This window comes from Domibacillus sp. F004, assembly GCF_057814295.1.
Window position 1 is genome coordinate 1 of record NZ_JBVATB010000008.1, and the last position, 57,671, is coordinate 57,671.

Here is a 57,671-nt window from a genome sequence, read left to right on the forward strand (position 1 = left end):
TCAAGATGAGATTTCCCATTACGCAAGTAAGTAAGATCCCTTGAAGAAGACGAGGTAGATAGGTTCGGGGTGGAAGTGTGGCGACACATGGAGCTGACGAATACTAATCGATCGAGGACTTAACCAATAATGAAAAGCGGAGGGCGCTGCGTTCATCAGCGACACGCACTGGAAGGATGACTGTATGAGGCTGCTCTTTAGCCTCATCAGACAGCCTGAAGTGACGCGAGCTGATAGCGCCCGAAGCTGGACAACACAAAAACAACACTTGGTGTAACACGGATCATACGACATGCTTCTATCCAGTTTTGAAAGAACAAAAAAGTTCTTGTCAAACTTCATTGTTATGTTATAATAGTGAATGTCTTAAATAGTCAGGTGGCATTAGCGAAGAGGTCACACCCGTTCCCATCCCGAACACGGCAGTTAAGCTCTTCAGCGCCGATGGTAGTTGGGGGTTTCCCCCTGTGAGAGCAGGACGCCGCCTGGCAATTGAAAGGCAAAGTGATCGTTTTATCAAATTGGCAAACATAAGAAATATAGTGCTTAGAGGGGCTTTTTAGCCACATAGGCCTTACTACTTATGTATCAATCATTTGATCACTGTAGCTGGACAAATTATTCCGCAGTAGCTCAGTGGTAGAGCAATCGGCTGTTAACCGATCGGTCGCAAGTTCGAGTCTTGCCTGCGGAGCCATTTTGGAGAGCTGTCCGAGAGGTCGAAGGAGCACGATTGGAAATCGTGTAGGCGGTTAACACTGTCTCAAGGGTTCGAATCCCTTGCTCTCCGCCAGAATACTCTCGTATATATAGATAAAAGACTGGCCCCTTGGTCAAGCGGTTAAGACACCGCCCTTTCACGGCGGTAACACGGGTTCGAATCCCGTAGGGGTCACCATTTGGAGGATTAGCTCAGCTGGGAGAGCATCTGCCTTACAAGCAGAGGGTCGGCGGTTCGATCCCGTCATCCTCCACCATATAAAATAATAGAATCTTTTAATCGTCGCGGGGTGGAGCAGCCCGGTAGCTCGTCGGGCTCATAACCCGAAGGTCGCAGGTTCAAATCCTGCCCCCGCAATTATTGGTCCGGTAGTTCAGTTGGTTAGAATGCCTGCCTGTCACGCAGGAGGTCGCGGGTTCGAGTCCCGTCCGGACCGCCATTTTATAATAAATACATATGTATGGCTCAGTAGCTCAGTTGGTAGAGCAAAGGACTGAAAATCCTTGTGTCGGCGGTTCGATTCCGTCCTGAGCCATTTATTTAGCCGGTGTAGCTCAACTGGTAGAGCAACTGACTTGTAATCAGTAGGTTGGGGGTTCAAGTCCTCTTGCCGGCATTACTGTTTTAGACAGTGTATATATGGAGGGGTAGCGAAGTGGCTAAACGCGGCGGACTGTAAATCCGCTCCTTCGGGTTCGGCAGTTCGAATCTGCCCCCCTCCACCATATCATTCCTTGTAGGGGCATAGTTTAACGGTAGAACAGAGGTCTCCAAAACCTCCAGTGTGGGTTCGATTCCTACTGCCCCTGCCAAATTAACTAATGAATAAAATAATGGCGGTCGTGGCGAAGTGGTTAACGCATCGGATTGTGGCTCCGACACTCGGGGGTTCGATTCCCCTCGATCGCCCCATATTTTCATTTTTCATTGGGCTATAGCCAAGCGGTAAGGCAACGGACTTTGACTCCGTCACGCGCTGGTTCGAATCCAGCTAGCCCAGCCATTTAATTATGCGGAAGTAGTTCAGTGGTAGAACATCACCTTGCCAAGGTGGGGGTCGCGAGTTCGAACCTCGTCTTCCGCTCCATATATTTATTATTTTAAGGCGGCATAGCCAAGCGGTAAGGCCAAGGTCTGCAAAACCTTTATCACCGGTTCGATTCCGGTTGCCGCCTCCATAAAGTATTGCCGGTGTGGCGGAATTGGCAGACGCGCTGGACTCAAAATCCTGTGATCGCAAGATCGTGCCGGTTCGACCCCGGCCACCGGTATAAAAGGACGTTTTAAAACGTCAAAAAAAGAGTTTCTACTATACGTAGAAACTCTTTTTTTTCAAGGGTTCAAATTCTGATAAAAAACATGTTAACATGAAAGAATTACATAGCATGAAAGGATGTTTTATAAATGAAGATTGCCTTTATTTCTGATATTCATGGCAATGCTGTTGCACTGGAGGCTGTTTTAAAAGATATTGAAAAAAAACAGGTAGATACGATTTATGTCCTTGGGGATATTTGTTATCGTGGTCCGGAACCGAAACGATCTTTGCAACTGGTGCAGTCACTGAATGTTAGTGTGATTAAAGGAAATGCAGACGAGTGGATTGTGCGGGGAGTAAAGAAAGGTGAAGTGCCGGATAAGGTGCTAGATATGATGAATGCAGAGCGTGAATGGGTCGTTTCACAATTAGATCAAAGGGATATTGCCTATCTCGCTGAATTGCCGACAGCGTTGCATTTTGAAGCAGCAGGATTAACCATTAATGCTTTTCATGCGACACCGGATAGTTTGTTTGACATTGTGCTTCCCGATGAATCAGATGACGCGATTAAAACAAAGTTAATGACATTAACAGACTCAGATATTTATGTGTACGCCCATATACACAAGCCATATATACGATATATTAATGGAAAAGTGATCATTAATATTGGAAGTGTGGGGCTGCCATTTGATGGTGTGAAAAAATCTTCTTATGCAATTGTTGATATTGATAATAAGCGTGTTAGTACTTCCATTGAAAGGGTGGAATTTGATTTAGAAAAAGTAATAAAGCAATATGAAGAGTTAGACTATCCTAATCAAAATATGGTAAATATTATTCATAATGCTTCTATATAATATGAGTACATTATATTAATCATGTTTTCTTTTTTTGATGATTATTAATAAAAGAAAATTATAACTTTACAGACTATTTTGTCTATGGTAAAGTTATAAATAGTTTCATATTGATATCTGCTGGGGGTGTCCGTTAGCCGGACTGAGAGAAGAGCGCGAATAAGGCTCTTTGACCCTTCGAACCTGATCTGGTTGATACCAGCGTAGGGAAGTAGGAAGAGACGGCTTATGCGTCGTTTACCACACTATTTCACGGGTTCTTTTATCTATTAAAAGAACCCGTTTTTATTTTGTTTGCAAAGTGTATCTTCCAGATCCGGTTCAGCAATAATGAGGGGGAAATAGAAATGAATCGACTGGAAAGTGAAAAAATTGAGCTTCAATCGCAGTTCCCGGCAAGTGAAAAAGTATATGTGGAAGGTACGCGTTCAGATGTGCGTGTGCCGTTTCGGAAAATTGAGTTAAGTGATACTGCGACAGATGCAGGTACATTTAAAAATGAACCGATTACTGTATATGATACAAGCGGGCCGTATACAGAAAAGGGATTTGTTGTGGATGTGCACAAAGGTCTGCCACGTAAGAGAGAGCGTTGGGTGGAAGAACGGAATGATACAGAAACGTATATAGGCCGCACGGTAAAACCGGAAGATAACGGAGCGAAAGAGGCAGCGTCGATGTTTCAACCGGACTTTGACCACATTCCGCGACGTGCATTGCCCGGTAAAAATGTAACACAAATGCATTATGCAAAAAACGGTGTGATCACACCGGAAATGGAATACATTGCGATTCGTGAAAATATGGATCCGGAAGTCGTTCGAGAAGAAGTGGCATCAGGACGGGCCATTATTCCAGCGAATATAAATCATCCAGAAAATGAGCCGATGATTATCGGCAGCCATTTTCATGTAAAAGTAAATGCGAATATTGGCAACTCGGCTGTTAGCTCTTCGATTGAAGAAGAGGTGGAAAAAATGACGTGGGCAACGCATTGGGGAGCAGACACGATTATGGATTTATCGACTGGGAAAAATATTCATGCGACCCGCGAGTTTATTATTCGTAATTCGCCAGTACCGGTTGGAACAGTACCGATTTATCAAGCGCTTGAAAAAGTAAACGGGGTAGCTGAAAATTTAACATGGGACGTGTATCGAGATACATTAATCGAGCAGGCCGAACAAGGTGTTGACTACTTTACTATTCATGCAGGCGTACTACTGCGATATATACCATTGACAATTAAACGGACAACAGGGATTGTTTCGCGTGGAGGGTCCATTTTAGCCCAGTGGTGTCTTGCCAATCATAAAGAAAATTTCCTTTACACACACTTTGAAGAGATTTGTGAAATTTTAAAAGCGTATGATATTTCAGTTTCGCTTGGTGATGGTCTTCGTCCCGGATCGATCGCTGATGCGAACGATGAAGCCCAATTTGCGGAGCTTGAAACGCTTGGCGAGTTAACGAAAATTGCTTGGAAGCATGATGTCCAGGTGATGATTGAAGGACCCGGTCATGTGCCGCTGCACAAAATTAAAGAAAATATTGATAAAGAAATTGAAATTTGTCAGGGCGCACCGTTTTATACTCTAGGGCCATTAACAACTGACATAGCACCAGGTTATGATCATATTACATCGGCGATTGGTGCCGCAATGATTGCTATGCATGGAACAGCGATGCTTTGTTACGTCACACCTAAAGAACATCTGGGATTACCAGATAAAAATGACGTGCGCGAAGGGGTCATAGCCTATAAGATTGCAGCTCATGCCGCCGATCTTGCGAAAGGTCATCCCGGTGCGCAAAAAAGGGATGATGCCTTATCTAAAGCGCGCTTTGAATTTAGATGGCATGACCAGTTTAATTTATCGCTTGATCCAGACAGAGCACGTGAATACCATGACGAGACACTGCCGGCAGAAGGCGCAAAAACAGCTCATTTTTGTTCGATGTGCGGACCCAAATTTTGCTCAATGCGTATTTCACATGATCTGCGCAAAAAGGCAGCAGAAGACGAGGAATTTATGGAGATGGGAATGAAACAAAAATCAGAAGAATTTATGGAGAAAGGAAGTAAAATTTACAGTTGATGCACAATAGTCGACTTTTCTTCTGGAGTGTGAAATAATTTACTAATGGTTGATCGGTTTAGTTTATATGATTCATGTGATTAAGCCGTTGCAATTCCATGATTAAACAGAAGACGAAACGTTACGAAATAAAGGATCATCGCATCCGTCATTTAGACTGAAGAACTTCAATCAGTGGGTACTGTTTATCGTTCTACATGAAAAGCAATACTTGTAGATAATTGAGAAAATAAAAGAAAAATTGAGCAAGTAAGCGGATTGAATTCCGTTTGCTTGTTTTTTCTGTGAAGAGGTGAAAAAATGTATCGGCAATTAAAGCAGGAACTGATCAATTACAGCAAAGAAATTGGTATTGATAAAATTGGCTTTGCTGCAGCCGACCCATTTCTGGAATTGAAGCAAAAATTGATTAATCAGCAGGAACTTGGCTACGCTTCTGGCTTTGAAGAAAAAGATATTGAAAAGCGTGTGAATCCAAGCCTTTTGATGGATCAGCCACGATCCATTATCGCTATTGCGCTTGCATATCCATCAAAGCTTAGAGATGCGCCAAAAGGAAAAAAAGGCGAACGGCGGGGCTTATTTTGCCGGGCATCTTGGGGCGAAGACTATCATTCGATACTTCGACGAAAGCTTGTGATGCTTGAATCTTTCTTATTGGAACGTTTGCCAAATGTTCAATTTCGTTCAATGGTCGATACAGGAGAATTGTCTGATCGGGCAGTAGCAGAGCGTGCTGGTATTGGCTGGAGTGCAAAAAATTGTGCAATTATTACGCCAGAGTTTGGTTCATATGTATATCTCGGTGAAATGTTAACGAATGTGCCGTTTGAACCGGATACACCGATGGAGAGTCAGTGCGGGACCTGTACGAAATGCATTGATGCATGTCCAACAAATGCACTTGTACAGGGCGGCCAATTGAATTCACAACGATGTATTGCCTATTTGACGCAGACCAAAGATTTCCTGCCAGAGCAGTTTCGTAAACAGTTGGGCAACCGCTTATATGGCTGTGATACATGTCAGACAGTTTGTCCGGAAAATAAAGGAAAGCATGTACTGATTCATGAGGAAATGACCCCTGAGGCGGAACAGGTAAAACCGCTTCTAGAGCCGATTTTGTCAATTAGCAATAAAGAGTTTAAAGAGCAATTCGGACAGATGTCTGGTTCGTGGCGCGGGAAAAAGCCGATTCAACGCAATGCGATAATTGCACTTGCCCATTTTAAAGAAGAATCATCACTTGGAGCACTTATTCATGTGCTTAAAGAAGATCCGCGTCCTGTTTTACGAGGAACAGCAGCCTATGCAATCGGGGAAATTGGCGGTATTAAAGCAGAACAGGCTTTGGAGCAGGCGCTTAGTCAGGAAAAGGAAGAAGCAGTCTTTTTAGAAATAGAAAAAGCGCTTCAAGTGCTGCGTTCCGTGTTATAATAAATGTTTGAAAAGAGGTGATGATTAATGACTGTTCATGTTGTGTTGTATCAGCCAGAAATTCCGGCAAACACAGGAAATATTGCCAGAACATGTGCGGCGACTGGTACGCCGCTTCATTTAATTCGACCGCTTGGCTTTTCAACAGATGATAAAATGTTAAAACGGGCTGGTCTTGATTACTGGGAGTATGTTCATATTACTTATTATGATTCGCTCGATAACTTTTTTGAAAAAAATAAGAGCGGCAATATGTTTTATTTATCGAAGTTCGGTACGCACGATCATGCAAGTTTTGATTACAGTGATCCAAAGCAGGACTATTATTTTATGTTCGGGAAAGAGACGACGGGGCTGCCAAAAGATCTAATCCAAGCTAACATTGATCATTGCTTGCGTATTCCGATGAACGATCACGTGCGTTCGCTGAATTTATCGAATACGGCGGCCATTCTCGTGTACGAAGCACTCCGTCAGCAAAAGTTCCCTGGCTTACATTAAAAAGGCTGCACCGATTCATTCGGTACAGCTTTTTTATTATTTAGTCCCTGGTTTGTCATCATAACCTGCTGTAAAAATGGCCGTTAAAAATGCCACACAAACAACAAGAACGCCTAATAGTCTCATGGATTCATACTCCTTCCTTGAACGTGAAAGTACAGATCTGTCTTCATTATAGCGGATATGGAGGACGTTGTGAACGTTTCTTTTTTTCAAAATCGTGACGGTTGTTTTTTCATAAATGAGGATACGATTGCATAAAATCCGTTAAATACGCCCATTATGAGCGGAGCGGAGGGAACTATTAATGTCAATACTAGGAAAAATTCAATTATGTCGTGCTAAAGAAGAAAAGCTACGCTGGGAAGGGACGTTTCGTGAATATTTGGAGTTAATTAAAAAGCACCCGCATATTGCTATGCCGGCCCATGCACGTATATATGAGATGATTCGATCTGCCGGCGTTGAAGGTGGTCAATATTCCTTTTTTAGCGATGAATTGTTTGGAATGGATGAAGCAATTAAGCGGCTTGTGGAAGAGTATTTTCATCCAGCAGCGAAGAAGCTTGATGTACGGAAAAGAATTTTATTGTTAATGGGACCGGTTGGAGGCGGAAAGTCAACGATTGTGTCGAAGATGAAAAGAGGAATGGAACAATTTACAAGAACGGATGCCGGCGCTGTATATGCGATTAAACAGTGTCAAATGGCAGAAGACCCGCTGCATTTAATTCCAAGAGAGCTGCGTGATGACTTTTATGAAGAGTACGGAATACGTATTGAAGGATCACTGTCACCGCTGAATGCTTACCGGCTAGAGCATGAATTTGGCGGACGCATTGAAGATGTGCCTGTAGAGCGTATTTTCTTCTCAGAAGACAAACGCAGAGGAATCGGAACATTTAGTCCATCTGATCCAAAGTCCCAGGATATTGCTGATTTAACGGGAAGCATTGATTTTTCAACAATCGCTGAATTTGGATCCGAGTCAGATCCGCGAGCTTACCGGTTTGATGGAGAACTAAATATTGCGAATAGAGGAATAATGGAGTTTCAGGAAATGCTGAAGTGCGATGAAAAGTTTTTGTGGCATTTGCTTTCACTTACTCAGGAAGGAAATTTTAAAGCAGGCCGATTTGCACTTATATCAGCTGATGAAATGATTATTGCACATACGAATGAAACGGAGTACCGGTCGTTTATTGCCGATAGGAAGAATGAGGCACTTCATTCACGGATGATTGTGATGCCTGTTCCGTACAATTTAAAGGTGACGGAAGAGGAAAAAATTTATGAGAAAATGGTGCATGAAAGCGAAGCAGCAAACATTCATTTTGCTCCGCATACATTTAGAACTGCGGCAATGTTTACTATATTAACGCGCTTGAAGGAATCAAGCCGTTCCAATATTGATTTAGTGATGAAAATGAAGCTATATGATGGAGCTGCAGTAGAAGGATTGACTAGTTTAGATGTGGCAGAGCTGAAAAAAGAGCATCCTGATGAAGGAATGGATGGCATTGATCCGCGCTACGTTATGAATCGGATTTCTGCTGCAATTATAAAAAAAGAATCAAATTCGATCAATGCTCTTGATGTCCTGCGCTCACTGAAAGATGGACTGGATAGCCACCCGTCTATATCAAAAGATGTAAGGGATAAATATTTGCAGTTTATCTCGGAAGCACGTAAACAGTATGACGAAATAGCCAAAAAAGAAGTGCAAAAAGCATTTGTATACTCGTATGAAGAATCTGCACGGTCTATGATGGACAATTACCTTGATAACGTGGAAGCATATTGCAATAAAACAAAGTTAAATGATCCATTGACAGGAGAAGAAATGAATCCAGATGAACGGTTAATGCGCTCGATTGAAGAGCAAATTGGCATTTCGGAAAATGCCAAAAAATCATTTCGAGAAGAAATGCTTATTCGGATATCGGCTTACGCTCGAAAAGGGAAAAAATTTGATTACCGTGAACATGACAGGCTTCGGGAAGCGATCCAAAAAAAGCTATTTTCTGATTTGAAGGATGTTGTAAAAATTACGACATCATCAGTTGCACCAGATGAACAACATATGAAAAAGATGAATGATGTAACCGCGAGGCTTATTGATGAATGTGGCTATAATTCGGTTTCAGCAAATGAACTGCTTCGCTACGTGGGCGGTTTATTGAACCGATAATAAAAAACCCCGGTTAATTGCTAACCGGGTTATTGTTTTCCATCTGTTTGCTTATCGTACTGAACAGGATCATGCTGTTTTAGTTCGTCATTTGTGCGTTGGCGTTCCATTTGGCGTCCAAGTTGTTCCATATCTTCAAAATTTGTGACCATAGAATTGACAGGTTCGACTTCACGATCTTTAAAATTCATGATAAGTCACCTCATATTTCATTTACAGTCAGTTTACCCGTCGTTTGAAAAATTAAACCGGGAGGCTAAGGAATTGGATAAATTTTATCATCTAACTGAAGAAGATTGGTCACTTCACCGCAAAGGATTTGACGATCAAGAACGACATCGTCAAAAAGTGAAAGAAGCTATTCAAAAAAATATGGCTGATATGGTAACTGAAGAGCAAATTATTATGTCGGATGGCAAGAGGGTTGTGAAACTGCCAATCCGTTCACTTCAAGAATATAGAATTCGTTATACAGAAGAAAAAAGCAGTCATGCCGGGCAGGGAAAAGGAGAGGTTGGGGATCAGATTGCGCGAGCTGGCGGGGGAGAGCCGGCAGCCGGACAAGGAAAAAAAGCAGGAAATATGCGTGGTGAAGATTATTATGAAGCGGATGTCAGCCTTGCAGAAATTGAAGATGCATTGTTTTCAGAAATGGAACTGCCACATTTAATTGAAAAAGAAAAATCGACGTCATTTATTACGGAATGGAAAATAAATGATATTCGCAAGACAGGTGTGACCGCACGTATTGATAAGAAAAAAACACTGATGGCCTCATTTAAGCGCAATTCATTATCAGGTACGCCATCTTTTTTTCCTGTACTGCCGGAAGACAGACGATTTCGTTCGTTTATAGAAGAAAAAACACCGCAGTCAAAAGCGGTCATTTTTGCAATGATGGATACGAGCGGCAGTATGGGGCCATTTGAAAAATATATTGCCCGCAGTTTTTTCTTTTGGATGACACGATTTTTAAGAAAAAAATATATGGCCGTTGATATTGTATTTATTGCGCATCATACAGAAGCAAAGATTGTAGAAGAGGATGATTTTTTTTCAAAAGGAGAAAGCGGAGGTACAATTTGTTCATCTGCCTATTCACTTGTGCTTGATCTAATAGAAAAAAAGTATTCACCGGATCGCTACAATATTTATCCCTTTCATTTTTCTGATGGAGATAACTTGGCATCGGATAATCAACAGTGCGTGAAGCTTCTGGAGAAATTATTGCCGCACTGCCGGCTATTTGGTTACGGAGAAGTAAATCAATATAATCGGACGACACCGCTTATGTCCGCTTTTCGAAAAGTACAAGATCCGCTGTTTCGTTCATATGTGATTAAAAAGCGCGAAGAAGTATATCCGGCATTGACGTATTTTTTCACAGCTCAAAAATAAATTCGTTTTATTTCATGTCAGAACCTATAAAAAGACCTCTTCAAAACCAGAAATATTGGTTTTGAAGAGGTCTTTTAATGAGGTAAAAAGGCAAGCTGATAAAAGAATAACACAGCAAAAAGGTAAAGGAGCGGATGAACATCTTTATATCGCCCGCAAGCTATTTTCATAAGTGGATATGAAACGAATCCGAGTGCAATACCGGTTGCAATACTTGATGTGAGCGGCATACTTAAGATGATGAGAAAGGCCGGGAATGCTTCATCGAGTTCATTCCAGTTAATTTTCGCGACATTGCTCATCATAAGGCAGCCAACAATAATAAGCGACGGTGCGGTAATGGCTGCGATACCGGACACGGAAGCGACGAGTGGCCCGAAAAAAGCCGCCAGAATAAATAAAACTGCAACAGTAACAGATGTTAAACCAGTTCGTCCACCGGCTGCGACCCCGGTTGTTGATTCAATATACGCGCTTGTCGGACTTGTACCGACCATTGCACCTACAGATGTCGCAACTGAATCGGCTAAGAGCGCTTGGCGTGCACGCGGCATTGTGTTGCCTTTCATTAATCCAGCTTGCTGGGCAACACCAATCATCGTACCGGTTGTGTCAAAAATAGTCACCATTAAAAAGGAAAAGACTACAGCATATAAACTATGCTGAATAACGTCACCCAATGCTGCAATAGGATTCGCAGTGAGAAACCCTTCCGGTAAAGACGGTGCCTCAATAATGCCGTTTTCAAACGAAAGCTGTCCGGTAAAAAATGCGACAAGGCCGGTTATGATCATGCCGATAAATAAAGCTCCGTTGACACGGCGTGCGAGTAGGATAAGCGTTACAGCTAACCCAAACAGGGCAAGAAGCACAGATGGACTGTGCAGATCACCAAGCTTGACGAGGTTATTCGCATCAGCAGTAATAATGCCAGTTAACCGCAATCCGATAAAGGCAATAAAAAGACCAATTCCGGCTGAAATACCGTGCTTTAAATTTTCAGGAATCGCTTCAATTAGTTTTTGCCGAAGTGGTGTTAGAGACAAAATGACAAACAGTAAACCGGAAATAAAGACGGCTGAAAAAGCCGTTTCATATGTAATTCCGCCATGAGAACCGACAACCGAATAGGCGAAATACGCATTCATCCCCATCCCGGGGGCAATGGCAATTGGGTAATTGGCAAATAGCCCCATCCAAAGCGTTCCGATAACAGTAGCGATAATGGTTGCCGTAAACACTTGTTCAAATGGAACACCGGCATCTTGCAAAATGAGCGGATTGACAACTACAATGTATACCATCGTTAAAAACGTTGTCACCCCAGCTAAAAATTCTGTTTTTACTGTTGTTTCATGGTCAGTTAATTTAAACAGGATCAAACACCTCCAAAGTAGGAACTTTAAAAATTTATGTTAATAGTATTCTTTTTAAGTAGTCGATGCAAATAATCAAACGGAAAAGAACGAGCGAATTCTATCGAAATGACAGAAATAAATTTATGAAAACGAGAATTTTTTAAGTATTACACTTATTTTAATTGAAGTAGTTCTGATTAAAAAGTTTTTTTAATATAATAGGTACAGGTGCTTCCATGGTAATACAATCATTCGTAAAGGGGTTAGGCACTGTCAATTTTACAGCGTGCAGCAACGGATAATTAAATGAGTCGGAACCACCGTAAAGAGTGTCACCTGCAATAGGGTGACCAATGAATGCAAGGTGAGCCCGTATTTGATGGGTTCGACCTGTTTCAAGACGGCATTCAAGTAGTGAACGCCCATCTTGTACAGCGATTCGTTTGTAATGTGTCACAGCATTTTGTCCGGTCGGTGAAACACGCCGTCGTGTCGAGTGGTGGCGATCTTTGCCGATGGGCTGATTGATAATTCCAGCCTTTTTTTTAATAGCTCCATCGACAACGGCAAAATACGTTCGATAAATTGTTTTTTCTTCAAGAAGACGTGAAAAAACGGCATAGGCCGCTTCATGCTTCGCAAATAATACAGCTCCACTTGTTCCTTCGTCAAGACGATGAACGTGACGAACAGGCAATGTATCACCTGAGAGTAAAACATGATAGCACACCCCATTTAGCAGTGTATTTGTTTCATTAGCCGAATTTGGGTGTGTTTTCATACCAGCTGGCTTATTGGCGATGATCATATGATCATCTTCGTATAATATAGAAGGAGCCGGGGAAACGGGATCAGCTCCGAATGGGCCGGGCTGAAAGAAAGGGACGCAAAGACAGGAACCGGGCGAAAGTGGAGCATGCCAATCAACTAGCTTTCCATCCAGTTTGATAAGCCGATCCATTCGCCAGCGATGCAGCAATTTTTTGGGCAGCTTCCAAATAGTTAACAATAGTTCTTCAACGGTTATATTGGCCCATTCGTTTGGAACACTAACAATTAATAACGAATCTTGTCGAATTGTGTTCATTATCATCATCCTTTTCTGAAAAATAACAATACATTGTAATAAGATTGTATGGTATCTTTATAAGAGACTGCAAGTAAAGGTGGCTGTCCTCATGACGATGATCATGTCTTCTACAATTGAACAGGAAGAAAAAATTAAAAGTTTAAGTACTTATTTGTCGCATCATGTCTTTCCGCGTTATATAGATTCGACAATAACTGATGTGATAAAAGCCGAAAAGTTTTTTCATATTGAAGACGAAACGTTGGCTTATGTGGAGTCATTAAAAGATGCTTCCCGTGTGATTACAGCATTGAATACAATTATTTCTATTCTGGAAACAACGCACATTTCTTCTTCTTATGAGGAACTTTTCATTGAAAGTGTGAATACGCTGCGGAGTTATCGAATCGATTTCCCATTTCCATTTTCGTTTTTTTATGAACGAAAACATGTTGTATTTCTTTAAATAAAGGCTATGTTGTTTAACCTAGCCTAATAAAAAAGCTGTCTTCTGCTTTTAACCGCAGAAGACAGCTTTTTTATTGTTGTTCCTTCGTTTGCCCGAGGAATGACTGCCATTCGCTATCCGGCTGACTGCCGACAAGACGGTCTTTTTCGGATCCTCCTTCGAAGTAAACAAGTGTTGGCGTGTACTCAATCTCATAATCTTCCCACCCTTGTTCAAATTCAAGCAAGTTGTACTGAAGAATATCTACATTTTCATCAGCGGCAATAGGCATTAACACTGGTGTGGTTTCTTGACAATGCGGACAAGTAGGGCTGAAGAAATACACGACGGCATCCTCGCCGTTTTCAAGTTTTTGTTCCAAGTCGTCAGGCTGTATGATATTTTGATAGTTTGGATCATCCAGTTGCTTCACTGTTTCAGCATGCAGATCTTCTTTGCCATACGGGTTTCCTTCTGAAGCTTTTTCTTTCTGGTACTGCGTAATAAAGGCAATCGCACCGAAAATGAGTACGAGCACCACCGCGAAAATCATTATTTTTTTCAACGTTTATTCTCCTTTTTTTCTTAAAATCAATAAACTGGCAATAAAAATAATTGTAAATGCCATAAGGGCTAAAAATGGAATCGTAATGAATCCGAGCCAGTTAATATACATACCAGTACATGGAACACGTCCACAAGCCGGGGCAGCATCGGTTAAAAAGGTCACTTTTTGAATGCCATAATGATAAAGTGAGATGAGTCCGCCAATTCCAGACATCAATACTGAATACATCGCTGCTTTCATATCTTTTTTTACGACAGCAAGTCCCAGTAAGAGAACGAGCGGATACATTAAAATACGCTGATACCAGCAAAGTTCGCACGGCTCATATCCGACAATTTCCGAGAAATAAAGACTGCCGAGCGTCGCTGTAAAAGATGTAGCCCATGCAATGAAAAGTAAAGTTTCTTTTTTTAGCATCATTATCCCTGCCTGTTATGAATTTAATTTGTGAACAATAGCATTATAGTCTCAATGACAATAAAAAGTAAAACAAAGTGTGCCAAATTCATACTGTAAAATTCCGTAAACTGGTGGTATGATAGTGGAAATATGAGTTTGGAGGGATTGCCTGTGGCCTGGAAAGAAGAGTATAGCCGGTGGAAAAATCATCCGGCACTTGATCAAGAAATAAATGGATTGCTTGTAAAGATTGAGACGGACGAAAAAAGTTTAGAAGACGCTTTTTACAAAAATCTTGAATTTGGTACAGGTGGAATGCGCGGTGAGATTGGTGCCGGTATAAATCGTATGAATGTCTACACGATCCGGAAAGCATCGGCAGGACTGGCTGAATACATAGTAGAGCAGGGGATTGAAGCAAAAAAACGGGGTGTCGTCATTGCGTACGATTCGCGTCATAAATCACCTGAATTTGCAATCGAAAGTGCTAAAACACTAGCTTCTGCAGGTATTCAAACATACGTATTCGATGAACTTCGGCCAACTCCGGAACTTTCGTTTGCAGTACGTCAATTAAACGCATATGCAGGAATTGTAATCACAGCAAGTCACAACCCGCCAGAATATAACGGTTATAAAGTATACGGACCAGACGGAGCACAATTGGCACCAGCAGCAGCCGACCGGGTGATTGAAAAAGTATATGAAGCAGGCGATGAGCTTGATATTCAAGTAGAAGATGAAGCGGTACTGAGAGAAAAAGGGCTGATTCAAATAATTGGCGCCGACATGGATGCCGCCTATGTAGATAAGCTCGTCACGATTTCTGAATGGCCTCAGGCAGCAGAAGAGACAGACATTCATATCGTATATACCCCGTTACATGGGACAGGCAATAAGCCGGTTCGCCAGGCACTTGACGCACTAGGCTATAAAAACGTAACAGTCGTTGCAGAACAGGAAAAGCCGGATGCGAATTTTTCAACGGTGAAATCACCGAATCCAGAAGAAAAAGCAGCCTTTGAACTGGCAATTCGTGACGGGCAGAAAGTAGATGCGGATATTTTAATCGCCACTGACCCAGATGCAGACCGGCTAGGCATTGCTGTGAAGGATGGCAAGGGCGGATACGTACTTTTAACAGGAAATGAAACAGGTGCTGTCCTGCTTGATTACATTCTTTCACAGAAAAAAGAAAAAGGGACTATACCTGAGAATGGCCGTATATTCAAAACGATTGTCACCTCGGAACTTGGACGCGTGACTGCGGAACAATATGGTGTATCATGTGAAGACGTATTAACGGGCTTTAAATTTATCGGAGAAAAAATTGAGAAATATAATAAGTCAGGCGACTATACGTTTTTATTTGGATATGAAGAAAGCTATGGTTATTTAATAGGAGACTTTGCCCGTGATAAAGATGCCGTGCAAGCGGCGCTTATGGCTGTTGAAGCATGCGCTTATTATAAAAAGCAAGGCAAAACGCTTCATGATGCATTGATGGATTTATATACGCGTGTAGGCTATTACAAAGAAGGTTTGCAATCGCTGACATTGAAAGGAAAAGACGGTGCTGAACAAATCGACGCACTTCTGGCGTCCTTCCGTCAAAGCCCGCCAGCTGAAATTGCAGGTATTCCAGTTGCATCGATTGAAGATTACCACACAGGTGAGCGGTCGGTTATTATGACAAAGGCGAAAGAAACAATTGATCTGCCTTCATCAAATGTATTGAAATATTTTCTTGAAGACGGCACATGGGTATGTGCCCGTCCATCTGGAACTGAACCGAAAGTAAAATTTTATTTTGGTGTAAGAGATGAATCATTTGAAGGTGTCTCTAAAAAACTAGAACGTATCGAAAAACGATTTATGGAAGAAATTAAAAAAATGTTGAAGTAAAGAAAAGAGGGACAGGCTATTTCTGTCTCTCTTTTCTCATGTTTAGGATCCTTCTGCATAAAATGAGTCAGGGGGGATGGTGGATGAAACAGAACGATCTTCAATATGCAATTGATGAAATAACAGAAATTGCTGCCGGTTTTGGTCTCGATTTTTATTCGATGCGCTACGAAATTTGTCCGGCGGACATTATATATACGTTCGGCGCATATGGGATGCCTGCCCGTTTTTCGCACTGGCGTTTTGGGAAACGGTTTTACAAAATGAAACTCCAATATGAAATGGGACTCAGCAAAATATATGAACTCGTTATTAATACGGACCCATGCAGTGCGTTTTTATTAAATACAAATTCACTTGTTCAAAACAAATTAATTGTGGCGCATGTACTCGCCCACGCCGACTTTTTTAAAAATAATGCCCATTTCAAAAAAACAAACAGGAAAATGCTGACATCGATGGAGTCGGCTGCGGCTCGCATCCAAGAGTTGACAGATGAATTTGGCATTGAGCAAGTGGAATCATTTTTAGATGCGGTGCTGTCAATTGAAGAGCATGTGGATCCGCATGGAGAAATTGGCGGTGGTGATCAGTTAATAACAGCTTCAAAAAAGCATTTATATGATGACTTATGGGACCCTTTAGAAGAAAAAGAACCGATAGGTGATGTACCTGTAAATGAAAAAGATATCCTTAAATTTATTGCGCAAAACAGCCCTATTTTGACAGATTGGCAGCGGGAAATTATTATGATTGTGCGTCAAGAAATGCTTTATTTCTGGCCGCAGATGGAAACAAAGATTATGAATGAAGGATGGGCTTCCTATTGGCATATGCGAATTATGCGTGAGCTTGATTTGCCTGAAGCAGAAGCCATTGACTATGCTCGTCTAAACGCAGAAGTTGTCCAGCCATCAAAAATGGGTTTAAATCCATATTATGTCGGCGTGAAGCTGTATGAGCATATTGAAGAACAGTATGGGAGCCGTGATAAACTGTTTGAGGTACGTGCGATGGAATCGGATCTATCATTTTTGCGAAATTATATGACAAAAGAATTTGTGGAAAAAGAAGAAATGTACTTGTATGAAAAAAAAGGGAATTACTGGACGATTACAGAAAAAAGCTGGGAGAAAGTCCGGGATCATTTGACTGCATCCAAAGTGAATAGCGGCTTTCCATATTTAAGTGTGACAGACAGCAATTATATAAATGGCGGTGAGTTATATATTGTTCATTCATATGAAGGTACAGAGCTTGATCTTAGTTATTTAGAGCATACCATGCCACACATATATACACTATGGGGAAGACCGGTTCATATTGAAACGGTTGTAGACGGACGGACGACAGTGTTTACACATGGAAAAGATGGAATTAAACGAAAATACGGAAAGGCCTTTACTTAAATAAAGACACATGGAACAAAAACGGCACACAATGTATAGAAAGAAATGAGTTTTATCTTTATTAGACTGTTCCTGTTCGTTTTTATTATCGGGAAGCACCGAGAGGATAAAGCAAAAAACGAATCTGAGAAACCGCATTAAAGGCGATTTTCAGATTCGTTTTTTGCATTTAAAGATGTCATACGTTCTAGAATACGGCGTTTTCGATAAAGCATCATGCCAGCATCGGCAATATCTTCAATCATGGAACGGTTTGAAATAGCTCCGAATACAATGCCGACGATCGGTACGAGGCGGAATAATTTTTTTAGGCTGTACTGCTCTCGGTAACCAAGAACGACTTCACGCCAGCCTTGCAAATGGGAAATCATTTGTTTGTTATTGCTCCGGTTCGTATAATCAGATAGTTCTTGTAAAATAGCTTTTTTGCCGACTATATCAGATGACGTAAACTGCATACATTTAATAATAAAGATACGCTCTTCACGTTCGTTTGGATCATATCCGTATGAAACAGCGATTTCTTGTAATGTCTTCAATGAAATAGCAAGTGTTGCCGGAATATCTACAGCAAGTGTTAAAAACCCGCCGATGCCAGTTGTGGCACCTTGTAAAGTCGCAGCGCCTGCATGAGTTTTCTGAATAGAAAGGGCTGTTTCATCCATTGCTCTGAGTGGAATCCTTGCAACATCTTCAATAGTATGAACAGGCATTTCTGCATTGCGTTCCAGTTTTTTTAAAGTGTTGCGTTGCTGAGTTAAATACTTGCCACCGCTTTGAATGTAGTAACCTATTTCATCAAGAAGGGCACCGATTCGCTTTTGGATAAATGAGGGAGTCATTCGATCGAGAAAAGTGAATGGGAGACGAGCGATTTTATCCCAAATCCATAATCCTTTTTGCTCATTTTCCCATCGTTCAATTGACTCAAGTTCTTTAAAAAGTTGTTCTTTCGTTTCCATCTACATTAACCCCTGCCTTTCAACGCTATATACGTATAAAAACGTGAGAAGTTTCAAAAAAATCCCCTGCTTCAGCAAATGTTATTTTGAGGCAGGGTTCAAACTTAACTCTTTTTCGAGCTCTTTTATTTTGAGGGCAAGTTCATCACAGACGATCTGATAAGCCGCCCATCGCTCAGGCATTTTTTTATAATGTACTGGGTTAGGTACATTCCAGCGCAATACTTTCCGTCTTGCTTCATCAGGAAGCGCCGGTAAACTGTCACGCTGAAAATCATAAATAGCAATCACGACATCAGCTTCATGAACTAGCTGAGGTTTAAGCGAATGCGGTGTCTGACTCTCGATGTTAATGTTAACTTCTTTCATCGCTTCAACAGGAAAGGCATCATAATCAGCATTCATACAAGAAGCGCTGATCACATTCCAGGAGGGCTTGTTTAAGCGGGTAGCCCATCCTTCTGCCATCATGCTCAAATGATTAACCGGTGACAGAAACAAGATTGTTTTATTTTTCATGACTCTGGACCCCTTTGGTGTGGCGGTTATACTTTTTTATACCCATTCTCCATAAAATATAAGCATCCATGATAACATATATGCTAGACAATCACGCCAAGGTAACAGTACTATATTCTCAATTTCACGAAAAATTAAACGCAGTTTGCAATTTTATCAAGACTTTCACTATAACGTACTCGGGAAAGTATTATTTAAATTGCTTTTGGCCGAGGCAATCAGTCTTTTTGTTTTCAAAAAAAGAATTTTCGACTATACTTGATATGCATAACCATCATAAAGGAGCCTGATGCATAATGAATCTTGGATTTGGTGAAGTAGCCATCATTTTAATTGTGGCACTTTTATTATTTGGCCCATCTAAACTTCCACAGCTTGGCCGTGCAGCGGGTCAAACATTACACGAGTTTAAGCGAGGCATGAAAAATGTTATGGAAGATGATGATGATAAAAAGAAATCTGAAATAAAATAAGCGGGCGGCTGCCACGCTTATTTTTTTGTTCGGTAGAATGGAACTTATTATTACCTGATTCGTATAAAAATAGGCATGGTTTTAGTCATTTTCGTTGTCATTTGGCAGAGTGTGCCTAAATGGGAACATTCCATATCGCAATATTTAGAAGGGAAAAGATTAAGATGAAAGTAATCACAAGGTTGATAAAGCAAATTTGGCACAAGTTTCATATGACACAGATTACCATCTTGCTGGCATCTATTGCCTTGCTTTTGGGGCTTGGTTTTGGATTTTATTTTATGAAGTCAGCAGATGTAGAGACATTAAAGCAAGGATTATCACAATCGACAATTATTTATGACCGCGACGGGGAAAAAGCAAGTAAACTTTCCGCGAATCGAACAGACAGTGTGTCTATTGACAAGATACCTGAGCATTTGCAGGAAGCGATCGTCGCTATTGAAGATAATCGCTTTTATGAACACGGCGGCTTTGATGTGAAAGGCATATTCCGAGCTGCTTTTACAAATGCCATGGCGGGATCACGTGTGCAAGGAGCGAGTACCATTACGCAGCAGCTGACGAAAAACGCGCTGTTATCGCCAGAAAAAACGTATCAACGAAAAATAGAAGAACTATTTCTCGCGATTGAAATTGAAAAAGTATATAAAAAAGAAGAAATTTTAGAGATGTACTTAAATACAAGTTATTTTGGGAATGGTGCATGGGGCGTTCAAAATGCATCGAAAAAATATTTTGGAAAGGATGTATCAGATTTAACAAGAGCGGAATCATCAATGCTTGCGGGAATGGTAAAAGCACCATCACGCTACAATCCGATCGACAATATGGATAAAGCGCTTGATCGGCGGAAAGTAGTTTTAAATCAAATGGTCAAATACGGATATATAACAGAGCAACAAGCAAATGAAACCGCAGATACAAGTGTCACGCTAAAAGATACGAGCGGCGATCCATTAAAAGGGAAATATGCTCATTTTTCAGATGCAGTGATCAATGAAGCGATTTCGCGTTTTGGTTTAACGCAGGATGATTTGCTTACGCAAGGCTATGCTATTTATACAACGCTCGATCAGAACGTACAAACAGGACTAGAAGAGGTGTACGAAAACAGCTCTGTTTTTCCTCAAACGGTGAGTGGAGAAGATGCACAAAGTGCCACCGTTTTAATGGATCCGAAAACAGGTGGTGTATTGGCTGTTGTTGGCCGGCGCGGTGAACATGTATTTCGTGGTTTTAGTTTTGCGACGCAGATGAAAAAGTCACCGGGCTCTACAATTAAACCGCTTGTCGTATATACGCCTGCTCTTGAAGCAGGGTACAAGCCAACAGACATGCTAAAAGATGAACCGATGACATTTGGTGAAGGTGAAGGCGGGTATTCGCCATCGAATTTCGGCGGCACATACGAAGGAGAAGTACCCATGTACCGGGCTGTTGAAAAGTCGCTCAATATCCCGACGGTTTGGCTGCTTGATCAAATGGGATTAACAGAAGGACTCAATGCTCTGCATCGGTTTGGTTTTAAAACGGAAGACGAAACATTAGGCATCGCACTCGGAGATATAAAACCAAGAGTATCGCCGCTTCAAATGGCTGAGGCGTATACGACGTTTTCGAACAGAGGAATTCGAAAAGAAAGCTTTTTTATTCAAAAGATTGTTGGACCAGAGGGCGATATTGAACCGAAATGGGAACCAAAAGAAGTAAAAGTTACAACGGAAGAAGTATCAGATACGATGACATCAATGCTTCTTGGGGTCGTTGAGCGGGGATCGGGAAGAAAAGCGCAAGTGGATGGTGTGGATATTGCGGGTAAAACAGGTTCAACGCAAGTACCGATTGAAGGGATTACTGGAACGGAAGATCAATGGTTTTTAGGGTATACACCCAATTTAGTTGGGGCTGTTTGGGTAGGGGTAGAAGAAGTAAGTGAAACGAATTACTTATCTGGCAATAGTTCAGATGGTGCTGTTCCGCTGTTTTCGGAAATTGTCGAAGAAATAATGCCTTATATAGGCGAAACCTCATTTGATGTCGATTCAATAGATGAGGATGCGAAATTAGAAGAAGAAAATTGGTATGATCGGCTTGTTGATCAGTTAAATGAATGGTTTTAATTATGCGGCCGAATAGGTTATATTCGGCCGCATTTATTAGTATTTTAAGCGAAAGTGCTTTCCGGTATATGGGGTGAAAAATAAGTCTAATTATGGCGGAAAAATGCTCGAAAGGTGTTGACCAAACTGGAAAAGAACGTTATCATTAAACACAATTAAATTTAATTTTTTAAATTAAAAAACATTATTTAAATCTATGTCAAAAGCATGAATGAATACATGCATGGCCAGTCACCTTGGAGGAGATATAATGCGCAGCGATATGATCAAAAAAGGGATCGAACGCGCCCCGCACCGGAGCTTGCTTTATGCAGCCGGCGTTAAGACGCAAGATTTACACAAACCGTTTATTGGAGTGTGTAACTCGTATATAGATATTATTCCGGGTCACGTCCACTTAAATAAATTTGCGGAAGTGGTAAAGAAAGAAATTCGTGAAGCAGGCGGTGTTCCATTTGAATTCAACACAATTGGAGTTGACGATGGGATTGCAATGGGCCATATTGGAATGCGCTATTCACTTCCGAGCCGCGAACTAATTGCGGATTCAGCAGAAACCGTTATTAATGCACACTGGTTTGATGGCGTATTCTATATTCCAAATTGTGATAAAATTACACCGGGTATGTTAATGGCAGCTGTGAGAACGAACGTTCCATCTGTTTTCGTTTCCGGAGGACCAATGGAAGGCGGAACCTCATCAACAGGACAGCCGCTTACACTCACATCTGTATTTGAAGGCGTCGGAGCCCACCTGTCAGGTAAAATTACAGCAGAAGAGCTTAACGATATTGAAACAAACGCCTGCCCAACGTGTGGTTCATGTTCGGGGATGTTTACTGCAAATTCAATGAACTCATTGATGGAAATGCTTGGTTTGACACCACCGGGTAACGCAACGATATTAGCAACATCAAATGAACGTCACCGTCTCATTAAAGAAGCGGTACAATACTTGATGAATGCTATTGAAAATGACTTAAAACCACGCGATATTGTGACAAAACGAGCGATTGATGATGCATTTGCGCTCGACATGGCGATGGGCGGTTCAACGAACACGGTTCTTCACACATTGGCGATTGCAAATGAAGCAGAAATTGATTATGATTTAAATGAAATTAACGAAGTGGCAAAACGAATTCCGTATTTAGCGAAAATCAGCCCGGCATCGGATTACACAATGGCCGATGTTCATAATGCTGGCGGAATTAGTGCGATCATTAACGAGCTCTGTTCAATCGAAGGAGCGCTCGATAACGATCGGATTACGATTACAGGTAAATCTGTCTATGATAACGTAAAAGAAGCAAAGATTAAAAATGAAAATGTAATTCGTCCGAAAGAAAATCCTTACAGCCCCGTTGGCGGCTTGTCTATCCTGTATGGGAATATAGCACCTGAAGGCGGAGTAATTAAAGTGGGAGCCGTCGATCCATCCATTAAAGTATTTGAAGGAACAGCGATTGTCTTTGAATCACAGGATGAAGCGGTTGAAAACATTAATAACGGCACAGTGAAAGAAGGTCATGTTGTTGTTATCCGATACGAAGGACCAAAAGGCGGTCCTGGTATGCCGGAAATGTTAACACCTACATCCGCTATTGCGGGGCGCGGACTTGCTAAACAAGTCGCTTTGATGACAGACGGACGATTCTCCGGTGCATCACGCGGTATTTCAATTGGGCACGTATCTCCGGAAGCAGCGGAAGGTGGACCTATTGCATTCATTAAAAATGGTGATAAAATTATTATTGATTTAACAAATCGCACAATGAATGTTGATTTAACAGATGAAGAATTGGCAGCGCGTAAAGCTAATTTTGTACAGCCAGAACCAAAAATTAAAAAAGGCTGGTTGGCACGCTATGCAAAACTTGTTACATCCGCTAATACAGGCGGCGTCATGAAAATTTAATGAATTCCGAACATACAACACGTTGACGAGGAAAAAGTTGCAGGAACTTGCATTTCACAGAGAACCGGTTATTGCTGAGAGCCGGGAATGTATCCTGCCGCGACATCCCCTCTGAGTGCTTTCCTGAACGTCATCCAGTAGGGAAAGCCGGGTGCAAGTTACCCGTTATCAAAAGGACCGGTCGGTTGGTCGGCGGTCCATGAGTCGGCATTTGAGAAAAATGCCGTGAATCAGGGTGGTACCGTGAAAAGTGATGAAGTCTTTTCACCCCTGCGTATACTGTTTAGGCAGGCGCAGGCGTGAAAGGACTTTTCTTTTTGTTTAAGATTAAAAGCTAACAATACTACAACCTGCGGTATTCGTAATGTCTTCATGCCCCCCAAGTCATGTAGACTTAGAAGAAGTCACCTCTTGCCAATACGGACAATACCAACATTTGGAGGGAGAACAATAATGAGCCAAAATGCAAAAGTAAAAGAATTGAAAGCAGACACAAAAGCAGCAACAGCAGGTCCGATAAATGGTGCCGATTTATTCATTGAATCATTAAAAAAAGAAAACGTAGAAGTGATATTTGGATATCCAGGCGGTGCCGTTCTTCCACTTTATGATGCATTATATAAAAACCCAATTCGTCACATTTTAGCCCGCCATGAGCAAGGAGCGATTCATGCAGCTGAAGGATACGCACGTGTATCTGGCAAGCCGGGTGTCGTTCTTGCCACGTCCGGGCCAGGTGCAACAAATCTTGTAACGGGTATTACAGACGCCATGATGGATTCCCTTCCACTTGTTGTTTTTACCGGTCAAGTTGCGACAAGCGTTATCGGGACAGATGCATTCCAGGAAGCAGATGTTATTGGGATTACAATGCCGATCACAAAACACAATTATCAAGTTCGTGATATGAATGATTTGCCAAGAATCGTTCATGAAGCGTTTCATATTGCGACAACAGGACGTCCGGGTCCAGTATTAATCGACATTCCGAAAGATATTGCCGGCATGATTGGTGAACCTGAATTTGTAACGGAAGTTGATCTTCCGGGCTATCAGCCAAACTTTAAACCGAACAGTCTGCAAGTGAAAAAACTTCGTGGTGCACTTGCACAGGCGAAAAAACCGGTTATTCTAGCCGGAGCAGGAGTGTTGCATGCAAAAGCATCGGAAGAGTTGCTTCAATTTGTTGAAAAAATGCAAATTCCAGTCGTGAACACATTGTTGGGCCTTGGTGGATTCCCGTCGAATCACCCATTGTTCCTCGGCATGGGCGGCATGCATGGCACAAATACAGCGAATAAGGCCCTTTATGAAACAGACTTACTTATTAATATCGGTGCACGCTTTGACGACCGTTTGACAGGAAATTTAGCTCATTTTGCACCTAGTGCAACGGTTGCCCATATTGACATTGACCCTGCTGAGATTGGAAAAAATGTGGAAACGCATATCCCAATTGTCGCAGATGCCCGCGCGGCTTTGAAAAAAATTATGAGCCTTGACTTTGAAGCGCCAAAAGCGGATGATTGGCGTGCGAAACTGCAACAGGACAAAGTGGAAAATCCACTTTGGAATACAGAAGATGGCGAAGGAATTTCACCGCAGCTCCTAACGAAAATGATTCACGAAATTACAGAAGGCGATGCGATTGTGACAACAGATGTTGGACAGCATCAAATGTGGACAGCGCAATATTACGGCTTTAACAAACCAAATCAATGGGTAACATCAGGCGGTTTAGGTACAATGGGTTTTGGTTTCCCTTCAGCGATTGGTGCGCAAATTGCAAAACCTGAAAAAACTGTTGTAGCGATTGCTGGTGATGCTGGTTTTCAAATGACGCTGCAAGAACTAGGTCTTGTTGCTGAATTAAAGCTGCCGGTCAAAATTATTGTGTATAATAACATGGCGCTTGGTATGGTTCGTCAATGGCAGGAAGCCTTTTACGAAGAGCGCTATTCACAGTCGCTTATCCCGGTACAGCCGGATTTCGTAAAATTGGCTGACTCATATGGAATCCGCGGCTACAAAGTTTCGACTGAGGAAGAAGCAGAGAAAGTATTACGTGAAACATTGACTGATGATAAGCCCGTCTTAATTGACTGCCGTATTAAGTCGAAAGAAATGGTTTATCCGATGATCGCGCCAGGCAAAGGACTTCATGAAATGATCGGAGTGAAACCGCAATGAAACGAATCGTAACAGCAACTGTGTTTAATCAGAGCGGTGTTTTAAACCGGATTACCGGATTATTTACTCGCCGCCAATTTAATATTGAAAGCATTACAGTCGGTGCAACGGAAACAGATGGCGTGTCAAAAATGACATTTGTCGTTCATGTGGAAGATGCCCGGATGGTTGAGCAAGTTTTAAAGCAGCTCAATAAGCAAATTGATGTATTAAAAGTAAATGATATTACGGATCAGGCCATTGTAACACGCGAACTTGCGCTTCTCAAAGTAATGACGACGCCGCAGACGCGTGCTGAAATTAATGTTATTATCGAGCCGTTCCGTGCAACAATTATTGACGTGGCGAAAGATAGTGTGACTATTCAAGTTGTCGGAAACTTCGAGAAAATCGAAGCGATGATTGAACTTCTTCGTCCTTATGGAATTAAAGAAGTAGCCCGCACAGGACAAACTGCGATTAAACGTGGTTCACAGCGTCTTGTGTCGGAATCAAAACCGTTTTCTATTTTAAATTAAAATAAAAAAAATCAAACAATTTTTGGAGGATGAAGAAAATGACAAAAGTATATTACAATGGTGACATTAACGAGGCAGTTCTTTCTAACAAAACAGTTGCAATTATCGGTTACGGTTCTCAAGGTCATGCACATGCATTAAACCTTCGTGAAAGCGGCGTAAATGTAGTTGTAGGACTTCGCCCGGGTAAATCATTTGATCAAGCAACTGCAGACGGATTTGATGTGAAAACAGTACGTGAGGCAAGTGCAGCAGGAGATGTTATCATGATCTTGCTTCCGGATGAATATCAAACTGCTGTTTACAAAGCAGAAATCGAGCCTGAATTAACTGCAGGAAAAGCTCTTGCATTCGCTCATGGTTTTAACGTACATTTCAACCAAATTGTACCTCCGGCTGATGTGGACGTATTCCTTGCTGCACCAAAAGGTCCTGGTCATCTTGTTCGCCGTACGTATGAGCAAGGCGCAGGCGTACCAGCACTATTCGCTATTTACCAAGATGTAACTGGACAAGCAAAAGACATCGCACTTGCGTACGCAAAAGGTGTAGGTGCAGGACGTGCGGGAATTCTTGAAACAACATTCCGTGAAGAAACAGAAACAGATTTATTCGGTGAGCAAGCCGTTCTTTGTGGAGGTACAGCAGAACTAGTTAAAGCTGGTTTCGAAACACTTGTTGAAGCTGGATACCAACCGGAAATTGCTTACTTTGAGTGCTTGCATGAATTGAAATTAATCGTTGACTTAATGTATGAGGGCGGCCTTGAAGGCATGCGTTATTCAATCTCTGATACAGCACAATGGGGCGATTATGTTTCAGGCCCACGCGTCATTACATCTGAAACGAAAGCACGCATGAAAGATGTATTGACTGATATCCAAACAGGTAAATTTGCAAAAGGCTGGTTGCAGGAAAACCAATTAAACCGTCCAGAGTTTACAGCAATCACTCGTCGTGAAAGTGAACATCAACTTGAAGTTGTTGGTAAAGAGCTCCGTGCATTAATGCCATTTATTAAACAAGGCAAAAAGGAAGTGGGTTCTGGTGCGAAAAATTGAGATTTTTGACACAACTTTGCGTGATGGAGAGCAATCCGCAGGTGTAAACTTAAATACAATCGAAAAACTCGAAATTGCAAAGCAACTAGAACGATTAGGTGTAGATGTCATCGAAGCGGGCTTTCCAGCCGCTTCTCCCGGTGACCTTGATGCAGTTAAGCAAATTGCGAATACTGTTAAAAACAGCTCGGTAACGGGCCTCGCCCGTTCAAACAAAAAAGATATTGATGCAGCGTGGGAAGCACTAAAAGGATCGGAAGAACCACGCCTTCATGTCTTTATCGCGACTTCACCGATTCATCGAGAGTATAAATTGAAGATGAGTAAAGAAGAAGTGATTGAACGTGCAGTGGAATCTGTTAAATATGCGAAACAAAACTTTGCAAAAGTGCAGTTTTCTGCCGAAGATGCGTGCCGGACAGAACTTGATTTTCTTGCACGGGTAGCAGAAGCAGCGATTAATGCTGGTGCAACGATTATCAATATTCCAGATACGGTCGGTTACATTACACCGCGGGAAATTAAAGAAATCTTCCAATACTTAACGCAAAATGTCCGCAATATTGATAAAGCGATTTTATCTGCTCATTGTCATGACGATCTTGGTATGGCGACAGCAAACTCGCTTGCGGCGATTGAAGGCGGTGCAGGTCAAGTAGAAGGAACAATTAATGGAATCGGTGAACGAGCTGGCAACGTAGCGCTTGAAGAAGTGGCAGTAGCTCTTTATACGCGCAATGATTTTTACAAAGCGACAACTGGTTTGAAATTAAATGAAATTAAGCGTACGAGCAACTTGATCAGCAAGTTAACAGGCATGATCGTCCCAGCAAATAAAGCAGTAGTCGGCGACAATGCATTTGCTCATGAATCAGGAATTCACCAGGATGGTGTGTTGAAAGAAAAGACAACATACGAAATTATTACCCCTGAATTGATTGGACTAAGCGCCAATAAGCTCGTAATGGGGAAACATTCTGGCCGTCATGCATTTAAAAGTAAAGCAGCAGAACTTGGTTTTGAATTAACAGAAGAAAAACTTAACGATGCGTTTAAAACGTTTAAAGAACTTGCTGATCGTAAAAAAGAAATTACGGACGAAGATTTATTCTCAATCCTTGCTGACAAGCAAACACAAGCAACGGATGTAAAAGGCTATGGCTTGTCAAGTATACAAGTACAATATGGAACAGAGCATATTCCAACTGCAACGATCTCAGCTGTTTTACCAGATGGGACCACTGTAACTGAAGCGGGTACCGGTTCAGGAAGCGTGGAAGCTATTTATAATACGCTTGAAAGAATAGTAGACGAAGAAGTGAAATTACTTGATTATAAAATCAACTCGGTTGGCGGCGGGCGAGATGCACTTGCTGAAGTACATGTTCGTGTTCAATTGAATGGAATGGAATCAAGTGGCCGGGGCACTGCGCAGGATGTACTTGAATCATCCGCACTTGCGTATTTAAACGCAGTTAATCGTGCAGTCACGCTGCAAGCACGCCAATCTGGAGTTGAAAAAGCACATATTTAATGCAACGGAGGGGTTTACGTGAAGAAGAAAATTGCCGTATTGCCAGGTGATGGAATTGGCCGGGAAATCGCATCAGGAGCTGCAGCGGTTTTGCAAGCAGCAGGTAAGCGTTTCGGTCATGAATTTGAAATTGAGTATGGGGATATCGGTGGTGCAGCGATTGATGCACATAACACGCCGCTTCCGGAATCTACATTGAAACTTGCCCGGAATAGTGACGCTGTGCTGCTTGGTGCAGTAGGCGGCCCAAAGTGGGATAACTTGCCGTCAGCAGAACGACCAGAACGCGGTTTGCTTGCAATTCGTAAAGAACTTGGATTGTTTGCGAACTTACGTCCGATTCCATCATTCCAGAAACTTGTGCAATCTTCTCCGCTTAAGCCTGAAATTGCTGGAAATGTAAATATGCTAATTGTCCGTGAGTTGACAGGTGGTCTCTATTTTGGGAAACCAAGCGAACGGCGCGGGGAGAATAATGAAGTCGTTGTTGATACACTTCAATACACACGTGCTGAAATTGAACGGATCGTTGTTAAAGCATTTGAATTTGCTGCCGGACGCGGAGGCAAATTAACATCTGTTGATAAAGCGAACGTTCTTGAATCAAGCCGTATGTGGCGTGAAATTGTCAATCAAAAAGCAGCCGATTATCCGAATGTGACAGTTGATCATATGTATGTGGATGCTGCAGCGATGAAACTCATTTCGAGCCCTGGACAGTTTGATGTTATCGTGACAGAAAATTTATTCGGAGATATTTTGAGTGACGAAGCATCCATGATTACCGGTTCACTCGGTATGTTGCCGTCTGCAAGTTTATCGGAAAGCGGATTCGGTTTATATGAACCCGTTCATGGATCTGCTCCAGATATTGCTGGACAAAATAAAGCAAATCCGCTTGCCATGATTCTATCTGCTGCACTTATGTTGAAATATTCATTCAATATGCGTGAAGAAGGAGAAGCGATTGAGTTAGCTGTACAGTCTGTCTTAAACGATGGCTATTGTACATCGGATTTACAAATGGAAGGCAGTACAGTAGTTGGAACGGATAAAATGATTGAACTTGTGACACAACGAGTAGCAAATGGATCAGATGTTTCAACTGACACTATTGTTTATATGTAAAGGGAAAAGCCACGGTGGATTCTATTCTTACCTGCACATATTGCAGGGAAGGAAGGGGTCCCCGTTTTTTATCAAACACACACATATGTAAGAGGAGGGACTGGGTATGACGAAGAAAAATGTTATCGAAAAAATTTGGGAAAATCATGTTGTAAACAGAGCAGAAGGGAAACCGGATCTTCTATATATCGATTTACATCTTGTACATGAAGTAACATCTCCACAGGCATTTGAAGGATTACGAATTAGTGGACGCCGTGTGAGACGGCCTGATTTAACGTATGCGACAATGGACCATAATGTACCAACGATTGACCGCCATATTATTAATGACCAAGTTTCTAAAAAACAAATTGAAACACTTGAGCAAAATTGCCGTGAGTTTGGTATTGAACTTGCAGATATTGGTCATCCGGATCAAGGTATTGTTCACGTTATCGGTCCACAGCTTGGATTAACACAACCAGGTAAAACGATTGTATGTGGAGATAGTCATACGTCTACACACGGCGCATTCGGTGCACTTGCATTCGGTATTGGTACAAGTGAAGTAGAACATGTTCTTGCTACGCAGACAATCTGGCAGCAACGTCCTAAAACATTACAAATTAAAGTGAATGGAAAGCTTGGATTTGGTGTTCAGTCAAAAGATATCATTCTTGCGATTATTGCGAAATTTGGTGTAAATGCTGGCACGGGTTATATCATGGAATACACAGGTGAAGCAATCCGTGATTTAACAATGGAACAGCGTATGACAATTTGTAATATGTCTATTGAAGCAGGCGCACGTGCAGGTCTCATCAGTCCTGATCAAACGACGGTTGAATATTTACGCGGACGCCGCTATGCTCCTCAAGGTGAAGAATTTGAAGCTGCTGCAGCAAAATGGCTGGCATTAGCAACAGATGAAGGCGCAGAATACGACAAAACACTTGAGATTGATGCATCAGAAATCGAACCGCAAATGACATGGGGAACCAATCCGTCAATGGGCAGCGGTATTTCAGGCACTGTTCCATCTCCTGATCAATTTGAGCGGGAAGCGGACAAAGAGTCGGTTCGCCTTGCACTAGACTATATGGGTCTTGAAGCAGGTACAAAGCTAACGGATATCCCTGTTGATTTCGTCTTCATTGGCTCATGTACAAACTCACGCCTTAGCGATTTACGTGCAGCAGCTGAAGTAGCAAAAGGTCGTAAGGTAAAAGACAATGTAACAGCCATTGTTGTACCGGGTTCACAAACCGTGAAACAGCAAGCAGAGGCCGAGGGAATTGATAAAGTCTTCATAGAAGCAGGCTTCGAGTGGCGTGACTCTGGATGTTCCATGTGCCTTGCGATGAACGATGATGTTGTTCCGGCAGGGAAACGTTGTGCATCAACATCAAACCGTAACTTTGAAGGACGTCAAGGTAATGGTGCGCGAACACATCTTGTCAGTCCAACAATGGCTGCTGCTGCCGCTGTGACAGGTCACTTTACGGATGTTCGCGAGTTATCAAGCGTTAAATTATAATAAAGGAGGGGTCCAATATGCAGCCGATTAATCAGTTTACTGGTGTTGTTTGTCCACTTAACCGTACAAATATTGATACAGATCAAATTATTCCAAAACAATTTTTAAAACGAATTGAGCGCCAAGGTTTTGGTCAGTTTGTCTTTTACAACTGGCGTTTTGATGAAGAGGGTAATAAACGAGAAGAGTTCATTATGAATAAACCACAATATGAAGGTGCAGAAATACTAGTTGCCGGTGAAAACTTCGGGTGCGGTTCATCACGTGAACACGCGCCATGGGCATTACTTGATTATGGCTTCCGGATTATTATTGCGCCAAGCTATGCGGATATTTTTTATAACAATAGTGTGAAAAATGGGATTCTTGCACTCAAGTTAACAGAAGAAGAAGTAGCAGTGCTTATGGAGCGTTCAAAAGCAGAAAGCTATCGTTTGCATATTGATCTTGAAAAACAATCGGTAAACGATGAAAATGGATTTGTCGCTCATTTCGATATTGATCCATATTGGAAAAAAATGCTTTTAAATGGATGGGATGAAATTTCCGTTACTCTTACAGAGGAAGATTATATTCGCCAATATGAAGAAAAAGTATATGGCCAACAATATAGCTGAAAAGAAGGATTCCGTGAAGGAATCCTTCTTTTTTTTCTTTTGTATGTTAAAGCATGGAAATAATCCATGAAATAACAACAATGGCCCCAATAATCATTAAAATGGTTTTCAACATATTTACGTCACCTCATAAGCAGTTGTTTTGAATAATCTTCCCGTCATCTCCCCTGTATAAACCTTTTATGAAAAAGTAATAAGAAGAAAGATGGATGAAGTATTTGGAATTTTTATATCGTCATTCTATTTTGTGGGCATGATATGTAGGAAAAAGGGAAACGTGTAAATAGATAAATTTTAAAGGAGGAATGAATAATGGAGTTTCGAATTGAACATGATACTCTCGGTGAAATGAAAGTGCCGGCAGAAAAATATTGGGGAGCACAAACACAACGCAGTATAGAAAATTTTCCAATTGGAACAGAAAAAATGCCAATTGAAATGATTTATGCTTTTGCTCACTTAAAAAAAGCAGCAGCTGCCGCAAATGGTGAACTTGGCAAGCTGTCTGAAGAAAAAATGAATGTAATTATTGAAGCATGTGATGAAATTTTAGCAGGCAAATGGGATCAGCATTTTCCACTCGTCGTCTGGCAAACAGGGAGCGGCACACAAACCAATATGAATGTGAATGAAGTGGTGGCAAGACGCGGATCAGAACTTGCCGGCAAAGAAGGCTTTATTCATCCAAATGATGATGTGAACATGTCACAAAGCTCTAATGACACATTTCCAACAGCTATGCATATTGCAGTGTACGATCAGATTGAAAAGCGGTTAAAAGTAGCATTAAAGCAATTTAAGAAGACATTGAAGAAGAAAGAAAAAGAATACATGGATGTTATTAAAATCGGCCGTACTCATTTGCAAGATGCGACACCGTTAACACTCGGTCAGGAGATTTCTGGATGGCGTCATATGATTATTCGCAGTGAAATGATGATTGACCAGGCTAAAGAAGGATTGCTAAATTTAGCCATTGGAGGAACAGCGGTCGGAACCGGTATTAATGCAGATTCAACATTTGGTGATCGAACAGCCGAACAGTTAAAAAAGCAGACCGGTTATTCGTTTATTTCGTCTAAAAATAAGTTTCATGCTTTAACAAGTCATGATGAAATGGTCTTTGTGCATGGTGCATTAAAAGCATTGGCAGCCGATTCCATGAAAATAGCCAACGATGTTCGCTGGCTTGCAAGCGGTCCACGAAGTGGTCTTGGCGAATTATCGATTCCAGCCAATGAACCGGGAAGTTCTATTATGCCGGGGAAAGTGAATCCGACACAAAGCGAAGCACTTACAATGGCAGCTGTTCAAGTATTCGGCAATGATGCATCTGTTGGATTTGCTGCAAGTCAGGGGAATTTTGAATTAAATGTATTTAAACCGGTTATCGTATATAACACCCTTCAATCGATCCGGCTGTTAGCAGATGGGATTAAATCATTTAATAAACGCTGTGCAGCAGGAATTGAAGCGAATTATGATGTTATCCGTGGATTAATGGAACAATCTCTTATGCTCGTGACAGCGTTGAATCCGCATATTGGTTATGAAAAAGCGGCGAAAATTGCTAAGAAAGCACATGAAGAAGGAACGACACTGAAAGAAGCCGCTCTTGCGTCGGGGTATTTGAATGAGGAAGAATATGATCGTTGGATTGATCCATTACAAATGGTGAATATTCCTGCAAAGAGAAAGAAGAAAAAATAATAAAGAGCCATCTCAAAAGCTAAGCTTTTGAGATGGCTGCCTTTTTAAATATTTACTTCTGGAAGCCGCTTAATTGTTGTTCGGCCATTTGAACGAGACGTTTTGTAATTTCCCCACCAACAGAACCATTTGCACGGGATGTTGAGTCAGCACCTAACTGAACACCAAATTCAGACGCGATTTCATACTTCATTTGATCAATTGCTTGTTGTGCACCTGGAGCGACCAACTGATTTGAACTGCTGTTGTTGTTTGCCATTACTGTTCATCTCCCTTTTCTTGTTTTGGCCGGGTCTGACGGAGTTGCACCGTCGCGTGTGATTGATCGCCCGGAGCTGCCGGTGCGACCCGTTGTTGATTGTGTACTAGTATTATGGATGTTTCCCACTCATTTATACGAAATAAAAACAGGTAGTTGTTTCCTATTAATGAGTCGTGAACCTCATATGTAATTTTTTGTAATATGCCTAGAATTCAATATGTAATTCCCCTATCAAGGGATAAAGCGATACGCTTTTAATATGAAGAATCAGTTTCTGTAATCGTTTGCTGAAGATAAATATGCTGACAATAACAATAAAATGGCGGGAGGCGAAAAAATGAAAAATGTACTTTGTTCCATTGAGGGAGGAACTGCACACATTCAATTGAATCGGCCGGAGTCAATCAATGCGCTAAATAACGCATTGATGAAAGACCTGTGTGAATGTTTGAAGGAGGTAAATGGAGATAGTAATGTGAAGATCGTTGTTTTATCCGGCGCCGGCTCTAATTTTTCAACTGGCGGAGATATAAAAGAAATAATGTCCACAATAGATGAACCACAGTTTAATTGTATTAAGGACACAGTAACAGACATAGCACTGGCCTTTTATTCAATGCCAAAGCTGACTATTGCAGCTATTCAAGGTGTAGCTGCAGGGCTTGGACTGAGTATTGCTCTTGCAGCTGATTTTATCTTATGCGAAACGAATTCCAAACTAGCGATGAATTTTATCGATATCGGCCTCATTCCCCATGGTGGTGCTCATTTTATGCTTGAAAAACGTATAGGACCGATCAAAACGAAAAAAGTAATTTGGGATGGAAAAGCAATGAGTGGGACAGAAGCAGCAGAAATCGGACTTGCAGACCGTGCTGTTGCACCGGGCACAATAAAGGAAGAAGTAGTTCATTTAATCAATGAACTTCAGCAAAAGCCACTTGAGGCAATGATTAAAACAAAAAAAATAATAGCTGATTTAAACAGGCCGCAGCTTTTAAAAACACTAGAGCTTGAAAAATATGGACAATTGAAAATGCGCGAAAGTGACGACCATCATGAAGGGCTCTGTGCCCTTTTAGAAAAGCGCAAGCCGATCTTTAATCAGTAAAAAAGCGCATTCAATTTTTGAAGCGCTTCCTTTTTTATTTTACTCGTGGAAAAGAAGTAATTTTCCTTGAGATGATGTGCAGCGGTAGGTATGATTTTCATATGCATGCATGTGTAAAATTTTTGAACCTTGATCTTTCGCGTCAGCATCTGTTTTAGCTTCAAAAGATTGCTCAAGCAATTTTTTTCCGTTTTTTTTAAAAACAGTTAGTTTATACATGTTCAATCCCCTTATAGACGTGATACGATTATTGTATACGATTTTCAGTGAAGAAAAAAGCACTAACTTCATGAAAAGAACGTATGATCTGTGCTATAATAGGCATAAGAGTGTAAGAAGGAGGGTGACGTTTTGGCTAAAGGAATTACCCAGTATGAAGCAGGCGATAGCGTGGATTGTTTTTTAATGATCAGATCTGCTGTCAAAAGTACAGCAGTGAATGGAAATCCATATTTAACGCTTATGCTGCAAGATACGAGTGGAGAAATTGAAGCGAAATTGTGGGATGCAAAAGATGAAACCGTAAAAATGTATGCACCGCAGACCATTGTAAAAGTGTCAGGTGATATTCACAATTACCGTGGGCGGATGCAATTAAAACTACGTCAAATTCGCCCGGCATCACAACAGGATGGATTGAATGCGGGAGACTTTGTTGAAACAGCTCCGCTTAGCCAGGAAGAAATGGCTGAGATGATTACGCAATTTATTTTTGAAATGAAAAATCCGCATATACAGCGTATTACCCGCTCTTTATTGAAAAAATACTATCAACCGTTTCTGGAATATCCAGCTGCTACGAAAAATCATCATGAATTTGTATCGGGTCTAGCATATCACGTTGTGTCGATGCTGAAGCTGGCAAAATCGGTGGTGGATCTTTATCCATCATTGGATCGTGATTTGCTTTATGCCGGCGTCATATTACACGATCTTGGTAAAGTCACGGAATTATCGGGTCCAGTCGCGACGGCATATACAGCGGAAGGAAACTTGATTGGTCATATTTCTATTATGGTAAACGAAATTGGCCAGATGGCAAAAGAGCTTGGCATTGAAGGAGAAGAAGTAATGGTCCTTCAACACATGGTTTTGTCCCATCATGGGAAAGCAGAATGGGGGAGTCCAAAGCCGCCGATGATTAAAGAAGCAGAGATACTTCATTACATTGATAACCTTGATGCAAAAATGAATATGCTTGATCGAGCGATGGAAAGAACGAAGCCTGGTGAGTTTTCTGAGCGTATTTTCCCACTCGATAATCGTTCTTTTTATAAACCGCTATTTATAAAATAAAAAAGCACCTGAGAAGGTGCTCTTTTATTTTGCTTGTTCTTCTGAACCGGTTTTCGTTTCTTCTTCTGATTCTGTGTTATCTTCTGTTTCAAATGCACCTTTTAAATCTTCATCTGTCACTTTAACATCTGCTGCTTTCATTTCTTCATCAAGCTTTGTTTGAAGGGCGTTAGAATCGATTTTAGATTGTTTCAATTCATCTGTCATCTGATCTTTCATATCTTCAAAAGAAGCCTTTTCTTTTTTCTCTGTAATTTTAATGAGGTGATAACCATAATCGGATTTTACGGGTTTACTCACTTCATTTACTTTTAAAGTGCCAAGTGCTTTTGTAAACTCAGGAACGAACTGTGCACGACCTGTGTTATCAATCCAGCCAAGGCTTCCACCGTTTTCAGCTGAACCAGGATCCGTTGAGTATTCTTTCGCAATTTCTGCAAAGTCACCGCCATCAGCGAGCTTTTGTTGTACTTCTTTCACTTTTGCTTCATCTTCAACGAGAATGTGGCTTACATTAATTTCAGGCTGCCATGCATCGTAATATTTTTTTACTTCATTATCTGTCACTTTAACATCAGCAAGCGCTGCTTTTTCACGGAGCAGTTCAAGCTTCAAAAATTCTTTAAAGCCTTCCTCGTCAAGCCCGTATTGGGCTAAAAACATTTCATACTGATCGCCGAGCTGTTCTTTTGCTGTTTTCATTTCTTTTTCAAGCTCTTCATCCGTTACTTCATAGTTTTCTGAGAGGACTTTTTTCTGCATTAATTCTTGCAAAGCCTGTTCCATTTGTGGACCATATTTTTCCTTCATTTCTGCATACAATTCCATATCGGTAACGTCGCCTGCTTTTGATGTTGCGATAACGTTGCCGTCGTCTGTTCCATTGCAGCCAGAAAGTGCGAGAACTCCCGCTGCCAATGAAAGAGGCAGTGCCCATTTCTTCATCCAAATAACAACTCCCTAGTTAGCATCTGCCGTATTGCGACAGAGATTTTAGTCTAGATATCAAAAATAACTATAACATAACTCAACAACATGGAAAAGAAAAGGCGGCTTTAGACGTACAATATTTCAATGTAAGAAGTAGATAGCAGGATGACGATTAAAATATTTACTGTCCGGAAAATTTTTTTATGGCGCTCTTCTGGAATTTCTTTTTGAATACATAGTAAGTTTGTCATTCGATTTATATGGAACAAAATAAATATTGAAAAAATAACAAATGTAATGATAAGCGCAATCACAGTATGACCTCCCCCTTTTTCTCCTGTATTAATTACTATATCAAACTGTCGTTTAAAATGAAAACAGAACCCGCCGGCATCAGCGCCAGGCGGGTGGTTCATCGGGAATTAAAATTTCAAATCCATTTATATCTTCTTCGATGATCGAGTCCTTAGGGCATGAGACAATCGTTTTTAAATAAAGAAAGTCAAATGAACAAATACCAGTATGAACAGCCGCAGCCATTGTGAAATAGTGTAAATAGTTCGGCACTAGTGCTCCGCAGGCTAAAAGAACGGGTGTTATGATAAGAAATGGCAATATTAAGCAAGTGATGAACCGGTTTTTAGAGAGCGGTTTTCGAGTGGTCATAGTCAAAACAGGTAAGAAAGAATATTTTAGCTCCCATGTCATCTTTGGACAATGTGTGAGTAATGGGAGAAGGTGAATCAATTTATGAAGCGGATAAACCGCAAAAAGACCAGCAGCAAACCAGGCAAAACCTGTTGCATGCAGCGGCTCTGAATAATAAGACTGCATGGATGAAAAGGCGAGTGAAAAAACGATCATTGCCGTCATGAATGAAACAAAAAACAGTTTGTTAAAACCATACGTTTTTTCGAAATTATACGTTCGCCAGCATTTCATAAAACATAACCTCCGCCGTACATAATAATACATAATTTACGACGGAAGAGCTTAAAAAGCAAGTGTAATTTTTACAAAATAAAAACATCAGGATTGCTCATTGCCTAGCCGGATGTTTTTGTCTGTTTCAATTTCCCATTCTCTTCATCAAAGTCTTTTTCAATATTATGAATTGATTTTTCAAAAATGTCCATGAAGTCATCCCCGTAAATATTTTTAATAATAGCCATCAGTTCGGCGAGATCGGGGAATTTTCCGAACAATTCACGAAGCGGTTCACTGCCTGAAAAGACAAGGTTTGTTTCGGGGTCATACTGCTCCATTAAGTCGAAAATTAGATGTTCGCCTTCTTTTGTAATTTCGATGTATGTATTTCTTTTATCTTCTTCTTTTTTCGAAAAAGTTAAAAATCCACGTTCTTCCAACTTTTTTGAAAAATTAAAAGCAGTCGATACGTGCATCACGCCGAAGTTTGCAACGTCTGTTATGGAGGCACCTTTTAAATGATAAGCAATCCAAAGAATATGATGTTCATTAATGTTTAAATCGTACGGTTTAATCCAGCGCTGCCAGTCTTTTTCAACGGCTTTCCATAGTGCTTTAGACAATTGTGCCATACGCTGACTGAACATAAACGCTTCTTTCATCGTATATTGATGATTTGACATATTTACACCTTCTTTTTTTATTTTCCTTATCCCGTTCCAAAGTCAAATAGACTGATTGATTTATATTATGCCAATAAAATAAAAAAATAGAAAGAGTTTAATTCACAAAATTTTCAAATAGGTAAAAATAAAAAAACTGTCCCCCATTGTTAGCTGTGGTTAACAATGGGGGACAGTTCAAAGATAGGCTCAATCCTCTGCTTCTTTTTTATTTCTTTGGAGCAGGCTGTGGAAGACTTTCCTGTAAATCTTCTACGGTTTTTTGAATGCCTGCAATTTCAGACAGCAGTGCCTGTTTGTTAGGTTCGATGCTTTCTTTCCAAATTGCAGCATTTACCTTAACGTTACGAATCACTCCCGGTACATCCTGTTTTGCAGCAGTAATGAGGCGGTTAACGGATTCCTTTACTTGACCGGCATTATCTTTTACTTCTAGGGCCGTCAATTTTGCTGAGACTTGTGCATCCTTTATCTTGCCGCGTGTTTCGCGTCCGCTTGCAGGTGTGTTTAAAAGAGCTGTTGCAGCACCTGCCGCGAGACCTGTTAATAATCCTATACATAAAGACTTTTTATTCAATGCTTTCACCTCATTAATCATTTCTATGGACTAACTGAATACACTTATGGAATAGCTTTTCCCGAACCCTGTTATCTACAAACGTTTAAATTTGAGTTGTTACAGGTGAGAGCTTATGGAAGCAGCAATTTCTTTTAAATTATAGGACTCATTGTTTTCTTTAAAAACAGGGTGAAAACCGTCATTTGTTCCATAACGCGGGATTAAATGAATGTGATAGTGAAATACTGATTGACCGGCTGTTTCACCGTTATTATTAAGCAAATTAAGCCCTTTCGGTGAAAAAGCGGCTTGAATGGCGTCTGCAACTTTTTTGACGGATTCAAACAAAGGAGCAGCCATACTAGGCGTCAGTTCAAAAATATTCTCTTTATGTACTTTCGGGATGACGAGTGTATGGCCTTTTGTTACTTGGCTAATATCTAGAAACGCATAGACGTGCTCATCTTCATACACTTTTGCAGAAGGGATGTCACCGTTTACAATTTTGCAAAAAATACAATCATTCATTATCAAACACTCCTTAAGGTTCATTATCAAAATTTTAGCACACAATGACGGGACGGGAAACTGTGTGTACAGTCACTCTTTTTGATACAATACAGGTAATGGATGAGAAAGAGAGGACACTTGATATGTCTTTATTAACAGTAAAAGATTTAACCGGCGGCTACACACGCAAACCGGTGTTGCATGATGTTTCATTTGACGTCAGTAAAAATGAAATTGTCGGACTTATCGGTTTGAATGGTGCCGGCAAAAGTACAGCAATTAAACATATTATCGGCTTGATGGAACCAATGAAAGGACAGGTAATGATTAAAGGCCAGACACTTGAAAAAAGTCCGTCTGAGTACCGCCGTCAATTTTCATTCGTGCCGGAGACGCCTGTTTTATACGATGAATTGACATTAGAAGAACATATGAGGCTCACGGCGATGGCATATGGTTTGTCGGAATCAGATTATGAAAAAAGAATTGAACCGCTTTTAAAGGAATTTAGATTAGAATCCAAAATGAAATGGTTTCCGGCACACTTTTCAAAAGGAATGAAGCAAAAAGTTATGATTATGGGTGCATTTTTAACTGAGCCTGCGCTTTACATTATTGATGAACCGTTTGTTGGACTTGATCCGCTTGGTATTCGCTCACTGCTTGATTGGATGGATAAAATGAAACAAGGTGGTGCAGGCATTTTAATGTCGACACACATTCTTGCAACCGCGGAAAAGTATTGCGATAAATTTATTATTTTGCATGGAGGGCGTGTACGGGCGAAAGGAACGATGGACGAACTGCGCCGTGAGTTCAATATGCCAGGAGCTGCGCTTGATGATATTTATGTAGAGTTAACGAAGGAAGAATTGCTATGAAGTTTTCAGCAGATGCGCTTTTTAAAGAACGGGTCGCGTCGTATTATGCTGAGGTCCGCAAGTATACGCGCTACATGTTAAATGATCATTTATTATTTGTCCTCGTTTTTGCGCTTGGAGCCATTCTTTATTATTACAGTGGCTGGGTGAAAACAATCGATGAAACGTTTCCGGCTCCGCTTTTAATGGCAGCTGTTTTAGCGATTGTCCTGTCGTGGAGTCCGGTGTATACGTACATAAAGAGGCCAGATACAGTGTATTTATTGCCACTTGAAGAAGAGATGAAAACATATTTACAAAAAGCTGTGTGGACGAGCTTTGCGGCACAAATTTATATGCTAGTAGCCTTACTTGCATTTTCAATGCCAATGTACGCCGCTGTGAAACAGACCGGATTTGGGAGCTTTTTTGTCTTTCTGGCAGTGCTTTTGGCAGCTAAGCTCTGGAATTTATTTTGCCGGCTAGAGGCCCTTAATTTACCGTCTAATAAACAGCGGATGATTGACTTAGCTGTCCGGCTTTTACAAAACTTTGCACTATTGTATGCTTTGTTTTCCGGCCATTTGGCCATTAGCGGATTTGCTGTCTTTTTCATGCTGCTCTGGATTTTCTATATGGGTCGTCAGGGAAACCGGCCGCTTAAGTGGGAATTGCTTGCGGAGCTTGAAGAAAAAAGGCTGGCTGGTTTTTACCGGATTGCCAATATGTTTACTGATGTGCCGCATTTACGCGGGACTGTGAGGCGTCGAGCGTGGCTCGATGGATTATTACCAGGACCGCAAAACGGGACACACACGTATTTGTTGTTTCGAACTTTTGTGCGGATGAATGAATATTTCGGTTTGTACATTCGTTTAACGATTATTGCCGCCCTTATTATTTTTTTCAGCGGCATGCTAACTGTACAGCTCATTGTCGCCCTTCTATTCCTTTATTTAACTGGTTTTCAGCTGTTGCCGATTGTGGCACGCCATGATCATATCATTTGGCCGCGTCTTTATCCGGCAGGTAATAGTGAAAAGAAGGCAGCAGTGCAAAAGTTACTGATGCGCGTCATGTTCATACAGTCTATTATTTTCGGTGGACTATCTCTCACAAATGGAACAATGGCCGGCACAGGGACCGTACTCGCTGCTTCTATCGTTTTTTCAATCTTTTTTTCGAAAGTATATGCTCCTTCTAGGCTAGCAAGGATGAGCGGTATCCGATGATTTGGAGTGGGTGGCTGTGTCTCATTTTATTTGTCATTCTGTTAACAGGAAGGGATTCAGAGTGGACAGAGGCAGTAGATGATCGTATTTTCCAAATAGTAGGCGAAAGCTCTTTTTTACCAGCCTTTTCATTTCTAGGCTCTGAAATGATGCTAGGCGGGGGAGCTGTTCTGCTTATTTGCTTTCTTGCTTGGAAGCACAATATTATCGGAGGCATTGTCGTTTTGATCGGTGTAGGCGGCGGTAACCTATTAAATAAAGCATTAAAAGAATGAATAGCAAGAGAGCGTCCGAATTTTCCACATGGGGAAGATGGATTTAGCTTTGTCAGCGGACATGCAATGGTCGGAATCATTTTCTATTTGCTGCTCGCGTACTTCCTATCAATGTATACGAATAAAAAAAGAATTGCATACAGCATCGCATTGCTTCTTGCTTTTTTATCTGGTATAAGCCGAGTCGCTGAAAAAGCGCACTATGCAACCGATGCAGCAGGGGGATGGCTGCTCGGTGCAGCTATTTTCTTCTTGCTGGCTTCGATTCTTAACTACTATGTATCCAAAAAAGCTGCCTAATGCGGGGCAGCTTTTTTGGTCATTAATCTTCTGTTGGTATGGTATAGGTTGTCACATAAGAGGGTCCTGAGAAAATATTTGGCCGTTTATCAAGACCTTCTTGTGTTCCGCGTTTTTTATGCGCGTGATTAAAAGCATCGGATGTTTTCCAATTTTCAAACGCTTTTACGTTTTCCCATTGCGCGAAAACAACGTACGTATCCGAATCAAGCGGGCGCAATACGCGCATAGAAATGAAACCGGGTTCATTTTCAATGGCTCCAGCCCGGTTTTTAAATCGATGTTCAAATAACGGACGGCCTTCCTCTGTAACAGGAATATTATTTAACACAATATAACCGCGATTCTCTAAATTTCCGACGCTATCGACTACTTCATAGCGGCGGGGTGAATTAAATACGCTTTTCCCATTTGTTTCATGAAGAAGAGCGGCACCTTCAGTTCCTTCCATTAGCACGATCGTTTCATCTGCATGCTTTGTTTGAATAATTTTCAGGAAATCATATGTTCCGTTTGTAATGTATACATTCATCCTTATCACCTCAACAAGTATTATACCGCGATGTAAACCCTTTCTTCCAATTTTAACACTTGCAGACAAATTCATTTGGCAAATTTTCGAACAAAGCATCCTTATAGTGAAAACATTGGGATGGTGGGCTATAATAGGCAATAGTTATTTTAATCGGTGAAAGGTGGCAATGGATAAAGATGAGGCAAATAAATGAAACATTTTTAAAAGCGGCACGCGGAGAAAAAACGGATTATACACCAGTTTGGTATATGCGGCAGGCAGGTCGTTCGCAACCAGAGTACCGAAAGTTAAAAGAAAAATATTCGCTATTTGAAATTACCCATCAACCAGAAATTTGTGCGTATGTGACACGTTTACCGGTTGAAGAGTATGACGTGGATGCAGCGATTTTATACAAAGATATTATGTCACCGCTGCCAGCCATTGGTGTCGATGTTGATATTAAATCAGGTATTGGCCCGGTCATATCGAACCCTGTCCGTTCCATAGCAGACGTGGAAAAACTTGGCCAAATTGATCCTGAAAGTGATGTTCCATACGTTCTTGAAACAATTAAATTATTAACAGAGGAGCAGCTAAATGTACCGCTTATCGGATTTGCCGGTGCACCATTTACACTTGCCAGTTACATGATCGAAGGCGGTCCATCGAAAAACTACAATAAAACAAAAGCGTTTATGTACGCGGAACCTAAAGCGTGGTTTGCGCTTATGGATAAGCTCGCCGACATGACGGTGATCTATGTGCGCGCACAAGTAAAAGCAGGCGCAAAAGCGATTCAAATTTTTGATTCGTGGGTCGGCGCATTGAATGTTGCTGACTACCGTATATTTATTAAACCGGTGATGGAGCGTATTTTCAGCGAGCTGCGCAGTGAAAACGTCCCGCTAATTATGTTTGGGGTTGGTGCAAGCCATCTTGCGAAAGAATGGCATGATCTTCCAGTTGATGTGGTAGGTCTTGATTGGCGTCTGCAAATCAAGGAAGCACGGGCAATGGGTTTAACGAAAACATTGCAGGGGAACCTTGACCCATCCCTTTTATTGGCTCCTTGGGAAGTGATTGAAGAGCGTGTAAAAGAAATTTTGGATCAGGGGCTGTCTGCTCCAGGACATATTTTTAACCTGGGGCATGGCGTTTTCCCTGAAGTGAGCCCAGATACATTAAAGCGTTTAACATCGTTTATTCATGAATATAGTGCAAAATAATCATTCCTTTTTGAACTAAATGTTTTTTCGTGTCAAAATAAAGAAAATTAAATTAATAATGAGGTGGGGTAGACATGACAAAGAAAAAAATGGGTCTTCTTGTAATGGCGTATGGGACTCCTTATAAAGAAGAAGATATTGAACGATATTACACGCATATTCGTCACGGACGCAAACCATCAGAGGATATGCTTGATGACTTAAAAAGCCGGTACAAGGCGATAGGCGGTATTTCTCCTCTTGCAAAAATTACAGAAGAACAAGCAACGGAACTCGAGGCTTTATTAAACAAAGTACAAGATGAAATTGAATTTAAAATGTATATTGGCTTGAAGCATATTGAACCATTTATTGAAGATGCTATAGGCCAAATGAAAAATGATGGCATTGAAGAAGCTGTATCTATCGTCCTGGCACCACACTTCTCAACGTTCAGCGTAAAGTCCTACAATGATCGTGCAGCGGAAGAGTCCGCAAAAATAGGAGGACCGTCGATTACATCGATTGAAAGCTGGTATCATGAGCCGAAATTTATTCAATACTGGTCAGATAAAATTAAAGAAACGGTTGATTCAATGACAGAAGACGAAAAAGAACATTTTGTTTTAATCGTTTCAGCGCATAGCTTGCCAGAAAAAATTATTGCAGCGGGTGACCCGTATCCCGAACAGTTAAAAGAAACAGCGGATCTTTTAGCAGGTGCTGCAGGCATCAAACATTACGCAGTAGGCTGGCAAAGTGCCGGCAATACACCGGAGCCATGGATTGGTCCCGATGTACAGGATTTAACGCGCGATTTATATAAAACGAATCAATATAAAGCGTTTATATATGTGCCAGCAGGCTTTATAGCAGATCATCTTGAAGTGCTGTATGACAATGACTACGAATGCAAAGTTGTAACGGATGAAGTGGGTGCAGCCTATTATCGTCCAGCTATGCCGAATGCGCGTCCAGAGTTTATTGAAGCGCTCGGGGATATCGTTATGAAACATTTGAAAGAAAACGCCAAAAAACGTTAAAAGACGAATTTTGCAGATAAACTGAAAACTTAAGAGGGAGAGGGAGGCTAAGGATGAGGGTTATACAACTGTTATTTAGCACATGACAACTCTGATCCTCTGATCTTGTTCTGCTCGCTTTCCTGCTGATTAAAAAAGAAAAGGAGCCCAGGTAAAAAAGCGCCGCCTTCTGCGGCAATACCTGTTTCCTGCGGATAGATAAATAGCAAAAAACACCGGGCATCCCTTGCCCGGTGTTTTTTTATGAACTTGATGAATCAATTAAATATCTTTAATGTTTGAGCAAGTCGGACATGTGTTGCTATAACAATCGTGCTGCTCTTCAATTTGTAAACCGCATTTTGCACATTCTTTAGCCGGCAAGTTTTTGAAAAATTCAACGATGCTTTTAATCATGGTTCCCTCTCCCTTGTTATACAACTGTTTTATTTGATAGTTGTATTGTATTATAACAGTATACTCTCGTCAACTGTTTTTTTGAAAAATCTATTTAATTTTTGCAAAAAAGAGAATAAAATAGAATGTAACTTCATATAATTCTATTCGGCTACTTAAAGTAAAAATCGTACTACTTGTTAATGCGGTATGAAAGAAATGGAGATCGAATATGAAAATAACGGTTATTGGCTGTTGGGGTGGTTTTCCAAAGGCAAATGAAGCAAGCAGTGGTTATTTGATTAGCGAAGACGGTTTTCAATTATTGGTCGACTGCGGAAGTGGTGTGTTATCTAAATTGCAAAACTATACAAAGCCTGCAGCGTTGGACGCGGTTATTTTGTCACATTATCATGCCGACCATATTGCGGACATTGGGGTGCTTCAGCATGCGCTGCTCATTGACTCATTTACAATGAAAACGCGTAAGGAGCCGCTCCCTATTTATGGTTATCAAGAAAGTGAAGAATTTAGTACACTTACATATAAAAATATAACAGCAGGTGTAGCTTATCCTCCTGATGAGGAGATTCAAATTGGTCCTTTTAAGGCTACATTTTTGAAAACAAATCATTCAGTTCCTTGTTTCGCTATGCGACTTGAAGCAAATGGTCATACGATCGTGTACACAGCAGATACAGCATACAAAGAAGAAATGATTGACTTTGCAAAGGGAGCAGATATATTGCTTGCAGAAAGCAATTTTTATAAAGGGATGGACGCTGCATCCGCTGGTCATATGACATCAGAGGAAGCAAGTATGGTCGCCCAAAAAGCAGGAGTTCGAACATTGGTCTTAACTCATTTGCCGCATTTTGGCGATATTAACCAATTAAAAGAAGAAGCTGCTCAACTGTTTGAGGGTATAACTGTGCTTGCACGCGAAAATTTGGAGATTGGACTTTAAGCCACAGATCGTGGCTTTTTTCTTATTAATGAAGCAGAAACAAGGCGATTTAATTTGTTGGAAATGAAAGCTGGGAGGAAGAAAAATGGAAGGGTCAGTTTGGAAACGTACTAAATTTCAAGATGGATTGTATAATGGGATTGGTATTGCTATCGGGTATATTCCAGCAGCGCTCACATTTGGTCTGCTAGCAAAAAGTGCATCGCTGTCCTTGATGGAGACGATGTCGCTGAGTGTTTTTGTGTATGCAGGCGCCTCACAGAACATGGCGCTTAATCTAATCGTGATCGGAACAGGCACCTTTGAAATTGTAGCGGCCGCTTTTTTCATTGCTTTTACAGGTGTTAATATTATATTTACCGTACTCGGTTCTATTGGGATTCTAACCATTTTATCGTTGTTATAAAAGAGGGGAAAGACGCGCTTAAAAGCACCCGCATCAATTAGACACGGGGCTTTTTTGTTAAAGTTAAATTATTTGAGGCATTCATTTCGCTTAGAAGAAATTATGAGATATGATAGCTTTGTTCCAACTGTTTTAGTTCACCTGAAAGTGTCATAAACATTGGGCGATCGTCGTTATCAAGAGAATGATCAATTTTATCCATTAAAATTGCTTTTTCTTTTTCGTATAAAATATCCTTAAGAAAGTTATCGATAAACTCACTCATTGCTGTTTTTTCTTTTTCACGGGGCATCGGGGACTTCATCATCTCGGCAAAATAATTATTGTTCTCCATTTTAATCACCTCGGATACCTTTTTTTTATTATATGAGATTTCAAGCAACTAATCAACAGAAAGTTTATAATTTTTAGAAAATTAAATCTTGTGGCAGAAGGGACAAACATAACAGCGGCATGTTACCATAAAAATGTGACAACAATTCAGGTGAAAAGGATGAGCAGGATGACAATAAATCCATTAAAACAGGCTGACAAACTGCTTCTTGTACGATCGGAAACGATGTTGGTAAAACCGGTTCAATTTGGTGAGAGTACGTGGATGTATGAAAGCAATAAGAAACCGGTCTTAATGAACGAGAAATCATTAACAATTGTTCAAAAGAGCTGTCTTCGTCACTTGTCTACTTATGATGGAAGAAGGGAAGCATCAAAGCTGCTGCTCGGTATTAAATCGAAAGTTCCCATTGTGATTGATAACATCGAAGGTATCTATCTCTTCCCCATATCGTCACATTTAAAACCTGACTGTGTCTGGATATCTTTATTTCATGTAAAAGAATTAAAAATTATCGATAAGAAAAAGACAGAAGTGCTGTTTAAAGACGGACAAAAAGTAATCGTGAATGTTTCTATACATGTTGTGTTTAGTCAATTAGCACTGGCAAATGAACTTAAAAAAAGAACGAAAACATTTATGTTCAACGGTGCAATAGAGAAAGTGGAACGCAAAAAATGGGTAAAGGGTAAAAAAAGAATGGTTATTTCGTTTTCTGATGAATAGAAAGGAAATAAGGATACTATTCGTCAATTTGATTGAAAGGATTTAAAGAATGGACTTGAGTGAATGGTTAACAACGGAAAGAATAATGGATTGGATTAATCAATATGAATCATTTGGACCGGTGCCAGGGTTTCTCCTGCCGCTTTTAGAAGCATTTTTACCATTCTTGCCGCTGTTCGCATTTGTTCTTGCTAATGTGAATGCGTTCGGATTGTGGTTCGGCTTTTTCATTTCATGGGGCGGTGCCGTAACCGGTTCATTCATTGTTTTTCTATTAATTCGCAGGTACGGGCGTGAAAAGTTTTTATCCTTTTTGCAAAAAAATAAGCAGATAAGCAAAATGATGAATTGGTTAGACCGGCACGGATTTGCGCCGTTGTTTTTGCTGCTTTGTTTCCCATTTACACCCTCTGCTATTGTGAATATTGTAGCTGGTTTGTCAAGAATTAGCATCGTTCAATATTTGCTTGCCGTGATGGCGGGGAAAACAGTGATGATCTTCATGATCAGCTATGTCGGGTATGATGTGGCTGCGCTTATTCATCAGCCTGGCAGAACCGCTGTAATCGCTAGCGTTATGATCGCTCTCTGGTTTGGCGGCAAACAATTAGAAAAGCGGCTTGAAAAATGAAACACCATATCCTAGATGTGGTTTTTCATTTTTCTTTTGATCGAACGTATGATCTTTGTTATAGTGATGGTAATGAAATGGAGGGATTGGAATGGGGCTGCAATTTGTTATTGGTCGATCTGGTTCTGGAAAGACGGATTGGATGATTTCAGAAATAAAAAAACGTATACTCGATGATCCGGAAGGAAAACCAATTATTTATCTTGTACCGGAGCAAATGTCTTTTTTATCTGAATACGGGCTTGCTGCAGATGAAGAACTTGGCGGAACCATTCGTGCGCAAGTCTACAGCTTTACACGTCTTGCCTGGCGTGTACTGCAGGAAGAAGGCGGGATGAGCAGGCAGCACATTACTCCGGCGGGGCGAAATATTTTAATTAGAAAGATTATAGAAGAACAAAGGGAAGAATTGTCTGTTTTTTCAAAAGCGGCAGATAAAACCGGATTTGTCAGCACAGTCGAAGGGATGCTTACTGAATTCCGGCAATATTTAATCACCCCAGATGATGTAGCAGGGCATCGTAAAAGCGTGCCAGCTGCCCTTGCGGATAAATTAAATGATTTGCAAAAAATTTATACAGAGTTTGATCGGGTACTGGTGGATAAATATACGGATTCTGAAGATTACATGCGCCTTCTTGCTGAAAAGATCGTCCAGTCGGATTACATTCGCGAATCGACTATTTACATAGACGGATTTCACAGTTTTACCCCTCAGGAACATGATGTAATTCGTGTTTTAATGGATATAGCAAAGGATGTAACGATTTCATTGACGATCGATCGGCCGTTCCGGCATGATGATCCGGATGATACTGAATTATTCCGATTAACTGGTCGAACGTATCATGATTTATATGAAAATGCGATTGAAGCAGGCGTCAATATTGAAGAAGATGTCGTCATCCAAGGACATAAGCGACAAAAAAATGAAACATTGATTCATCTTGAAAGGCAGTTTGAAAAACGGCCATCACGTACAAAGGAAAGCAGTTTTGGTTTAACGGTTTTACAGGCGGCAGGAAGGCGGGCAGAGATAGAAGGGGCGGCACGTGAAATTCGTCGTCTCGCGCGTGCAGAAAACTATCGCTATAAACAAATTGCACTCCTTGTCCGTAATGGAGAAGAATACCGATCTATTATTGAAACGGTATTTGATGATTATAATATTCCCTTCTTTATTGATCAGAAGCGGCCTATGCTCAATCATCCGCTTATTGAATTGATCCGTTCATCTCTTGAAGTGATCAGTGGAAACTGGCGGTATGAAGCTATTTTCCGGGCTGTTAAAACTGATTTGCTTTTTCCATTTAATGAACCGCGTGAAGATATGCGCCGCCGCATGGACTTACTTGAAAATTATGTGCTGGCTCATGGTATATACGGCGATCGCTGGACAAACGGAGAAAGATGGACATACCGCCGTTATATGGGGCTTGAATTTACAAGTGTTGCCCAGACGGATGAAGAGCGTGCATTTGAAAATCAGCTAAATGAGATGAAAGAAACGATTTCGGCACCGCTGTATCGTCTGGAAAAGCGGTTAAAACGTGCAAAAAATGCACTTGAGTGTTGTCGAGCTTTATATCAATTTATTGAAGACTTAAATATTCCAGAGAAGATTGAACAGTTATCGATCGAAGCGGAAGAACGGGGAGAGTTAGCAGCAGCTGCCCAGCATAATCAGGCATGGGATGCAGTCATAGGCATGCTTGATGAGTTTGTGGAAGTGGCGGGGGATGAGCAGATGGATGCAAAAAAATTTGCCTCTGTTCTGAATGCAGGTCTTGAAGCACTGGAGTTTTCAATTGTTCCACCGGCGGCAGATCAAGTTATTGTGGCGAACCCTGAGCGATCACGTTTGGCCGGCATTGAAGCGGCTTTTGTTGTTGGCATGAATGATGGTGTTTTTCCGTCTCGTCAAATGGAAGACGGTATTTTAGATGATGAGGAGCGAACAGCACTCATTACCGCAGGGATGAATGTTGCTCCTGGAAGCAAAACAAGACTGCTTGATGAAGAATTCGTTGCGTATCGGACAGTGACGATATCGGCAAGCCGTTTATATATTTCATGGCCAATTGCTGATGCAGAAGGAAAATCATTACAGCCTTCACCGTATATTAAAAGGCTAAAAGAACTTTTCGGAAGTTTAACTGAGCAGCTTTTAGCTAATGATCCGGCTGATTTACAGCCAGAAGAACAACTTGATTATATTGGCCATCCGGAACCGACATTGTCTTATTTAACATCACAGCTTCAATTGAAGAAGCGTGGTTATCCGCTTCACTCATTCTGGTGGGATGCTTACAATGTTTATATGGAAAGTGAAAGTCGGCTTAAACAAAAAGCAGGACTTGTGCTGGACAGCTTATATTATGAAAACAGAACCGATTTGTTAGATCCAGAGACCGGTATTGATTTATATGGCATGGACATGATTGCGAGTGTGTCGCGAATGGAAACGTTCCATTCTTGCCCATTCAGCCATTTTGCAAAACATGGGTTAAAGCTTCATGAACGTTTTGTGTATCGTCTTGAGGCACCGGATATTGGCGACTTGTTTCATGGTGCATTGAAATGGATTGCAGAAGAAGTGGACAAACGTGGAATGAAGTGGCCGGAACTTACACCGGAACAGTGCCGGACCTTTGCAAAAAGTGCAGTGGAAGAGCTTGCACCCAAACTTCAAAACAGAATTTTAATGAGCTCCAATCGTTATTTATACATTCAGCATAAACTCGAACAAATTATTACGAGGGCATCAACGGTACTAAGTAAACAAGCGAAGGTAAGTGGTTTTTCACCACTTGGCATTGAGCTTGCATTTGGACCGCGTTCTGAGTTGCCGCCGCTTGTTTTTCACTTGAAAAATGGTGCACGTATGTCGCTTGCTGGCCGAATTGATCGTGTAGATAAAGCAGAAGGAGATAATGATACGTATTTACGCGTTATTGATTATAAGTCAGGCAGCAGAGATATTGATATGACAGAAATCTATTACGGGTTTGCGATGCAGATGTTAACGTATCTTGATATTGTTTTAACGAATTCGCCCATTTTAACGGGTAAAGAATCACGTCCAGGCGGCGTTCTCTATTTTCACGTGCACAACCCGTATTTAAATACGAAAAAGTTTATGACAATTGAAGAAATTGAAACAGAAATTATGAAAAGTTTTCGTATGAAAGGACTTGTTCTCGGTGAAGATGAAGCAATTCATTTAATGGATGAACAGCTTGAAACCGGAGATTCCCTCCTTATTCCGGCAGGATTTCGAAAGGATGGGACGTTGACTGCCCGATCCAAAACAATAGATGATGATTCATTTGAAACGATGCGGCGTCATGTAAGAAAATTATACAAAGATGCAGGCGATGATATTGTATCCGGAGCAGTTGATATTACACCGTATCGTTACAATAAAAAAACACCTTGTACATTTTGTTCCTACCGGCAAGTATGCCAGTTCGACGATACGTTAGATGAAAACAGCTATCGGTTGATTCGACCGCGCAAAAATGAAGAAATCATTCAAAAGATGAAGGAGAATAACGATGACGGAATTGTCTAATATCCCAAAGAAGCCGACAGATACGCTTTGGACAGATGATCAATGGAAAGCGATTTATGCGAAAGGAAGCGATATTTTAGTCGCCGCCGCAGCGGGTTCCGGGAAAACTGCCGTGCTTGTAGAAAGAATTATTCAAAAGATTATCCGTGAAGAATCGCCTGTTGAAGTGGACGAGCTTCTCGTTGTAACCTTTACAAACGCTGCCGCAGCAGAAATGAGGCATCGGATTGGTGAAGCGCTGGAAAGGGAAATTGAACATGATCCGGCATCGATCCGGCTGCGCCGCCAGCTCCGTCTTTTAAATAAAGCATCGATTTCAACACTGCATTCATTTTGTTTGGAAGTCATTCGGAAATATTATTATATGATCGATATTGATCCATCTTTTCGAATTGCGGACGATACAGAAGCTGTGTTAATCCGTGATGAGGTACTGGAAGATTTGCTTGAAGAGGAATATGGAAAAGAGAACAATGCATCATTTTATCGATTGGTTGATACATTTTCAGGGGACAGAAGCGATACGGAACTGCAAAAAGCGGTTATTCGTCTTTTTGATTTTTCCCGGTCGCACCCAAATCCAGATGAATGGCTTCATCAACTTTCATTTTTATATGAAACAGCCGACTCAATAGATGCTCTTTCCTTTATTGATCCACTGAAAAAAGATATCCGTTTTCAGCTTGAAAGTGCACTGGCACTTTTAGATGAAGGATTGATGATGACAGAATTACCGGGTGGACCTGTACCGCGAGCAGAAAATTTTTTAACAGATGCCGGGATGGTAAAAGCCATCTTACAATGCGAAACGTGGGAAGAAATGTACAATATGTTTCAAACGGTTCGCTTTCCTACACTGAAAATGTGCAAAGGAGACGCCTATGATGAAGGGCTGAAGGAGCGGTCGAAAACGGTTCGAGACAATGCTAAAAAAATGATCATAGAGTTAAAGGATACGTTTTTTGCCCGTAAGCCTGAAAATTGGCTGCGTGATATAGCTGAAATGAAGCCAATTGTAGAAAGGCTTGCCGAGCTCGTTCTAGCTTTTTCAAAGCGATATGAAGCAGTAAAAAGAGAACGAGGTATGACCGATTTTAGTGATCTAGAGCATTATGCACTGTCGATTTTAATGACAAATGGAGAGCCTTCAAAAGCAGCCGAGTCGTATAAACGCCGTTTCAAGGAAGTGCTCGTCGATGAATACCAAGATGTGAACATGGTACAGGAAAAAATCGTCAGCCTTGTTTCGGCAGATGATGAACAAAAAGGCAACTTGTTCATGGTGGGTGACGTGAAACAATCCATCTACCGATTCCGTCTTGCTGAACCGGGTCTGTTTCTTGGGAAATATAAGCGATTCAGCGCAGATGGTTTTGCTTCGGGGCTGAAAATCGGATTGTCGCGTAATTTTAGAAGCCGAAATGAAGTGCTTGACGGGACAAATTATTTGTTTCAGCAAATTATGGGGACAGATGTTGGAGAGATTGAATATGGGCCGGAAGAAGCGCTCGTACCGGGTGCGGGTTATCCAGAGGGCTCTTATCCTGTTGATATCACGTTAATTAGCAGTGAAGGACAGGATGAAATAGCAGAAGAAGACGTTGATCGTGAAGATGCGGAACAGTCACAGATTGAATCGCGGTATATTGCCTCTAAAATAAAAGAGTTAATTGAATCAGGACATCTTGTATATGACTCAAAAACGAAAACAGAGCGGCCGATACAGTACCGGGATATCGTCATATTAATGCGTTCTCTTACATGGGTACCAGAAATAATAGAAGAATTTAAATATGCTGGTATTCCGGTTTACGCGAATACGTCAGGCGGTTATTTTCAAGCAACGGAAATATCCGTCATGCTGTCTTTACTGCAAGTCATTGACAACCCGTATCAAGACATTCCCCTGGCCGCTGTACTGCGGTCACCGATTGTACGTTGCAATGAAAATGAACTCGCATTAATTCGGCTTGCATCAAAAAAAAGCAGTTATTTTGAATCACTGCTGGCTTTTATGGATGACGGAAACAGCGATGCATCTTTAAAAGAAAAAGTAAGTCCGTTTTTAAACTATCTGGAGAAATGGCGTTCCATCGGTCGAAGCGGTGCTTTGTCTGATTTAATTTGGGAGTTATATCGTGATACGCAGTTTTATGCATTTGCGGGCGGAATGCCAGGCGGGAAGCAGCGTCAGGCGAATTTACGCGCTTTATATGATCGGGCTCGCCAATATGAAGAAACGTCTTTCCGAGGTTTGTTCCGTTTTCTTCGTTTTATTGAGCGAATGCGTGAACGGGGCGATGATCTTGGGACGGCCCGTGCGTTGTCGGAGCAGGAAGATGTCGTTCGGATTATGACGATTCATGCAAGTAAAGGGCTTGAATTTCCGGTTGTGTTTATCGCTGCTGCCGGAAGACGGTTTAATATGATGGATTTAAATGGCCGTGTGCTGTTTGATAAAGATTATGGTGTGGCCGTTAAATATATGAATCCTGATAAGCGGGTTGCTTGGCCGTCTCTCATTCAACTTGCATTCCAGAGGAAAAAGAAATTAGAGCTGCTTGCAGAAGAAATGCGTGTTCTTTACGTCGCGATGACCCGTGCGAAAGAAAAATTGTTTATTACCGGTTCTTTAAAAAAGTCCGAAAAAAAAATAGCTAACTGGGTATTAGCAGGCGAAAAGGAATCGATGCTATTAAGCGATGCAGTAAGAGCATCGGCTACGTCTTATATGGACTGGCTTGGCCCTGCGGTAATGCGCCATACGGATCTTGATGGTTCTCATCCGCTATTGGCAGATCATCCGGCTCGTTTCGATTTTTCGATCATTGAATCGGACGCCCTTTTTCTAACCGATGAACAAAAAGAAAAAGTTGAGCAGAATACGTGGCTGGATTATATTAGAAAACGTCAGCCCTATCCGGAACAGTCACCGGAAAAAAGAGATATTGAAGAACGGATGAAGTGGGAATATAGGTTTCCCGAAGCAGTGAGTCTTCATTCGAAACAGTCCGTCTCTGATTTAAAACGAATGAATGATATTTACAGTGACGGAGCTGCAAATGAAGCGGCGAGTGATTATCGTCGTCCTCTGTTTAGACGACCGCGTTTTATGCAGATGAAGCAGTTATCGCCAGCTGAAATTGGAACAGCTGTCCATGCGGTTATGCAGCATGTAAGTCTTAAAAAAGCTCCGGAAGAAGTTGAAGTGGAACGTCTTTTAGAGCAGCTGATTGAAAAAGAGTTATTAACTGTTGAACAAACGGAAGCCATTGATACCGAAATGGTTGCTGCCTTTTTTAAATCAGAACCAGGGAAAATGCTGCTGGCAGCGGATCGTGTCCACCGCGAATTGCCGTTTAACATGGGGGTATCAGCAAGGGAAGCAGGAACCGCAGATTTAGATGAAAAAGTATTAATTCAAGGGGTCATTGACTGTTTATTTGAGTATAAAGGTCAGCTCTATTTGCTTGATTATAAAACTGATGGCATTACAGATCGGTTTGCGGGCGGATTTAAAGAAGCAGAGCCTGTTTTGCGCAAACGATACGACATGCAAATTATGTTGTATGCAAAAGCAATAGAACGTATATGGAAACGGCCAGTGTATAAAAAGTTTGTTTTCTTTATGGATGGTGCACACATCATCGAGTATACGTGAAAATCGCTTTTCTGTTATGATGATGAAAGTCAGATCATAACCCTGGGAGGAGCGTTTTTTTTGCAGTCTTTATCAACAGGAGAACAGCCGCGGATTTTATCGATCGATGTATTAAGAGGACTATCACTTTTCGGTATTTTTCTCATTAATATGTTTTCGTTTCATTCGCCATACTTTTATTACAATCCATATGAATGGTGGAAAACGTCACAAGATTTAACTATTTTTTCTTGGATTGATGTTTTTGTACAGGCTAGTTTTTATCCCCTTTTTGCGATGATGTTTGGTTTTGGCGTGGCGATGCAGTATGCAAAAGCGAGAAAGCATGGAAGATCGTTTACAGGGACGGGTATTCGCCGTTTTACTTTTTTGCTGCTGATTGGGCTCGTTCATGCTTTCTTCATCTGGCCGGGCGATATATTATTCAATTATGCAGTATGCGGGTTTCTTCTATTGCCTTTTTTACGTTTTTCTGGCCGTAAGCTGCTTATTGCCGGTCTCGTTCTTTTGTTTTTGCCAGCCGTTTTATTAAGCACGATGCTTATGCTGGCTGCTTATGCAGATCCATATAATGCTTCGTATTGGACAGATATTGGGTCTGTCTCACAATCGATTGCCGCTTATGGAAGCGGGTCGTATATGGAAATTACGGCACAGCGTATACACGACTGGATGAATGTAAACCTGGTAGACGGCGGATTTTTATTCCAGCTAATTTCAATTTTTCCGCTTTTAATCATTGGTGCAGGTGCGCATAAATTGAATGTCATTGACAAATGGACTACTTATCCGAAGAAAACGGCATTCACTTTTGTTGTGTTCTTTCTTGCCGGCCTTTTGTTAAAAGGGCTCCCACTTGTTCTTGACCGCAATAATATCGCTTATATGTACGTGCAAGATTCGATTGGCGGTCCGATATTAGCCATAGGTTATGCAATCCTCATTGTTTTATTGTGCACATTTCAATGGCCGCAAAAAATGCTGAAACCTTTTGCTGCTGCAGGGAAAATGTCATTGACTAATTATTTAATGCAGTCTATTATCGGAACACTTATTTTTTATCATTACGGCCTTGGTTATTACGGTCAAATAACCATTTTAACGAGCGTGTGGATTTGTTTGACTATTTTTGCTGTACAAGTGATTGTCTCTAATTTGTGGCTGAATCGATTTAAGAGGGGACCGATAGAGTCACTTTGGCGTACTGTTACATATGGAAGAAAAGGACAAAAAGGGTGAGTTAGATTCAGCCTTCTTCATCAAGGAATTGAATATTATGAAAGGTGTCGGGACTTTGACAAATAAAGTTCAATGATTATGTGGTAAGATAATAGTGCAAAAAGGAGGGGAAATTATGGATTTTTTAACATCATCAACACATGTGCACATTA

Annotated in this window: 54 protein-coding genes, 15 tRNA genes, 2 rRNA genes, 1 riboswitch and 1 other annotated feature (1 of these 73 running past the window's edge); of the genes, 53 read left to right on the plus strand and 18 right to left on the minus strand. The window is 41.1% G+C overall.

Annotation, left to right across the window (positions count from 1 at the left end):
• The 22 genes from ACZYRN_RS16465 to ACZYRN_RS16570 all read left to right on the plus strand — a co-directional run.
• Positions 1-127: ribosomal RNA gene (locus ACZYRN_RS16465) — 23S ribosomal RNA — on the plus strand; the annotation flags it as partial.
• Positions 128-374: 247 nt separating this feature from the next.
• Positions 375-490: ribosomal RNA gene (rrf, locus tag ACZYRN_RS16470) — 5S ribosomal RNA — on the plus strand.
• Between the two features lie 132 nt (positions 491-622).
• A tRNA-Asn gene (locus ACZYRN_RS16475) sits at positions 623-697 on the plus strand.
• 4 nt (positions 698-701) lie between these two features.
• Positions 702-793 (plus strand) — tRNA-Ser (locus ACZYRN_RS16480).
• Between the two features lie 30 nt (positions 794-823).
• Positions 824-898: transfer RNA gene (locus ACZYRN_RS16485), tRNA-Glu, on the plus strand.
• Positions 899-901: 3 nt separating this feature from the next.
• Positions 902-977: transfer RNA gene (locus tag ACZYRN_RS16490), tRNA-Val, on the plus strand.
• Positions 978-1,004: 27 nt separating this feature from the next.
• Positions 1,005-1,078 (plus strand) — tRNA-Met (locus ACZYRN_RS16495).
• Between the two features lie 5 nt (positions 1,079-1,083).
• Positions 1,084-1,160: transfer RNA gene (locus tag ACZYRN_RS16500), tRNA-Asp, on the plus strand.
• A 23-nt stretch (positions 1,161-1,183) separates the two neighbouring features.
• A tRNA-Phe gene (locus ACZYRN_RS16505) sits at positions 1,184-1,256 on the plus strand.
• A gap of 8 nt (positions 1,257-1,264) precedes the next feature.
• Positions 1,265-1,337: transfer RNA gene (locus ACZYRN_RS16510), tRNA-Thr, on the plus strand.
• Positions 1,338-1,362: 25 nt separating this feature from the next.
• Positions 1,363-1,446: transfer RNA gene (locus ACZYRN_RS16515), tRNA-Tyr, on the plus strand.
• Positions 1,447-1,459: 13 nt separating this feature from the next.
• Positions 1,460-1,533, plus strand: a tRNA-Trp gene (locus ACZYRN_RS16520).
• 24 nt (positions 1,534-1,557) lie between these two features.
• A tRNA-His gene (locus ACZYRN_RS16525) sits at positions 1,558-1,633 on the plus strand.
• Between the two features lie 16 nt (positions 1,634-1,649).
• Positions 1,650-1,724: transfer RNA gene (locus ACZYRN_RS16530), tRNA-Gln, on the plus strand.
• Positions 1,725-1,733: 9 nt separating this feature from the next.
• Positions 1,734-1,808 (plus strand) — tRNA-Gly (locus ACZYRN_RS16535).
• 17 nt (positions 1,809-1,825) lie between these two features.
• Positions 1,826-1,899, plus strand: a tRNA-Cys gene (locus ACZYRN_RS16540).
• Between the two features lie 9 nt (positions 1,900-1,908).
• A tRNA-Leu gene (locus tag ACZYRN_RS16545) sits at positions 1,909-1,992 on the plus strand.
• A 133-nt stretch (positions 1,993-2,125) separates the two neighbouring features.
• Entirely contained in the window at positions 2,126-2,842 is a 717-nt protein-coding gene (locus tag ACZYRN_RS16550) for a metallophosphoesterase family protein (RefSeq protein ID WP_488912723.1), read from the plus strand.
• Between the two features lie 112 nt (positions 2,843-2,954).
• Positions 2,955-3,069: riboswitch (TPP riboswitch) on the plus strand.
• A gap of 120 nt (positions 3,070-3,189) precedes the next feature.
• Positions 3,190-4,941, plus strand: coding sequence for a phosphomethylpyrimidine synthase ThiC (thiC, locus tag ACZYRN_RS16555; protein WP_488912724.1), 1,752 nt, complete (start codon positions 3,190-3,192; stop codon positions 4,939-4,941).
• Positions 4,942-5,241: 300 nt separating this feature from the next.
• The gene (gene queG / locus ACZYRN_RS16560) at positions 5,242-6,378 is read left to right on the plus strand and encodes a tRNA epoxyqueuosine(34) reductase QueG (protein ID WP_488912725.1); all 1,137 of its coding nucleotides are present in this window, start codon (positions 5,242-5,244) and stop codon (positions 6,376-6,378) included.
• A 27-nt stretch (positions 6,379-6,405) separates the two neighbouring features.
• On the plus strand, positions 6,406-6,879 hold the full coding sequence (trmL, locus tag ACZYRN_RS16565) for a tRNA (uridine(34)/cytosine(34)/5-carboxymethylaminomethyluridine(34)-2'-O)-methyltransferase TrmL (RefSeq protein ID WP_488912726.1): 474 nt from the start codon (positions 6,406-6,408) through the stop codon (positions 6,877-6,879).
• 307 nt (positions 6,880-7,186) lie between these two features.
• Positions 7,187-9,070 carry a PrkA family serine protein kinase gene (locus ACZYRN_RS16570; protein WP_488912727.1) on the plus strand — a complete coding sequence of 628 codons (1,884 nt, stop codon included), beginning with the start codon at positions 7,187-7,189 and terminating at the stop codon, positions 9,068-9,070.
• A 29-nt stretch (positions 9,071-9,099) separates the two neighbouring features.
• Here ACZYRN_RS16570 and ACZYRN_RS16575 read toward each other — a convergent pair whose 3' ends face one another.
• Entirely contained in the window at positions 9,100-9,261 is a 162-nt protein-coding gene (locus ACZYRN_RS16575) for a hypothetical protein (RefSeq protein ID WP_488912728.1), read from the minus strand.
• A gap of 73 nt (positions 9,262-9,334) precedes the next feature.
• Between ACZYRN_RS16575 and yhbH the strand changes: the two genes are divergently transcribed.
• Positions 9,335-10,468, plus strand: coding sequence for a sporulation protein YhbH (gene yhbH / locus ACZYRN_RS16580; protein ID WP_488912729.1), 1,134 nt, complete (start codon positions 9,335-9,337; stop codon positions 10,466-10,468).
• A 74-nt stretch (positions 10,469-10,542) separates the two neighbouring features.
• Here the strand turns inward: yhbH and ACZYRN_RS16585 are convergent, their stop codons facing one another.
• Positions 10,543-11,844 carry an NCS2 family permease gene (locus ACZYRN_RS16585; protein WP_488912873.1) on the minus strand — a complete coding sequence of 434 codons (1,302 nt, stop codon included), beginning with the start codon at positions 11,842-11,844 and terminating at the stop codon, positions 10,543-10,545.
• 160 nt (positions 11,845-12,004) lie between these two features.
• On the minus strand, positions 12,005-12,913 hold the full coding sequence (locus ACZYRN_RS16590) for an RluA family pseudouridine synthase (protein WP_488912730.1): 909 nt from the start codon (positions 12,911-12,913) through the stop codon (positions 12,005-12,007).
• 91 nt (positions 12,914-13,004) lie between these two features.
• Between ACZYRN_RS16590 and ACZYRN_RS16595 the strand changes: the two genes are divergently transcribed.
• A complete protein-coding gene (locus ACZYRN_RS16595; protein ID WP_488912731.1) occupies positions 13,005-13,361 on the plus strand; it encodes a DUF5365 family protein in 357 nt (118 codons plus the stop codon).
• A gap of 73 nt (positions 13,362-13,434) precedes the next feature.
• Here ACZYRN_RS16595 and ACZYRN_RS16600 read toward each other — a convergent pair whose 3' ends face one another.
• Both ACZYRN_RS16600 and ACZYRN_RS16605 read right to left on the minus strand, forming a co-directional pair.
• Positions 13,435-13,908 (minus strand): thioredoxin family protein, encoded by a 474-nt coding sequence (locus tag ACZYRN_RS16600; RefSeq protein ID WP_488912732.1) that lies wholly within the window; start codon positions 13,906-13,908, stop codon positions 13,435-13,437.
• A 3-nt stretch (positions 13,909-13,911) separates the two neighbouring features.
• The gene (locus ACZYRN_RS16605; RefSeq protein ID WP_488912733.1) at positions 13,912-14,328 is read right to left on the minus strand and encodes a disulfide oxidoreductase; all 417 of its coding nucleotides are present in this window, start codon (positions 14,326-14,328) and stop codon (positions 13,912-13,914) included.
• A 153-nt stretch (positions 14,329-14,481) separates the two neighbouring features.
• Here ACZYRN_RS16605 and ACZYRN_RS16610 point away from each other — a divergent pair, with 153 nt between their 5' ends.
• Both ACZYRN_RS16610 and ACZYRN_RS16615 read left to right on the plus strand, forming a co-directional pair.
• Positions 14,482-16,215 (plus strand): phospho-sugar mutase, encoded by a 1,734-nt coding sequence (locus ACZYRN_RS16610; RefSeq protein WP_488912734.1) that lies wholly within the window; start codon positions 14,482-14,484, stop codon positions 16,213-16,215.
• Between the two features lie 83 nt (positions 16,216-16,298).
• On the plus strand, positions 16,299-17,624 hold the full coding sequence (locus ACZYRN_RS16615; RefSeq protein ID WP_488912735.1) for a SpoVR family protein: 1,326 nt from the start codon (positions 16,299-16,301) through the stop codon (positions 17,622-17,624).
• Positions 17,625-17,761: 137 nt separating this feature from the next.
• Here the strand turns inward: ACZYRN_RS16615 and ACZYRN_RS16620 are convergent, their stop codons facing one another.
• A complete protein-coding gene (locus ACZYRN_RS16620; protein WP_488912736.1) occupies positions 17,762-18,586 on the minus strand; it encodes an EcsC family protein in 825 nt (274 codons plus the stop codon).
• Positions 18,587-18,667: 81 nt separating this feature from the next.
• The gene (locus ACZYRN_RS16625; protein WP_488912737.1) at positions 18,668-19,105 is read right to left on the minus strand and encodes an arsenate reductase/protein-tyrosine-phosphatase family protein; all 438 of its coding nucleotides are present in this window, start codon (positions 19,103-19,105) and stop codon (positions 18,668-18,670) included.
• 296 nt (positions 19,106-19,401) lie between these two features.
• Here ACZYRN_RS16625 and ACZYRN_RS16630 point away from each other — a divergent pair, with 296 nt between their 5' ends.
• From ACZYRN_RS16630 to fumC, 11 genes are all read left to right on the plus strand, one after another.
• On the plus strand, positions 19,402-19,578 hold the full coding sequence (locus ACZYRN_RS16630; RefSeq protein ID WP_488912738.1) for a twin-arginine translocase TatA/TatE family subunit: 177 nt from the start codon (positions 19,402-19,404) through the stop codon (positions 19,576-19,578).
• A gap of 164 nt (positions 19,579-19,742) precedes the next feature.
• Positions 19,743-21,701 (plus strand): transglycosylase domain-containing protein, encoded by a 1,959-nt coding sequence (locus ACZYRN_RS16635; protein ID WP_488912739.1) that lies wholly within the window; start codon positions 19,743-19,745, stop codon positions 21,699-21,701.
• A gap of 250 nt (positions 21,702-21,951) precedes the next feature.
• Entirely contained in the window at positions 21,952-23,619 is a 1,668-nt protein-coding gene (ilvD, locus tag ACZYRN_RS16640; RefSeq protein ID WP_488912740.1) for a dihydroxy-acid dehydratase, read from the plus strand.
• A 13-nt stretch (positions 23,620-23,632) separates the two neighbouring features.
• Positions 23,633-23,894, plus strand: a binding site (T-box leader).
• A gap of 178 nt (positions 23,895-24,072) precedes the next feature.
• A complete protein-coding gene (gene ilvB, locus ACZYRN_RS16645; RefSeq protein ID WP_488912741.1) occupies positions 24,073-25,809 on the plus strand; it encodes an acetolactate synthase large subunit in 1,737 nt (578 codons plus the stop codon).
• Positions 25,806-26,327: an acetolactate synthase small subunit gene (gene ilvN, locus ACZYRN_RS16650; protein WP_488912742.1), complete on the plus strand. Its 522-nt coding sequence runs from the start codon at positions 25,806-25,808 to the stop codon at positions 26,325-26,327. Before ilvB ends, ilvN begins: the two co-directional genes overlap by 4 nt.
• A 38-nt stretch (positions 26,328-26,365) precedes the next feature.
• A complete protein-coding gene (ilvC, locus tag ACZYRN_RS16655) occupies positions 26,366-27,388 on the plus strand; it encodes a ketol-acid reductoisomerase (RefSeq protein ID WP_488912743.1) in 1,023 nt (340 codons plus the stop codon).
• The gene (locus ACZYRN_RS16660) at positions 27,375-28,922 is read left to right on the plus strand and encodes a 2-isopropylmalate synthase (RefSeq protein ID WP_488912744.1); all 1,548 of its coding nucleotides are present in this window, start codon (positions 27,375-27,377) and stop codon (positions 28,920-28,922) included. Before ilvC ends, ACZYRN_RS16660 begins: the two co-directional genes overlap by 14 nt.
• Before the next feature lie 18 nt (positions 28,923-28,940).
• Positions 28,941-30,050: a 3-isopropylmalate dehydrogenase gene (leuB, locus tag ACZYRN_RS16665; RefSeq protein ID WP_488912745.1), complete on the plus strand. Its 1,110-nt coding sequence runs from the start codon at positions 28,941-28,943 to the stop codon at positions 30,048-30,050.
• A gap of 106 nt (positions 30,051-30,156) precedes the next feature.
• Entirely contained in the window at positions 30,157-31,569 is a 1,413-nt protein-coding gene (gene leuC / locus ACZYRN_RS16670) for a 3-isopropylmalate dehydratase large subunit (protein ID WP_488912746.1), read from the plus strand.
• A 17-nt stretch (positions 31,570-31,586) separates the two neighbouring features.
• A complete protein-coding gene (gene leuD, locus ACZYRN_RS16675) occupies positions 31,587-32,186 on the plus strand; it encodes a 3-isopropylmalate dehydratase small subunit (RefSeq protein ID WP_488912747.1) in 600 nt (199 codons plus the stop codon).
• Positions 32,187-32,498: 312 nt separating this feature from the next.
• Positions 32,499-33,896 carry a class II fumarate hydratase gene (gene fumC, locus ACZYRN_RS16680; protein WP_488912748.1) on the plus strand — a complete coding sequence of 466 codons (1,398 nt, stop codon included), beginning with the start codon at positions 32,499-32,501 and terminating at the stop codon, positions 33,894-33,896.
• 52 nt (positions 33,897-33,948) lie between these two features.
• On the opposite strand, the gene ACZYRN_RS16685 is transcribed toward fumC, so the two are convergent.
• Complete coding sequence (locus tag ACZYRN_RS16685) at positions 33,949-34,155, minus strand: alpha/beta-type small acid-soluble spore protein (protein WP_488912749.1); 207 nt, start codon at positions 34,153-34,155, stop codon at positions 33,949-33,951.
• A 340-nt stretch (positions 34,156-34,495) separates the two neighbouring features.
• Between ACZYRN_RS16685 and ACZYRN_RS16690 the strand changes: the two genes are divergently transcribed.
• Positions 34,496-35,269, plus strand: coding sequence for an enoyl-CoA hydratase (locus ACZYRN_RS16690; RefSeq protein WP_488912750.1), 774 nt, complete (start codon positions 34,496-34,498; stop codon positions 35,267-35,269).
• 39 nt (positions 35,270-35,308) lie between these two features.
• Here the strand turns inward: ACZYRN_RS16690 and ACZYRN_RS16695 are convergent, their stop codons facing one another.
• Positions 35,309-35,488, minus strand: a complete 180-nt coding sequence (locus ACZYRN_RS16695) for a YhzD family protein (RefSeq protein WP_488912751.1) — start codon at positions 35,486-35,488, stop codon at positions 35,309-35,311.
• Positions 35,489-35,620: 132 nt separating this feature from the next.
• On the opposite strand from ACZYRN_RS16695, the gene yhaM reads away from it, so the two are divergent.
• A complete protein-coding gene (gene yhaM / locus ACZYRN_RS16700; RefSeq protein WP_488912752.1) occupies positions 35,621-36,565 on the plus strand; it encodes a 3'-5' exoribonuclease YhaM in 945 nt (314 codons plus the stop codon).
• Positions 36,566-36,589: 24 nt separating this feature from the next.
• On the opposite strand, the gene ACZYRN_RS16705 is transcribed toward yhaM, so the two are convergent.
• From ACZYRN_RS16705 to ACZYRN_RS16730, 6 genes are all read right to left on the minus strand, one after another.
• Complete coding sequence (locus tag ACZYRN_RS16705; protein ID WP_488912753.1) at positions 36,590-37,510, minus strand: peptidylprolyl isomerase; 921 nt, start codon at positions 37,508-37,510, stop codon at positions 36,590-36,592.
• 110 nt (positions 37,511-37,620) lie between these two features.
• On the minus strand, positions 37,621-37,809 hold the full coding sequence (locus ACZYRN_RS16710; RefSeq protein WP_488912754.1) for a hypothetical protein: 189 nt from the start codon (positions 37,807-37,809) through the stop codon (positions 37,621-37,623).
• Between the two features lie 79 nt (positions 37,810-37,888).
• Positions 37,889-38,437, minus strand: a complete 549-nt coding sequence (locus tag ACZYRN_RS16715; RefSeq protein WP_488912755.1) for a DUF3267 domain-containing protein — start codon at positions 38,435-38,437, stop codon at positions 37,889-37,891.
• A 104-nt stretch (positions 38,438-38,541) separates the two neighbouring features.
• Complete coding sequence (locus tag ACZYRN_RS16720; RefSeq protein WP_488912756.1) at positions 38,542-39,105, minus strand: HTH-type transcriptional regulator Hpr; 564 nt, start codon at positions 39,103-39,105, stop codon at positions 38,542-38,544.
• 208 nt (positions 39,106-39,313) lie between these two features.
• Positions 39,314-39,682: a YtxH domain-containing protein gene (locus ACZYRN_RS16725; RefSeq protein ID WP_488912757.1), complete on the minus strand. Its 369-nt coding sequence runs from the start codon at positions 39,680-39,682 to the stop codon at positions 39,314-39,316.
• Positions 39,683-39,781: 99 nt separating this feature from the next.
• Positions 39,782-40,192: an HIT family protein gene (locus tag ACZYRN_RS16730; RefSeq protein WP_488912758.1), complete on the minus strand. Its 411-nt coding sequence runs from the start codon at positions 40,190-40,192 to the stop codon at positions 39,782-39,784.
• A 125-nt stretch (positions 40,193-40,317) separates the two neighbouring features.
• Between ACZYRN_RS16730 and ACZYRN_RS16735 the strand changes: the two genes are divergently transcribed.
• Genes ACZYRN_RS16735 through ACZYRN_RS16750 form a run of 4 tightly spaced genes read left to right on the plus strand, consistent with a single transcriptional unit; the run spans position 40,318 to position 42,841 of the window.
• The gene (locus ACZYRN_RS16735) at positions 40,318-41,055 is read left to right on the plus strand and encodes an ABC transporter ATP-binding protein (RefSeq protein ID WP_488912759.1); all 738 of its coding nucleotides are present in this window, start codon (positions 40,318-40,320) and stop codon (positions 41,053-41,055) included.
• Positions 41,052-42,266: an ABC transporter permease gene (locus tag ACZYRN_RS16740; RefSeq protein WP_488912760.1), complete on the plus strand. Its 1,215-nt coding sequence runs from the start codon at positions 41,052-41,054 to the stop codon at positions 42,264-42,266. Before ACZYRN_RS16735 ends, ACZYRN_RS16740 begins: the two co-directional genes overlap by 4 nt.
• Positions 42,263-42,541: a hypothetical protein gene (locus tag ACZYRN_RS16745; RefSeq protein ID WP_488912761.1), complete on the plus strand. Its 279-nt coding sequence runs from the start codon at positions 42,263-42,265 to the stop codon at positions 42,539-42,541. Before ACZYRN_RS16740 ends, ACZYRN_RS16745 begins: the two co-directional genes overlap by 4 nt.
• A complete protein-coding gene (locus ACZYRN_RS16750; RefSeq protein WP_488912874.1) occupies positions 42,542-42,841 on the plus strand; it encodes a phosphatase PAP2 family protein in 300 nt (99 codons plus the stop codon). It abuts the gene before it with no gap.
• Between the two features lie 22 nt (positions 42,842-42,863).
• Here ACZYRN_RS16750 and ACZYRN_RS16755 read toward each other — a convergent pair whose 3' ends face one another.
• Complete coding sequence (locus tag ACZYRN_RS16755) at positions 42,864-43,373, minus strand: antibiotic biosynthesis monooxygenase family protein (RefSeq protein WP_488912762.1); 510 nt, start codon at positions 43,371-43,373, stop codon at positions 42,864-42,866.
• Between the two features lie 179 nt (positions 43,374-43,552).
• Between ACZYRN_RS16755 and hemE the strand changes: the two genes are divergently transcribed.
• Together hemE and hemH are read left to right on the plus strand one after the other, a co-directional pair.
• On the plus strand, positions 43,553-44,584 hold the full coding sequence (gene hemE / locus ACZYRN_RS16760) for a uroporphyrinogen decarboxylase (RefSeq protein WP_488912763.1): 1,032 nt from the start codon (positions 43,553-43,555) through the stop codon (positions 44,582-44,584).
• A 74-nt stretch (positions 44,585-44,658) separates the two neighbouring features.
• On the plus strand, positions 44,659-45,606 hold the full coding sequence (gene hemH / locus ACZYRN_RS16765) for a ferrochelatase (protein ID WP_488912764.1): 948 nt from the start codon (positions 44,659-44,661) through the stop codon (positions 45,604-45,606).
• A 261-nt stretch (positions 45,607-45,867) separates the two neighbouring features.
• Here the strand turns inward: hemH and yhfH are convergent, their stop codons facing one another.
• Entirely contained in the window at positions 45,868-46,002 is a 135-nt protein-coding gene (gene yhfH / locus ACZYRN_RS16770) for a protein YhfH (RefSeq protein ID WP_488912765.1), read from the minus strand.
• A gap of 211 nt (positions 46,003-46,213) precedes the next feature.
• Here yhfH and ACZYRN_RS16775 point away from each other — a divergent pair, with 211 nt between their 5' ends.
• Complete coding sequence (locus tag ACZYRN_RS16775) at positions 46,214-46,948, plus strand: MBL fold metallo-hydrolase (protein WP_488912766.1); 735 nt, start codon at positions 46,214-46,216, stop codon at positions 46,946-46,948.
• A gap of 85 nt (positions 46,949-47,033) precedes the next feature.
• Positions 47,034-47,354 carry an AzlC family ABC transporter permease gene (locus tag ACZYRN_RS16780; protein ID WP_488912767.1) on the plus strand — a complete coding sequence of 107 codons (321 nt, stop codon included), beginning with the start codon at positions 47,034-47,036 and terminating at the stop codon, positions 47,352-47,354.
• Positions 47,355-47,454: 100 nt separating this feature from the next.
• Here the strand turns inward: ACZYRN_RS16780 and ACZYRN_RS16785 are convergent, their stop codons facing one another.
• Positions 47,455-47,688 (minus strand): IDEAL domain-containing protein, encoded by a 234-nt coding sequence (locus ACZYRN_RS16785; RefSeq protein ID WP_488912768.1) that lies wholly within the window; start codon positions 47,686-47,688, stop codon positions 47,455-47,457.
• 168 nt (positions 47,689-47,856) lie between these two features.
• Here ACZYRN_RS16785 and ACZYRN_RS16790 point away from each other — a divergent pair, with 168 nt between their 5' ends.
• The 6 genes from ACZYRN_RS16790 to ACZYRN_RS16815 form a co-directional block, all read left to right on the plus strand.
• Positions 47,857-48,414, plus strand: coding sequence for a competence protein ComK (locus tag ACZYRN_RS16790; RefSeq protein WP_488912769.1), 558 nt, complete (start codon positions 47,857-47,859; stop codon positions 48,412-48,414).
• A gap of 49 nt (positions 48,415-48,463) precedes the next feature.
• Positions 48,464-49,045: a TVP38/TMEM64 family protein gene (locus ACZYRN_RS16795; protein ID WP_488912770.1), complete on the plus strand. Its 582-nt coding sequence runs from the start codon at positions 48,464-48,466 to the stop codon at positions 49,043-49,045.
• Between the two features lie 91 nt (positions 49,046-49,136).
• Positions 49,137-52,619 carry a helicase-exonuclease AddAB subunit AddB gene (addB, locus tag ACZYRN_RS16800; protein ID WP_488912771.1) on the plus strand — a complete coding sequence of 1,161 codons (3,483 nt, stop codon included), beginning with the start codon at positions 49,137-49,139 and terminating at the stop codon, positions 52,617-52,619.
• Positions 52,603-56,280, plus strand: coding sequence for a helicase-exonuclease AddAB subunit AddA (gene addA, locus ACZYRN_RS16805; RefSeq protein ID WP_488912772.1), 3,678 nt, complete (start codon positions 52,603-52,605; stop codon positions 56,278-56,280). The genes addB and addA overlap by 17 nt, the downstream gene beginning before the upstream one ends.
• Before the next feature lie 60 nt (positions 56,281-56,340).
• A complete protein-coding gene (locus tag ACZYRN_RS16810) occupies positions 56,341-57,519 on the plus strand; it encodes a DUF418 domain-containing protein (RefSeq protein ID WP_488912773.1) in 1,179 nt (392 codons plus the stop codon).
• Positions 57,520-57,634: 115 nt separating this feature from the next.
• Positions 57,635-57,671, plus strand: partial view of a YisL family protein gene (locus ACZYRN_RS16815; protein ID WP_488912774.1) — the 5' end (the start) only. It continues 311 nt past the right edge of the window; only the first 37 of its 348 coding nucleotides appear in the window; the start codon lies at positions 57,635-57,637; its stop codon lies off the right edge, out of view.

Bases quoted from the DNA above. Each gene is read 5' to 3' on its own strand.
- ACZYRN_RS16550 (WP_488912723.1), top strand. From the start codon at position 2,126: ATGAAGATTGCCTTTATTTCTGATATTCATGGCAATGCTGTTGCACTG.
- thiC (WP_488912724.1), top strand. From the start codon at position 3,190: ATGAATCGACTGGAAAGTGAAAAAATTGAGCTTCAATCGCAGTTCCCG.
- queG (WP_488912725.1), top strand. From the start codon at position 5,242: ATGTATCGGCAATTAAAGCAGGAACTGATCAATTACAGCAAAGAAATT.
- trmL (WP_488912726.1), top strand. From the start codon at position 6,406: ATGACTGTTCATGTTGTGTTGTATCAGCCAGAAATTCCGGCAAACACA.
- ACZYRN_RS16570 (WP_488912727.1), top strand. From the start codon at position 7,187: ATGTCAATACTAGGAAAAATTCAATTATGTCGTGCTAAAGAAGAAAAG.
- ACZYRN_RS16575 (WP_488912728.1), bottom strand. From the start codon at position 9,261: ATGAATTTTAAAGATCGTGAAGTCGAACCTGTCAATTCTATGGTCACA.
- ACZYRN_RS16590 (WP_488912730.1), bottom strand. From the start codon at position 12,913: ATGAACACAATTCGACAAGATTCGTTATTAATTGTTAGTGTTCCAAAC.
- ACZYRN_RS16595 (WP_488912731.1), top strand. From the start codon at position 13,005: ATGACGATGATCATGTCTTCTACAATTGAACAGGAAGAAAAAATTAAA.
- ACZYRN_RS16605 (WP_488912733.1), bottom strand. From the start codon at position 14,328: ATGCTAAAAAAAGAAACTTTACTTTTCATTGCATGGGCTACATCTTTT.
- ACZYRN_RS16615 (WP_488912735.1), top strand. From the start codon at position 16,299: ATGAAACAGAACGATCTTCAATATGCAATTGATGAAATAACAGAAATT.
- ACZYRN_RS16620 (WP_488912736.1), bottom strand. From the start codon at position 18,586: ATGGAAACGAAAGAACAACTTTTTAAAGAACTTGAGTCAATTGAACGA.
- ACZYRN_RS16625 (WP_488912737.1), bottom strand. From the start codon at position 19,105: ATGAAAAATAAAACAATCTTGTTTCTGTCACCGGTTAATCATTTGAGC.
- ACZYRN_RS16630 (WP_488912738.1), top strand. From the start codon at position 19,402: ATGAATCTTGGATTTGGTGAAGTAGCCATCATTTTAATTGTGGCACTT.
- ACZYRN_RS16635 (WP_488912739.1), top strand. From the start codon at position 19,743: ATGAAAGTAATCACAAGGTTGATAAAGCAAATTTGGCACAAGTTTCAT.
- ilvD (WP_488912740.1), top strand. From the start codon at position 21,952: ATGCGCAGCGATATGATCAAAAAAGGGATCGAACGCGCCCCGCACCGG.
- ilvB (WP_488912741.1), top strand. From the start codon at position 24,073: ATGAGCCAAAATGCAAAAGTAAAAGAATTGAAAGCAGACACAAAAGCA.
- ilvN (WP_488912742.1), top strand. From the start codon at position 25,806: ATGAAACGAATCGTAACAGCAACTGTGTTTAATCAGAGCGGTGTTTTA.
- ilvC (WP_488912743.1), top strand. From the start codon at position 26,366: ATGACAAAAGTATATTACAATGGTGACATTAACGAGGCAGTTCTTTCT.
- leuC (WP_488912746.1), top strand. From the start codon at position 30,157: ATGACGAAGAAAAATGTTATCGAAAAAATTTGGGAAAATCATGTTGTA.
- leuD (WP_488912747.1), top strand. From the start codon at position 31,587: ATGCAGCCGATTAATCAGTTTACTGGTGTTGTTTGTCCACTTAACCGT.
- fumC (WP_488912748.1), top strand. From the start codon at position 32,499: ATGGAGTTTCGAATTGAACATGATACTCTCGGTGAAATGAAAGTGCCG.
- ACZYRN_RS16685 (WP_488912749.1), bottom strand. From the start codon at position 34,155: ATGGCAAACAACAACAGCAGTTCAAATCAGTTGGTCGCTCCAGGTGCA.
- ACZYRN_RS16690 (WP_488912750.1), top strand. From the start codon at position 34,496: ATGAAAAATGTACTTTGTTCCATTGAGGGAGGAACTGCACACATTCAA.
- ACZYRN_RS16695 (WP_488912751.1), bottom strand. From the start codon at position 35,488: ATGTATAAACTAACTGTTTTTAAAAAAAACGGAAAAAAATTGCTTGAG.
- ACZYRN_RS16705 (WP_488912753.1), bottom strand. From the start codon at position 37,510: ATGAAGAAATGGGCACTGCCTCTTTCATTGGCAGCGGGAGTTCTCGCA.
- ACZYRN_RS16715 (WP_488912755.1), bottom strand. From the start codon at position 38,437: ATGAAATGCTGGCGAACGTATAATTTCGAAAAAACGTATGGTTTTAAC.
- ACZYRN_RS16720 (WP_488912756.1), bottom strand. From the start codon at position 39,105: ATGTCAAATCATCAATATACGATGAAAGAAGCGTTTATGTTCAGTCAG.
- ACZYRN_RS16730 (WP_488912758.1), bottom strand. From the start codon at position 40,192: ATGAATGATTGTATTTTTTGCAAAATTGTAAACGGTGACATCCCTTCT.
- ACZYRN_RS16735 (WP_488912759.1), top strand. From the start codon at position 40,318: ATGTCTTTATTAACAGTAAAAGATTTAACCGGCGGCTACACACGCAAA.
- ACZYRN_RS16740 (WP_488912760.1), top strand. From the start codon at position 41,052: ATGAAGTTTTCAGCAGATGCGCTTTTTAAAGAACGGGTCGCGTCGTAT.
- ACZYRN_RS16745 (WP_488912761.1), top strand. From the start codon at position 42,263: ATGATTTGGAGTGGGTGGCTGTGTCTCATTTTATTTGTCATTCTGTTA.
- ACZYRN_RS16755 (WP_488912762.1), bottom strand. From the start codon at position 43,373: ATGAATGTATACATTACAAACGGAACATATGATTTCCTGAAAATTATT.
- hemE (WP_488912763.1), top strand. From the start codon at position 43,553: ATGAGGCAAATAAATGAAACATTTTTAAAAGCGGCACGCGGAGAAAAA.
- hemH (WP_488912764.1), top strand. From the start codon at position 44,659: ATGACAAAGAAAAAAATGGGTCTTCTTGTAATGGCGTATGGGACTCCT.
- yhfH (WP_488912765.1), bottom strand. From the start codon at position 46,002: ATGATTAAAAGCATCGTTGAATTTTTCAAAAACTTGCCGGCTAAAGAA.
- ACZYRN_RS16775 (WP_488912766.1), top strand. From the start codon at position 46,214: ATGAAAATAACGGTTATTGGCTGTTGGGGTGGTTTTCCAAAGGCAAAT.
- ACZYRN_RS16780 (WP_488912767.1), top strand. From the start codon at position 47,034: ATGGAAGGGTCAGTTTGGAAACGTACTAAATTTCAAGATGGATTGTAT.
- ACZYRN_RS16785 (WP_488912768.1), bottom strand. From the start codon at position 47,688: ATGGAGAACAATAATTATTTTGCCGAGATGATGAAGTCCCCGATGCCC.
- ACZYRN_RS16790 (WP_488912769.1), top strand. From the start codon at position 47,857: ATGACAATAAATCCATTAAAACAGGCTGACAAACTGCTTCTTGTACGA.
- ACZYRN_RS16795 (WP_488912770.1), top strand. From the start codon at position 48,464: ATGGACTTGAGTGAATGGTTAACAACGGAAAGAATAATGGATTGGATT.
- addB (WP_488912771.1), top strand. From the start codon at position 49,137: ATGGGGCTGCAATTTGTTATTGGTCGATCTGGTTCTGGAAAGACGGAT.
- addA (WP_488912772.1), top strand. From the start codon at position 52,603: ATGACGGAATTGTCTAATATCCCAAAGAAGCCGACAGATACGCTTTGG.